The sequence below is a fragment of the Flavobacterium urocaniciphilum genome (genome assembly GCF_900110615.1).
In the GTDB taxonomy this organism is placed as follows: domain Bacteria; phylum Bacteroidota; class Bacteroidia; order Flavobacteriales; family Flavobacteriaceae; genus Flavobacterium; species Flavobacterium urocaniciphilum.
This window is the reverse complement of sequence record NZ_FOEI01000005.1, coordinates 1-57,671: the sequence shown is the minus strand read 5'-3', so window position 1 is coordinate 57,671 and position 57,671 is coordinate 1. Positions and strand designations below refer to the sequence as shown.

The window sequence follows — 57,671 nt, the reverse complement described above, 5'->3', positions numbered from 1 at the left end:
CTGTATTAGCTTGAGAACCAGAATGTGGTTGAACGTTTACATATTCAGCTCCAAATAAAGCTTTAGCTCTATCAATTGCAATTTGTTCTACAATATCAACAACTTCACAACCTCCATAATATCTTTTTCCTGGATATCCTTCAGCATATTTATTAGTTAAACATGAACCTGCAGCTTCCATTACTTGGTCGCTTACAAAGTTTTCAGAAGCAATTAGTTCAATACCGTGAATTTGTCTGTCTTGTTCGTCTAAGATTAGTTCGAAAATTTGTTCGTCGCGTTGCATTTTAATTTTTTTATTAAATTTTCCCCAAAAATACAAAAAATGTTTGGTAAATGGAATGTATACCTTATTTTTGATTGCGAATTTAATAATTACAAAATAAACAACACATAGATATGCCAAATTTTGCCAATGATCCAAGTAGAAAATCTTGGTTAGAAGTTAAAAATGATAGTGATTTCCCAATACAAAATATTCCTTTTGGAGTATTTATTACGAAAGAAGATGTAATTACCATAGGAACTAGAATCGGTGATTATGCTATCGATATGGGTGCTTTACAACAATTAGGATATTTTGAAGGAATTGATTTAACAGATGATATGTTTATGCAAGATTCGTTAAATGATTTCATTTCTGACGGAAAGAAAACATGGCGTTTAGTTAGAAATAGATTGTCTGATATTTTCATGGATTCTAATCCGAAATTAAGAGATAATGCTGCACATAAAGAAATAGTCATTTTTGATATTGACGAAGTTGAAATGTTATTACCAGTTCAAATTGGTGATTATACAGATTTTTATAGTAGTAAAGAACATGCTACCAATGTTGGAAAAATGTTCCGTGATCCAGAAAATGCATTATTACCAAACTGGTTACACATTCCAGTAGGTTACCATGGAAGAAGTTCAACTATTGTGCCAAGTGGTATTCCAGTTCATAGACCATATGGACAAACGTTACCAAATGGTGAAACACAACCAGTTTTCGGACCTTCACGATTAGTAGATTTCGAATTAGAAACGGCTTTTATTACAACTGATGCTAACTTAATGGGTGAACCTGTTTCTGTAAAAGATGCTGAAGAATATATTTTCGGAATGGTATTATTTAACGATTGGTCGGCTCGTGATATTCAAAAATGGGAATATGTGCCACTAGGACCATTCTTAGCGAAAAACTTTGCTTCATCTATTTCTCCATGGATTGTAACATTAGATGCTTTAGAGCCATTTAAATGTGAATCTCCAGAACAAAATCCAACGCCGCTTCCATATTTACAACAAACAGGAAAGCATGCGTATGATATTAACTTACAAGTAGCTATTCAGCCTGAAAACAAAGAAGAAACGATTGTATCAAACTCTAATTTTAAATATATGTATTGGACTATGAGTCAACAATTGGCGCACCATACTATTAACGGATGTAGAGTAAATTCTGGTGATATGATGGGAAGTGGAACGATTTCTGGTCCAACTGAAGATTCATTTGGTTCGATGTTAGAATTAACTTGGGGTGGTCAGAAACCTATTCAAATGAAAGATGGTTCTGAACGTAAATTTATTAATGATAACGATACAGTTATTATCAGAGGATATTGTCAGAATAACGATGTTAGAATTGGTTTCGGAGAAGTTTCAAGTAAGTTACTTCCGGCAATTGATTTAAAATTTTAAAATATATAAAGTGTTTGGCAAGTTTTTTGCCAAACACTTTTTAAACCAAACAAATTATATTTATGAAGAAAATTTTACTTATTGCATTTTTAGCTATTTTAAGTTCTTGTGGTGTTAGAAATACGCAAAGCATGTTGAGTAACGGCGATTATGATGGCGCAATCAACAGAGCTTTAGAAGGATTGAGAACAAACAAAAATTCAAAAGGAAATCAAGATTACGTGTATCTGTTAGAAGAAGCATTTGCTAAAGCTAAAGAACGTGATTTAAATGATTTGTCTTTATTGATAAAAGAAAAAAATCCTGCTAATTTAGAGCGTATCTATAATTTATACAATCAATTGCATAATCGTCAAGATAGAATTAGAGGTGTTTTGCCTTTACGTTTAATCAACGAAAATAGAAATGCTATTTTTCCTTTTGATGATTATTCAAATCAAATTATAGCTAGTAAATCTGATTTATCAGTTTACTTATATGAAAATGCAAAAAAGTTACTTTCTTCTAGAAATAAATTAGTTATTCGTGAAGCGTTTGATGATTTAGCGTATTTAGATAAATTAAATCCTAATTATAAAGATGTTAGAGATTTAATGGATCAAGCTCAATTTAGAGGTACTGATTTTGTTTTAGTTTCTACAAAAAATGATACGCAAATGGTAATTCCAACTCGTTTACAAGACGATATGTTGGATTTTAGTACTTATGGAATAAATGATAAATGGACGGTATATCATAATAAAAAGCAAAAAGAGATTGTTTACGATTATGCAATGATAGTAAACTTTAGAGAAATTAAAATCTCTCCAGAACAAGTTCGTGAAAGACAATTTGTAAAAGAAAAACAAATTAAAGATGGTACAAAACCATTATTAGATTCTAATGGAGTGCAAGTAAAAGATTCTGATGGAAAGCCAATGGTTGTAGATGTTATGAAAACAATAACAGCAAGTATTTATGAGTTTACCCAATTTAAATCGGTTCAAACAACTGCAAAAGTAGAATACCACGATTTAAATTCTAAACAATTAATTGATGCTTATCCTTTATCTAGTGAGTTTGTTTTCGAATATATTTATGCAAATTATAATGGAGATAAACGTGCTTGTGATGAAAGTTATTTTCAATATTTCGATAGAAGAGCAGTGCCATTTCCAACAAATGAACAAATGGTATATGATTCTGGGGAAGACTTAAAAGCAAAGCTAAAAGCTATCATTACAGGAAATAGATTTAGAAGATAAATTATTCTAAAATTAAACATAATTTAAAGCGCATTTGTATTTCAAATGCGCTTTTTTTGTATAATTGTTCTTACAAAAGTTTGATTTTTAATTAATTATGTTATTTTTATTGAATAATCTATAAAAAACCGAGTATGAAAAAAATTTTACTATTTATTTTGGTTATTGTAAATAGCCATTCTGTTTTTTCTCAAAAAATAGAAAAAATGAACCGTGTAGATGTTGATGGATTCTACACGAACCCTATTGTTTCTCCTAACGGAAAGTTGGTTTTATTAACCGGACATCATTTTAAAGGAGTTTATGTTTTAAATCTTACGTCTAATGAAATTACTCAAATTTCTGATAAGGACGGAAGTGGTTATGGATATTCGTGGGATAACAATAATGAAATGGTTTATTTCAAACAGAAAGAACAAAAGGAATATTTTTTAGATTCTAAAGTCTATAGTTATTCATTAACATCAAGAACTACAACTTTAATGCCTGATATTGATATTAACATGTTATCATCTTATCATGGAAAAGAAAAAAACGCTACAACTCAGATTGTGGTATATACAAACATGACTACTCTTAAAATTGAAGCTAAAGATTTAATTTCAAAAAGAAGTTGGGTAATTACTTCAGAGGAAGGACAATATTATAATGCACTTTTATCTCCAGACGGGAAAAAAGTAGCCGTTCATAAAGGAGCAGATATATATGTATATGAAGTGAATGGAAATGGTAAAGGTCAGAAAATAGGAACTGGCTTAGCTACTTCTTGGTCATCAGACAATCAACATATCATTGGATTTTTAGACACTAGTGAAGACGGACATAATGTTACGAATTCTGAATTGTATTTATTCGATACAATTGCATTAACATCTAAAAAAGTATCTAATACTGAAGTTTTGTTAGAAATGTTTCCAAGTTTTATGGGTAAAAACCAAGTTCTTTTTACTGATGATAAAACAGGAGCAATTTATACAGCTACTCTAAAATTCTAATTCCAATGAAAAATATATTTAAAATTATAATGGCAGTATTGTTTACAGTAAACGTACAGTCGCAAGTAATAGTAATAGATCCAGGTCATGGTTATGGAGCAACTACTTCAGACAATCCAGATGGCAGAACTGCAACTGAAATAGAAACCGCTTTAGAAGTTGGATTGCGTACACGTACTTTAATTCAGAATAGTTGTACATGGACGGTACAAATGACTAGAACAACTAATTTAAATAGTTGGATTTCAGTAACGCAACGCGGACAAATGGCTAATAATTGGAATGCAGATCGTTTATTGAGTATTCATTGTAATGCAGGAGGAGGAACAGGAACAGAAACTTTTTATTGTACTCAAGATGACACTAATACGCCTCCTGATGTTGCTTTTGCTCAGAAAATACAAGTAGATATGTCAGCTAATGGTTCTTGGAATAATAGAAGATGTGTAGAAGATAATACTTTCTTAGCATATCATTTAGGAGTGTTAAGATATTCTTCTGCAACAGGATGTTTAAATGAAATTGGTTTTGTGGATTCTTCTGATGCAACTAAATTAACTAGTTCAACTTGGAGAGATACTTTTGCTTTATCTTATTTTAATTCTTTAAAAGCTGATTTGAATTTAACATGTGCAACTACACCTGCACCAGGAGCATTTACGTTAACTACAACTCCTGAATGTAATGGTACTACTTCACAAATAAAATTAACATGGACGGCTTCTTCAAATGCAACTTCTTATGATTTATATAGAAATGGAACTGTTTATGCTTCTGGTTTAACGGGTACTACTTATACAAATACAGCAGTAACAGTAGGGACAGCTTATACTTATTCTGTAAAGGCTAAAAATGCAGGAACAACTCAAACTACTAATTCTAATGGAACATTATCTGTTACAGCTTTAGATTGTAATCCAATTCCTGGTGCGTTTACCTTAACTGTAACTCCAGAATGTAGTGGAACATCAACAAGAAATAGATTGACTTGGACAGCTTCAGCAAATGCTACATCATATGATGTTTATAGAAATGGAGCTTTATATGCTAGTAGTGTTTCAGGAACAACTTATACAAATACAGTAGTTACAGCGGGTACTTCTTATTCGTATTATGTAAAAGCTAAAAATACAACAGCAACTCAAACTACAAATTCAAACGGTACACAAACGGTTGTGGCTGTAAATTGTTCTGCACCAGGTACATTTACAATTTCTGCAACTGCTGAATGTAATGGAACAACAAGTAGAATAAACTTAACTTGGACGGCATCTGCAAATGCTACATCATATGACATTTATAGAAATGGTAGTTTATATGCTTCAGATGTTACTGGTACGCAATTTTTAAATACTTATGTAAATGTTGGAACGGCATATACTTATTCTATGATTGCTAAAAATAACATAGGAACGTTAGCCAATTCAAATGGAACGGTTTCGGCAACTGCAATTATGTGTGCGCCAGGTTCGTTTACTTTGTCGGCAATTCCAACATGCAGCGGAACTTCTAGTGCTATTAATTTAACTTGGACCGCTTCAACTAATGCAACATCTTATGATATTTATAGAAACGGTAATTTATATGCTTCAGATATAACAGGAACTTCGTTTTTGAATACTTATTTAATTACTGCAGGTTCGACTTATACGTATTATGTAAAAGCTAAAAATTCGGCTGGAACATTAAATAATTCTAATGGAACTTTATCGGTAACTGCAACAAATTGTTCTGGTGCGAAAATTTCAGAGAATAATGAGGTGAAAGAAATAATTTCAATATCGTTTTATCCTAATCCAACAAATGGAATTCTGAATTTAGAAATCAATAATTCAGATGTTAGAAATATTGATTATATGATTTTGGATATGAATGGGCGACTAATTAAAGAAGCAACTTTAGATTCGGAAAGAATTATTGATATGTCGCAATTGCCTTCTGCGTCTTACTTTGTGAGAGTAGTGGTTGACGGACAAGAATTTGTAAAACAAATTGTCAAGAAATAAAATAGTTAAGTTAGGTATAAAAAAAAGCACTTTTGAGAAATCGAAAGTGCTTTTTTGTTTTATACAAACTGTTTTAAATCTTCTGCTGAAATACCATCATGTGATTCGTTAAAAACCGCTTTTCCGTTTCGTATCACTAGTATTTGTGGCGATTGATGGGTTACACTATATCTGTGAGCAATTTCGTTTGAAATATCTCTATAGTTTAATAAATCCAATAAATGCCAATCGATTTTGCCTTCAGGAAAATCAAACTCATTTTCAAATTGTTTTAAAGCAGTTCGACTGATAAAACAACGTGTGCTGTGTTTGAAAATTACGACTGGTTTGGTTTGAGAAATTGCATCAATTTCGTTTAATTGATCAATCTTGTTTAAATCGAAAAACTTTTTATTTTCATTTTCCTGTTGATTGTTTTCTGATTGGTTGTCTCCAAATATATTCTTTAAAAAACTCATATTTTGTCATTTAATAAGACATTTTGTCTTGATTTATGATTGAAATTTCGTTAAAAACAGACATTTTGTCTTAAAATTAAGCTTGGAACATAAATTGTCTATTTCACATCAAAAGTAAGCAACTTAACAATAACTAATAAACAACAAACGTTAAAAAAATATGAACTTGAATAATTTAACCATAAAATCGCAAGAAGCATTGCAACAAGCACAGCAAATTGCACAAAGTTTTGGACAACAACAGTTGGAGAACGAACATATATTTAAAGCCATTTTAGAAGTGGACACTACGGTTACGCCATTTATTTTGAAAAAAGTAAATGTTAATATCGAATTGTTTCAAAAAATATTAGATAGTACGATTCAAAGTTTTCCAAAAGTTTCGGGAACTGATATTATGTTATCACGTGAAGCTTCAACAGCTTTAAATGAAGCCTCAATTATCGCAAAGAAAATGAATGATGATTTTGTTTCAATCGAACATATCATACTAGGAATTTTCAAATCGAAAAGTAAAGTCGCACAAATTTTAAAAGATCAAGGTGTAACGGAAAAAGATTTAGTAGCTGCAATTACCGAACTTAGAAAAGGAGAAAGAGTGACATCATCATCTGCAGAAGAAACGTATAATGCGTTAAGTAAGTATGGTAAAAACTTAAACGAATTAGCACAAAATGGAAAGTTAGACCCAGTTATTGGACGTGATGAAGAAATTCGTAGAGTATTACAAATCTTAACGAGAAGAACCAAAAACAACCCAATGTTAGTAGGTGAACCAGGTGTTGGTAAAACGGCTATTGCAGAAGGTTTAGCACACAGAATTGTAGATGGAGATGTTCCTGAAAATTTAAAAGATAAAATCGTTTATTCTTTAGATATGGGTGCGCTTATTGCAGGTGCGAAATACAAAGGTGAATTTGAAGAACGATTGAAAGCTGTCGTAAAAGAAGTAACGTCTGCCGAAGGTGATATCATTCTTTTTATTGATGAAATTCATACGCTGGTTGGTGCTGGTGGTGGAGAAGGAGCAATGGATGCAGCAAACATATTAAAACCGGCATTAGCTCGAGGCGAATTACGTGCTATTGGTGCCACTACTTTAGATGAATATCAAAAATATTTTGAAAAAGATAAAGCACTAGAACGTCGTTTTCAAAAAGTAACAGTAGATGAACCTGATACAGAAAGTGCGATTTCAATTTTACGTGGTATTAAGGAAAAATATGAAGCACATCACAAAGTTCGAATTAAAGATGATGCGATTATTGCAGCGGTAGAATTGTCGCAACGTTATATTACGAACCGATTTTTACCAGATAAAGCCATCGATTTAATGGATGAGGCTGCTTCTAAATTGCGTATGGAAATCAATTCGAAACCTGAAGAATTAGATGTTTTGGATAGAAAAATCATGCAGTTAGAAATTGAAATTGAAGCGATTAAACGTGAAAATGACGAATCGAAATTAAAGATTTTAAATATTGAATTGTCTGAATTAAAAGAGCAACGCAATGAAATCTATGCGAAATGGAAATCGGAAAAAGACATTGTGGATGCAATTCAGAATTACAAACAAGAAATTGAAGATTTTAAACTAGAAGCAGAACGTGCAGAACGTGAAGCAGAATACGGAAAAGTTGCTGAAATTCGTTACGGTAAAATCATCGAAACACAAAAGAAATTAGATGAATTACAAGTAGAATTATTAGAGAAACAAAGCGAAAAATCATTAATAAAAGAAGAAGTAACGAATGAAGATATCGCTGAGGTTGTAGCAAAATGGACAGGAATTCCTGTTACTAAAATGTTGCAAAGCGAACGTGAAAAATTACTGAATTTAGAAGACGAATTACATAAAAGAGTAGTTGGACAAGAAGAAGCCATTGAAGCCATTTCGGATGCAGTAAGAAGAAGTCGCGCTGGTTTACAAGACATGAAAAAACCGTTGGGAACATTCTTGTTTTTAGGCACAACGGGTGTTGGTAAAACGGAATTGGCTAAAGCGTTGGCGGATTATCTTTTTGATGATGAAAATGCGATGACTCGAATTGATATGAGTGAATATCAAGAACGTCATAGTGTGAGTCGATTAGTTGGTGCACCTCCAGGATATGTGGGTTATGACGAAGGCGGACAATTAACGGAAGCGGTGAGAAGAAGACCTTATTCGGTAATTTTGTTAGATGAAATTGAAAAAGCACATCCGGATACGTTTAACATCTTATTACAAGTATTGGATGAAGGTAGGTTGACTGATAACAAAGGTCGTTTAGCTGATTTCAAAAACACTATTATTATCATGACTTCAAACATGGGAAGTCATATCATTCAAGAAAAGTTTGAAAACTTGAAAGGAAGCGTGGAAACCGCTATGGAATTAGCAAAAGTTGAGGTTTTGGGTTTATTGAAACAAACCGTTCGACCAGAATTTATTAATAGAATTGATGATATTGTAATGTTTACACCTTTAACTAGTGCAAATATTAAACAAATTGTAGGGTTACAATTGAAATCGGTTTTCAAAATGTTAGAACATCAACACATTTCAATGTCGGCTACCGATGAAGCTATTGAGTATTTAGCTCAAAAAGGATATGAGCCAGAATTTGGAGCTCGACCAGTTAAAAGAGTGATTCAGCGTGAAGTGTTGAATAAATTATCGAAAGAAATTTTAGCTGGAAATATAAAAACTGATGCAGTTGTACTGATTGATTGTTTCGATAATCAATTGGTTTTTAGAAATCAAGAATGATTTTTTAATTTAATATAGTTAATTGTAATAAAAAACCTAGTTTTAATTGTGAAACTAGGTTTTTTTATATCTTTGGTTTTCAAATTTAATACCTACTTATTTAAAAAATGAAATCTTTTTATTTACAATTTTTACTTTTTATTGTACCCTTTTTTGCATGGTCTCAAACTGATGATTCAATTCTTAAAGAAATAAAGAATGAGGATATAAAAGTTTGTTTTCAAAAATACCTAGATCAAGAAAAAATCACTTTAGACTTTTTTACAGAAAGTGCAAAACTTAAAGAAAATGATTCTGTAATTGAAATTTCAAATATTGAAAATATTGCATATTATGATCGTGCTATTCAAGAATTAAATCTTTTAAATAAAACAAAAGGAGAATTGTATAATAAATTTTATTATGATAAAAATCAAAAAGATCAAGCTAAAATTTATAAGAAAATTTTCAAAACTGATTCACTTATAAATGCAAATTATGTATCACGTTTTAAACTACTTAAAACAAAATTCCAAAATGTAAAAAAACCTGAAGATGTTGATGTCATTCCAACAGATGTGTGTCAGCGATTAGTAAGTGGAAATGAAATGCTAATGCCTTTACATGATACTTGTAAGAATTTAAATTTGTCTACAAAAGATGAAATTAATTGTTCGGCAAATTTTATAAGAAATAAAGTAGTTCAACATATTCAAAAATATCTTTCTGATTTCGAATATGGCTTTAATATTTCAGTAATTATCCGTTTTGTAATAGATAGTGAAGGAAATGTAATTTTTGATAATTTTTTAAGATGTAGTGGTGAGTTAAAATATGATTTAGTGGCTTATAAAGGATTTAAAAGTTTTGCTAATTCAACAGTTTTTTGTCCTGCTAAACATAATGATAAAAATGTGTCAGTTTATTATAATTTGCCTATTAAAATAGTAATGGAAGAGTATTAAAACTTTTGCTTTTGAATTAAAAAAAACCTAACATAAGATTTGTTAGGTTTTTTTGTTTGTATTATATGAAATTGATCTCCATTTTTTGCTGAGTGATAACTTCAAGAGCCCAATCGGAAGAATTGATGGAACCTTCAATAAATCCTGTATAATCGGAATATGCTTCTCCTATAATATGAACATTTTTAGATTTTGAATTTGGTAGTGAAAACGCTTTAAATAATTCTTGAACTTCCCACGATTTTACTCCAGGTCGCCAACAATGATTTCCAGCTCCATATGGAGCGCACGACCAATCTCTAATTCCATAAGAAACAATAGATTTTTCAACATCAACTTTGATTTCATCTAAGGTCATGTTTGAATATTTTAAAAGCGCTTCTTTGGTTAATTGTAAACCAGTGGTCGACATCGCTTCATTTCCTTGTAAAGAACGGAAAATGTCTTTCGACATAAAATTGGCAAACTGCTGTTTAATTTCTTCGTTATTATTGATTTCCGCAAACTCATGTTTGTTTCTGTTTTCAATATAATAATTCCAAAATTCTGTTGCTGGTTTATCGGTATATAATAAAATCATACCATAACCGTCTTTATCATTTGTTTTCGATCTTCTAAAATAATGAATTTCACGAGTTGGCATTCGATTCGCTCTAGCTTGTGGTGATTGATTGTATTCCCACCAAGGTTCGTTCAAGATAAAAAAGACTTTTGTCATGGCAAATCCATTTACACTGTCTAAATGATCTTGTACAGTTGAAGGCAAGCAGTGTGCTAATTTTTTCAAAGGAAATTGCGGCATAGCTAATATCAAATGATCTGCTAGTAACTTTTTTTCTTGGTTTTGATTCGTGTAAGTGATATCTATTTTTTCATCTAATGCGGTAGTAAAATGAGTCACTTTCGAATCAATACATAGCGTAACGTTTGGTTTTTGTTCTAGTTGAAACAAAAGTTGTTTGGTAATTTCATCAGAACCATTTTTAATTGTTGCTAATATTTGACCATCTGTTTTAAAGGCTCTTAACCACCAAATTACCCATTCAATTGCATTTAAATTATCTGGAATCATATGATAAAAAGTTCCAGTATCTCTAATCTTCATTAAGGCTTGATGCGATAAAATTCCATCTTCACTTAAGGCATTCCAAAATCCCATTTTCCACATTAATTTACCATTTAATGTAGCTTCTTTTCTCATGGTTCTGAAATCGTCTTCGGTTAAACTATCAATCCAAATTTGACATCCAAAATCTAATGGATTATTTGGGTTTTTACCCATCATTAATAAGATTCCTCTGCGTAATAAATCTAAAGAATTTAAATTTTGTTCACGTAAAGGTAAATCGTATTGTGGATATTGAGAAGGATTGGCTTTCGGACCCGTAAAAGGAACCAATTCAATTTTTAAATCATCTATAAGTTTACCAAATTTTGGTTGCAATTTTGTTTCAAAACGCATTGGTCCCCATTCTGTTACGAAATCTTCTAAAACGGTTGTTTCAATTCTTCCACCCCAATGCTTTTTTGAAGCTTCTAAAACGATAATGTTGTAATCTTGTTTACTTAATTGTAAAGCGCTGTATAGTCCGGAAATACCGCCACCAGCAATGCAAATTGTTTTCAAAATGTTGTAGTTATTGTGTTGGCTGCAAACTTAATAAAAATAGTGTTTTTTAAAAATTTATTAATATTATAATTTACTAAAAGTTAATATTTTAGAAAATAAAATTATAAATAAAATAAAATATAGAATTAAAATTTATTTGAATTAGTTTTTTGATGTTTTCATAAATTATTTATCTATATATTTCATTCAAATATTAATTAGAAAGTCTTGAAAATTATTTTGTACTTTAGATTTATATTAATTTTTTAATCTTAAAATATGCATCCAGACATCATAAAGTATAATAATTCGAAAATAGGAGAAGATTATTTAATATGTACTCTTTTGTGTGAGATACTAATGAAATACTTTCCAGAAGCGGAGAATAAAGTTTGGCATGCTCATCCAGTTTGGTTTTTAGATGGCAATCCGATTGTGGGTTATGATAAACTAAAAGATTGTGTTCGATTAATGTTTTGGAGTGGTGCGAGTTTTGAAGAAGAGGAATTGAAAATCGGAACTGGTAAATTTAAAGATGCTTCAATTCGTTACAATTCAGTTTCTCAAATTAATGAAGCAGATGTAAAACGTTGGATTGAAAAATCGAAAATCATTCAATGGGATTATAAAAATATTGTCAAACGGAAAGGGGTTTTAGAGCGGTTGAAGTAAAAGTTAGGGATAAGTAAAAAGTAAAACGTTGTAACAAAAATTAATTATGTCAACAATAAATTTTTCCGATTTCACTAAAGTTGAAATGCGTGTTGGAACCATTGTCCATGCAGAAGTTTTTCAAGAAGCTAAAATTCCTGCGTATAAAGTCACGATTGATTTTGGTGAATTCGGAATTAAAAAATCTTCCGCACAAATAACAAAACTTTATGCGCCTTCTGATTTAATTGGAAAACAAATTATTGCTGTTGTAAATTTTCCTCCCAAACAAATTGCCAATTTCATGAGTGAATGCTTGATTTTAGGCGTAGTTGGCAATGAAAATTTCATCTCCTTATTGTCGCCCAATCATAAAATGGAAAACGGTTTAAGAATCGGTTAATTTATTTTCCTAAATAAATATAAGTATACACACTTAAATATTTTGGTTTTTGTGTAATTGGAGCATCATTTCCACCTGATGGAATTGATAATGAATGGTAATGTTCACCATCAGTTGCCGTTGTTCCTGAATAAACGGAAAGATTATCTGGAGTAGCAACAACAATATTTAAAAGTGGTAGTAATGCTAATACATTTGTAGCTAATCCAATTGTTTTTGATGGTGTATTGGTATCGCTATATGTATGATTGTGCGCGCCATTACTTGAAGTAGTTCCTGTAAAATTCACATTCGGTAATTGATCTTGAGTTAAGCGAAAAGTATTTCCAGAATTTGTATTTCCTGTTCCAACTCCATTTGTAGCTTTAATGTAGGTATCTGCAACATTAGGTAGATTACCACTAAATCCTAAAGCTGTTGCATTGATTTGTTGGATTGAGGAAAGCGAAGTTATTAATCTACCATCTAAAACAACCCAACCTTCATGATCACCTTTAGAATCTGCCATTTGTTTTATATCTCCAATTTTTCTTCCTGTTGGTCCCATTAATACCCATTGAGTACCATCATTATAATACATGGATGGCTGAACGGAAACCGGAATGGAACTCAAATTATTAGTCGTATTATAAACCACCATTCCTTCTACATGAGTGGATAATGGAGATGATAAATCTGTTGTTGTTAAAGGAGTTCTTGCCATTAATGCTCCTTTATTAGTTGAAGGAACATCTAATAATGCATTGCTATTTGGACTACTAGTATTGATTCCAACATTTTGTGAAAATACATTAATGCTTGAAAGTAGAAGTATATATAAAGATGTGATTTTTTTCATAATTGTTTTTTTTAGTTGTTTAGTGTTAGATTTTTGTTGATTTGTTATTTACCTAAATAAACAAAAGCATTGAGTTTATAAGAACTCACTTCAGGTAATGTATTTCCAGAACCACCTGAATTTAAAGTTGCCGTATGAGTATGATTACCAGCAGTAGAACTGGTATCACCTGAAACTACTTCATCTTTATCTCCCACATTAGTATCTAAAATATTTAATACAACTGCACCAAAAATCCCTAATAAAGAGGTTACAACATTTAAGTCTTCATCTGTTGAATGATACCTGTCACCAAAAGAATGTGAATGATCACCATCTGAACTTGTACTACCAGTAAAATTCACATTTGGTAGTTGATTTTGAGTAAGATAAGTTGTGTTGGATCCGCCAGTAGAATAAAGAGCTTCTGCGCCTTTAGCTTTTAGAATTTTATTTGTCGCATCGGGTAAATTAATTGACATTCCTAAACTACTTGCTACATTTTGTGCATTCATTGGTAAAGAGGATAATGCTCTTCCGTTAAGTAAATACCATCCACTATGATCGTTTAGTGCATAACTGTATTTTATATCTCCAATTTTAGTCGGATTAGTATCTAATCTTACCCAAAAACTTCCATTATTATAATAAAAACCAGGAGTTACACTCAAAGCACCGCTTCCGTTTGTAGCTAAATTATAAACAATCATTCCTTCTTCATGTGCTGATAATGGGGAAGGAGTAGCACAGTCAACCAAATGAATTCTTGTTAATAATAGTCCTTTAGTTGAATTATCTGGTCCGATTTCAATAGCCGAATCATCATTTAAAGTTGAAGTTCCGAATCCAACTTGAGCAAACAGTATAGATGGAAATGCAAATAATATGGTATAAATAATTTTCTTCATAATCTTGAATTTTAAATCCCTAAATAGATGAATACATTGGTTGATAAATAAGCAGGAACTCGAGTAACAGCAGCACCTGTTCCGCCAGAATTTACTGTAACCGTATGGGCATGAGATGGAGTAGTGCTAGTAGTTCTGTTAATTGTTGAAACATGATCGTTTTCTGCCACTTTTAATATTGTAAAAAGTGTTAAAGCGCTTGTTGATAATAAACCAACATTCTGATTACCTTGATAGCTGTCTACTTGATGTGTATGACCGCCATCATTGCTTGTTGAACCATTAAAATTTACATTAGGTAATTGTGCTTGACTTAAAGTAAATGTATTTGTACCACCTTGAATGGCAACCGATTCTGAAGTATCTACTGTTTTTAAAAATCGATCGGTAGCATCTGGTAAATTGGATCCATACCCTAAAATTGATGCAGCAGATTGAGCAGTTGGAGTTAGCGTTGAAAGGGCTCTTCCGTTTAAAAGATACCAACCATCATGATCAGTTGTAGCAAAACTATGTTTCACTTCTCCAATTTGAGTAGTATTAGGTTCTAATCGTTCCCAACTAGTTCCATTATTAATGTATAAACCAGGATAAACAATATTGTCCATAGTTCCTGAAAAACCAGTATTATACACTAACATTCCAGCAACATGTGCGGTAAGTGGTGAAGGATTGTTTAATGCTGTTAGATTTAACCTTGGAATTAACAATCCTTTATCAGTTGATTCTAATTCTAAGTAAGAATCTGAATTTGGATTATCAGTATTTATCCCTACTTGTCCAAAAGCAGAAATTGTAATTAGATAAACGAAAAAAGTAAACTTTTTCAATACACAAAAAATTTAATGATTAAACAGAATGAAATACTCTTAAATGAACTTATTTGTAAAGATTTTTTATTCGTACAAACGTTGGTTAATTATCAACACGATATTATTATGAAATGTTAAAATATTCTCAATTTGTCAATTTAAATGTTACAAATTATATTTTATGTAGGTAAATATATATAAAAAATTAATATAAGTCAATAAAAAAATGCGCAATTTGAGAAATAAATATTTTGATGTTAAATTAATCTTGCAGTAAAGAATCCTGTATAGTTTTATAGGTTAAATGTTAAATTAATTTCATTATATTTGATTACAACCTTAAACTTTTAATTATGAATAAAATTATTTTAAAGAATGGTATTTATGGCGGATTAGCTGTTTCAGCTGTAATGGGATATGTAACGTATTCAATGAAAGAAAATCCAAATATGGAACCAAGTATGGCTTTAGGTTTCGGAAGTATGATAGTTGCATTTCTTTTTGTTTTATTTGGGATTTTACAACAGAAAAAAGCCAATAATGATCAAATTAGTTTTGGAGCAGCATTCAAAACAGGTTTATTAATCACATTAATTACTTCTACTATATATGTATTAGTTTGGTTATTTATCTATTATAATATTTTCCCTGATTTTATTGAAAAATATAGCGAAATTGCATTGAAAAACTTATCTGGAGCCGAATTATCTAAAGCTAAAGAAGAAATGGAATTTTATAAAAAAGCTTATGAATCTCCTTTTGGAGTTATCGGTTTAACATACATGGAAATTTTACCATTAGGAATTGTTTTCACCTTAATTTATTCAGTAGTTGGAGCATTCCTATTGAAGAAGAAACAATAAATTTATTTTTTTGAAACCGACTAAATTTTAGTCGGTTTTTTTAATTTTACTGCATGAACCTACTAGAACTTTTCGCACAACACGACACTACTATATTATTTATTATTGCATTTGCGTCTTTATTTGCTGGTTTTATTGATGCCATCGTTGGTGGTGGTGGCTTAATTCAGTTTCCAGCATTTATGATTTTATTTCCAAATTCTTCTATTCCTACAGCTTTTGGAACCAATAAAATAGCCGGACTATCAGGTACTTCCATAGCTGCAGTTCAATATGCCAAACGCATCAAATTCAATTGGAAATTATTAGCAATTACCGCTACAAGTTCATTCCTGTTTTCATTTATTGGTGCGAAATTAGTCAGTATAATTAATGTTAATTTTCTAAAACCATTTATCTTTTTTGTATTAATAGCTATTGCAATTTATACTTTTAAAAAGAAAGATTTTGGCACTATTCCCACAAAAAAATTAACCGAAAAAAAGAAATATCTATTCGGATTGTTATTAGGAATATTAATAGGTTTTTACGATGGATTTTTGGGGCCAGGAACGGGAAGTTTTTTAGTATTAGGTTTTGTAGCCTTATTAGGTTTCGAATTTTTAGAAGCATCTGCCTATGCAAAAGTGATTAATTGTGTAACTAACGTTTCGGCACTTTATGTTTTTATTTCACAAGGAAATTATATTATTGAAATTGCACTAATTATGGCAGTTTCAAATGTAATTGGAAGTATAATTGGTTCTCGAATGGCCATCTTAAAAGGCAATGAATTCATTAGAAAAATATTTCTTTTTGTAGTTTGCATAATGATTATCCGCTATGGGTATGATGTGTGGTGTTAAAAAACTTGTAAGTTGTTTTATTCGTTGAAATAATTAATTAGATTTGTTATATAATCTAATTTTGATGAAAAAAATATCCATTTTAATAACATTTTGTTTTTTAGCTTTAACGGCTTGTCAATCTATTGAATCCTACAATAATCAATTACAGCAGCCTATTCCTGTTGAAAAACTTCATAAAGATGTAGATTATTCTTATAAGAAGTTAAAACAACTTCACCCAAAATTATATTGGTATATTTCTAAAGAAAAACTAGACTATAAAATTGATAGTTTAAAGCAAACGATCAAACAACCCATGACAGGCTTAGCGTTTTATAAAGAGTTAAGTCCGGTTCTTCGTTCTATCGGACAAGGACATTTAGGAATTTCTCCTACGTTAAAAAAACTTTCTAAAAAGGAACTTAAATTACTAAAAAAAAGAGGAAAATCTCCTTTCAATCAATTAGAATTAGAATTTATTGATAACAAGTTAATCATTTTAAAAAATCGTTCGCGACACACTACTATTAAAGAAGCGGCTGAAATCCTTTCTATCAATAATGAATTTCCAACAACATTAATTGAACAATATAAAAGGAGAGTTGCTTCTGATGGTTATAATCAAACTTTTTACAACAGGTATTTAGGAAAATATTTCGGAACGTTTTATACTATTGATAAAGGTAAAATTCAGGATAGTTTACAATTAGTCATCCGACAAGGTGATAAGGATTCTTTATATGTAATTAAAAGAGATACTTTCGGAACCAATACTAAAGAAAGTAAAGTTAAATTGTCTAAAGCTGAAATTAAAAAACGCAATAAAATTTGGAATAAGCATGGTTATAATAAAGATACTAAAACCAATACGCGCGATTTAAAATATATTGGTAATGATAGTATAACTGCTTTACTGACAATTAAACAATTTAGCAATGGTGGATTTCAAAAATTTTATGAAGATGCATTTAATGAATTAGCTAAAAATGGCACTCAAAACTTAATTATCGATTTACGAAATAATCCAGGTGGTCGATTAATGGAAATTGAATATTTGTATAGCTATTTAGTAGATAAGCCTTATGTGTTTATTGATGAATATGAAGTGGTTTCTAGAACTAGTAAATTGCATGCCGATTATTTTAAAGGTGGCGGACCTGTTGTAAAATTTTTCAAAATAGTAGCTGCTCCAATTTTTTATTCGGTGAATTATTTAAAAGTACGAAAAGAAGGTGATAGGTATATTAGTTCCAACTCATTTTCAAAAGAAAATAAACCAAAGCCAAACAATTTTAAAGGAAAAATTTATGTATTAATAAATGGTGGAAGTTTTTCTGCTTCGAGTATCATTTCTTCGAATTTAAAATCAACGAAACGCGCCTTTTTTGTTGGAGAAGAAACAGGTGGAGCTTATAACGGAACTGTTGCTGCTCAAATGCCATTAGTGCAATTACCTAATAGTAAAGTTAATTTAAGAATTGGTTTAGCTTTAGTAAGTGCTTCTCATAAAACATCTGAAATGGAAGGACGAGGAATTTTTCCTGATAAAGAAATTATTCCTACTTATGAAGATCGAAAAAACAATATTGATCCTGAATTAAATTGGATTTTACAAGATATTAAAAGCGAAAAAGAAGCTAAAGAGTTATTGAAGAAAAACTTGCAAAAAAGTACTGAAGAACCTGTAAAGAGCGAATAGGGTAAAGGGATAAGTATCAAGAAAAAATAAAAAATCCAATCATGAAAACATTAAAAATTTATATACTCTTATTCTTTGTTGGATTAATAGTTTCAGCCATTCAGCCTAAAGAGTATTTTACTTGGTTTTTGGAAGTTATTCCAGCTATAATCGGACTAATAGTTTTAATTTTTACATTTAAGAAGTTTCAATTTACCAATTTCACGTACTTATTCATACTAATTCATTGCTATATATTGTTTTTAGGCGGACATTATACCTATGCCGAAGTGCCTTTGTTTGATTGGATAAAAGAAGTTTTTGATCAATCTAGAAATAATTATGATAAAGTGGGACATTTTGCTCAAGGTTTTGTTCCGGCTATGATTGTTCGTGAATTATTCATCAGGAAAAATGTCATTTCAAATAAAGGATATTTCAATTTTATTATTGTTTCTATATGCTTAGCAATAAGCGCAGCCTATGAATGGATCGAATGGTGGGTTTCTATTTGTACAGGTGAAGGAGGCGATGCTTTTTTAGGAACACAAGGTTATATTTGGGATACTCAATCCGATATGTTATTAGCAACTATTGGCGCAATATGTATGCTCGCATTCTTTAGTAGAAGTCAGGACAAAGCCATTTTTAAAATCAATCAACAATAAATATACAACACATGTTATCAATAAATTTTAATCCGTTTCCAAATTTAGAATCGGAACGTTTAGTATTTAGAAGACTAAAAGATTCGGATGCTCCTGAAGTTTTTAAATTAAGAAGTAATCCGGAAAACATGAAATACATTCCTCGTCCGTTATTACAAAATGAAGACGAAGCTATTGCCATGATCCAAATGATGAATACAAAAATTGATGAAAATACCGATATCAATTGGGGCGTTTGTCTAAAAGGAACGGATACAATAATTGGTTTTATGGGTTTTTATAGAACGCAACCCGAAAACCATCGAACGGAAATTGGTTATATGATTTTACCAGAATTTAATGGCATGGGTTTTGTTACTGAAGCGGTGAAAACAATGTTAGATTTTGCTTTCAATAGTGTTGGTTTTCATTCTGTAGATGCTGTTATTGATCCTGATAACATTGGTTCAGAAAAAGTATTGATAAAAAGTGGTTTCCGTAAAGAAGCGCATTTCTTAGAAGATGAATATTTCGAAGGGAAATTTTGGGATTCAGTTCATTACGGTATATTAAAAAGAGAGTTTACAAAATAAATTAAGTTATGAAATTTGGAACAATATTTCTTTTACTGTTATTGACCTCTTGTGTTTCAACAACAAATAAATTGTTTTATAATAAAGAATTAAAAAGAGAGACAGAAGTTCAATTAATTAAAAGTTCAGATTTCAATATTGCTATTTCAGATTATAAATTAAATGGTGAGATTGATAGTTTATTAATCGCTGATTTTAGTAAAAAGAAAATTAAATTAGTTAATAAAAAAGCAAAATATGTATTGATTATTGATGAATTTAATTATCAAATTGACAAAGTAAAAGCTGATGTGTTAGATTCTAACGGAATGAGTACTGGAAACTATGGAATTCAACTTAATATTAATCTTAAATTGAAAAGTAATATTGTTGATACATTAACAAAAGAAAAAAAAGAGTTTAATTGGAATTTAGGAGATACAAAACCTGTGCATTCAGATTTAGTATTTGATTTTTTTGCTGTAGATAGCGAACAATCATTTAATCCTGGAAAGCCATTAACAAATTGTTTTAATGCTATGTCTCACAAAATTGTAAAATTTATTGAGAAAAAAAAGTAAGGTATTTCAGTTTTATAGTATAGTTAAATAATAATAAAATTAAATTTTCTGTTGATTACAACATCTTAAAAAGAGTTTACAAAATAATAAATGACAATATTCGAACAACAATTGGCTGAAGTGCAAGAATTACTTCAGTTTGAAAATTATCCGCAAGTAATCAAAAGAATAATAGATTTTACTCTAGATACTGAAGATATACTACATTATAAAGAAACAATTGCTTTTTTAAATTGGTATGATTCCAATCACGAATCACCCGAAGTTAAAGAGAAATTAGTTGATTTATTAAATAACTTGAAATTAACTTTAGGTTCCAAAGAAATAAAACCACATCAAACTATTATTTCAATTAATGAATTGAAGAAAGTTTACAATTCAAACTTTAGTTTAGGTCCGATTAATTTAGATATTAAATCAGGAGAAATTATAGGTTTAGTAGGAGAGAATGGAAACGGAAAAACCACATTGTTACGTAGTATTTGTGGTGAGTTGCATCCAACATCTGGAAAAATCAATTACAAGTTTGATTACGATGATTTATACGATTTACGCACGAAATTAGTATACATTCCACAAAGAACTGATACTTGGCGTGGAAGTATGTACGAAAACCTAGAATTTACTGCTAGTTGCTATGGTTACAAACCAGAAGAAAATAATTTAGTCGTAGATTTAGTCATTACACGTTTAGGTTTAAGAAAATTCAGAAGTTATAATTGGAAAGGATTATCATCGGGTTATAAAATGCGTTTCGAATTAGCAAGAATGCTTCTTCGTAAACCTAAAATATTATTAATTGATGAACCTTTAGCTAACCTAGACATTTTAGCACAACAAACCGTTTTAGATGATTTTAGAAATATTGCTAATTCACCATTCCGACCAATTGCTATTGTATTGAGTTCGCAGCAATTATACGAAGTAGAAAAAACATCTAATCAGGTAGTGTTTTTAAAGCAAGGTGTACAAAGAAATCTTGTTGAAGATACTATAGAAGAAAAACATTTTATTGTTGAGTTTGAAACCGCCGAAACCATTAGTGTTTTAAATGAAAAATTAAACAAAATCGGTTTGCTTAGTTTAGAACAAAACGGCGGGACTTTAATTGCAACTTTCCCAATTGAAATTTCAATTTCTATGTTCATGAAAACATTAATCAGTGAACAAATAGAAGTGACTTACTTAAGAAATATTACTAACTCAACACGAAGATTTTTCGTAAAATAATATTATATGTTTAAAAACATACAAAAGCAACTATTGCTAAAATATCCATTATTGTGGAACACTAAATTTATTCCAATGGTAATTCTTGGAATTATTATGAACATTATTTATTTCTTTATTGGATATTATGATGGGACTATAGATTTTACCGGTGAATATAGTTATGGAAATAATGATGATGAAGTTTTAGGTTTTGGATTTATATTAACCGCAATCATATTATTAATTTGGTTTTGGTTTTATGTTAAAAACAATTCTTTTAAAGCATTTTACATAAAAAGTAAAAATGCATTGTTCTTCGAATTTTTACAAATACTTATCATCTTCGTTTTGTTTTTCAATTTCTATATAATTTATAAAACAGGAATTCAATTACATAATAGAAGTTATTATAGTTATGAAGAAGCTAAAAAGAGATGTGAAATTTTAAGTTTAGCTGAAATTTTTATAGATGGATCATTTGAATCAACTGAATTAGATTCTATTAAAATGGGAATGATTTATAAAAGTAAGGCAAAAAATGATTCTGTTTTTGAAGTTTGTAGAGATAATGAAAAAATAGTAACAAAAGATTATGTACTATTTGATAATAAGAAATACGATAAATACTCTTTAATAAACAGAAGTAGTTTGAAGTTTGAAATAAATTCCTTCAAAGAAGATTCTATAAGTTTAATAAAATTAAAAAGAGATGTAATATCTAATAAAAGTGCAGTTTTAAATTTTATGTCAACATATTTAGATCTAATTAAGGAACATAATTTACATACTAATCTTGATGCAAATACATGGTATAATGCGGTTGTTAAGCAACCTAAATTAAAAAATTTCGCTTTAATTTTCCCATATACATATAATGTAGAAAAACAAAAGAATAAGGATTATTATATTAATCATTACGATTACTATTATAATAATGATGAATATGTTGTGAGGGATAAATATATTTTTGATGAGAATTATTTAAATAGTAGTAATGTTAAATATTCTAAATTTTATTTAGAACATATTTTGTTGAGAGATAAGTATGGAAAAATTTCAAATGCTTATTCCTATCGATATTTTAGATTAACGGAAGTATTAATTCTAAACTGTGTTGCTTTTATGTTAGCAATTTTATTATTTACCTTTAGAATTTCTAAACTTAAAAAATGGTTTATTTCAATTGTTATTTTCGGAATTTTAGCAATTTTATTCGGTATTCTTTCAAATGTTTTTAGAAAAGTCGATTTTTTATTTCCTTTATTATCTTTAGTTTCTTTTATAGTATTTTGGATTTATTTATTATTTATTATGAATCGTAAATCAGAAAAGCAGTTTTCAGAAATTGCAATTAATATTTGTATTTGGTCTATTCCAATGTTTATCCCTTTTTTATATTTCTTTGCTGAAGAGGTTTATAGAGATTACATATATGTTTATAAACCAAATGTTCGTGATTCAATTTATAGAATGTTTCGAGATAATGTTTCTTTAATGTTTTCATTAAATTTTATTTTATCAATAGTTTTAATATTTTTCATGTCGAAAACAATTAGAACTTGGAAAGGAATTTCAGAAGAATAATAGTATGATAATCACAATTTCAAATAAAAACCTAACAGCTACTATTAATACAATAGGAGCAGAGTTAGTAACATTAGTAAAAAATCAAAAAAATTACATCTGGACAGTAGATGAAAACTATTGGAACCGAACTTCTCCAGTGTTGTTTCCAATTGTGGGTAGATTAAAAAACGACAGTTATACATATAATGAAAAAACATATTCATTGTCGCGTCATGGCTTTGCTAGAGATATGGAATTCACATATGATAAAAGAAGCGAGCATCAAGTTATTTTTGAGCTAAATGAAACCGAAGCTACTAAAGCTGTTTATCCTTTTAATTTTAAATTATTCATTGCCTATACTTTAATGGGGAACGAATTGGTTATCGAATATTTTGTTCGAAATCAATCCGATGAAGTTTTACCTTTTTCTATTGGTGCACATCCGGCGTTTGCTATTGAAGGCGATGTAAATAATTATTCGTTACAATTTAATAAAGACGATCATTTTGAAACACATCATTTAGAACAGGAAAGTTTTAATGGAAACACATCAATTGTAAATTCAATGGACAATGAAATTTCTTTGAGTTATGATTTGTTTGACGTGAATGCATTAGTGTTTAAACAATTAAAGTCTAATGAAGTTACACTTAAAAAGAAGGATAAAAGTATTGTAAAAGTCAATTTCGATCATTTTCCTTATTTAGGAATTTGGACTAAAAGTAATGCGCCTTTTATATGTATTGAACCTTGGTGTGGTTTAGCAGATAATGTAAATCATGATGGCAATTTGGAAGAAAAAGAAGGGATTAATTTGCTACAACCTCATGAAGATTTTCTTAGAGCAATGCGAATTGAGATATTAGAGTAAACAAAAAGAGCAATAGAAATTCTATTGCTCTTTTTTTATACTAAAGAAAGTATTCCGTTGACTTTCCATATTTCATCTATATCTTTTATTGAAATGGAGAAGTTGTTTTTAAATGGCGAATCGTCTGCCATTGTAATAATCGTTTTCGCTGCATCAGTAGATGAACGTTTTATTTTAGTTACAAAGAAACCAAGTTTATTACTAATTACTATAATGATATCTTCTTCATTAATATTGACTAATGCTGTTTTTTCACAAATGGCAAAACAATCTTTGTTAGATGACGGATCAATTATCGACATATCAATTTGAAACACCCTAGATTCTTTGTTTTCCAAAAAGGGTAATTTCATATTTGGTAAACGATCTAATGTATCATTTAAATGACCACTGGTGTATTGATAAATTAAATCTTTAGAGATTATAGGTGTGCTATTTTCTTGTGCTGATTCCGCTTCTTCATTAAATATTGCATTTAAATCAATATTTAACTCTAAACATTTTTCAATAATTTTATTATAATCTAAGGTATTGCGTTTTTTCCAACTAGAAATGGTATTCGGCTTGATGTTTAAAAACTCCGAAAGACTCGAGTCGGTGTTAATATTTAAATGATTTTTCAATCTAATTAAAATATTTGTCGCATTTTGTGCATTTTTTTGTTGCATAATATAAATTTCTGTACTATATTTACGACAAATAAGAACATTTGGGCTGTTTATTTGATGTTTTGCGAATACAGTAGGTTTTAATTTTTCCGATTATAGAGCTTGATTTTTCTTATTTCAATAATATTTATAACACTTTTTTATAATTAGTTAATAAACATAACAAAAAACACAAAAAAATCAAAGCTGCTAATATACAACTTTTTAGTTTTTGATTTTTTATAATAAAAAGAGTCTTAAATTATTTATTAATCTTCAAACAGTTAAAAAAAAATTTCTGAAAATTAACATTTGTTTTCCGATTGAAATTTAAAAATTCACTTCACAATCACAATCTAAAAATTTCAATTGAACAATAAAATAAACAATTGTTAAAATTTTTGTAACCTGGTAAATGTTAGTTGTTTACCAAAATACTATGTCTTTCGTTCCTACTGTTTCATATTTTTTTAATAACACAACGTTAAAAATATAAATACCAGTGTTATTTTGGTTAGAAATGTAGATAAATTTTAACAATTCATTAACAATTGTTTTTAATTTCGATTGACTTTATCTAAAAACGATAAAAGCCTGCTCTTTAAACATACTTTAACAAGCCCCGAGTTATAGTTTGTTGTATCAAAATTGATTCAATTTCTAAATGGATTTTGAGTTAAAAAATCTTTGTGAAAATCATCATTCTTACATTTTAGGTTCAACAATTAAATTTTAGCTTATGAAAAGTAAATCTACTTTTAAAGAGAAACTTACCCGTGTTTTCTGTTTTTCAGTACTGTTCTTAGTATTTTGTAAAACAGAAGTAAGTGCTCAAGTTAATTTCGTAAATGCAAATGTTTTAGTTTCTTCCAGTCATGCTACAAATGCTGGAAATGCTGCAGTTTTCGACAACACTTTTGCTACACTAAATTCATATGGAGGTGTTGCAATTGGAATTGGAGCATATAATGGAGCCATTGAACTCGAATTCCCTACAACATTACCCGCTGGAAAAACGTCTTATGTTAAAATTGATTTTGATCAAGATGTTTTGAATGCTTTAGTTGGTGGTGGATTGGGTGGTGAATTAGCCGATTTACTAGGAACAGTTGTTTTAGGAAATCATTATTTTACTATTGCGGCTAAAAACAATAATACATCTGTTAGTGTTTTTTCAAGTCAGAATAATTTTACTTCTGATGCAGGTAAACTTATTCGAGATGCAGCTGGAAATTATTATTTTGCAATTACACCTAATCAAAGCTATAACCGAATTGAAATTGTTGATCACACAGATGCTTTATTAGTGGGAACATCAAATAGTATGAAAGTGTATAACGCTTTTTATACTGAAGGAACGAATAGTTGTGATATTGCTTTTGCTACTTCTTTTGATGGTTCAGGAGGAACACTTGATTTAATTGGATTAGGTAATGCTGGAGTTACCAATCCGCAACGTGCTATTGATACAGATGTAAATTCTTATTCTAACATTAGTTTAGGATTATTAGCAGTTGCTGGAACTATCAATCAAACTATTTATTTTAGTTCTCTTTCAAATCCAACAGATCAATTTCATTTAACGTTACAATTAGATAATCCATCTATTTTAAATTTAGGATTAGCAGATGGTATAAAGATTGAAGCCTTAAATGGAACAACTGTTGTTTATACTTATGATATAGGAACTATTTTAGATTTAGATTTAATCGGACTATTAAGTAATGGACAAAAAGCAACTATTCCTATTTCACCAGGTCAAGCTTTTGACAGGGTTCGTATTTCTATTTCTTCTTTAGTTCAACTTAATGTTGTAAAAGGATTACGTATTTATGATATTTATAGAAGTCCGGCCGCACCAACAATTGCTTTAGCCTCGCAAAATATATCAATTTGCGGAAGTCAATCGGTTACGTTATTAGCAAATACATCTTCAGATAATGAATTGGTTTGGTATGATTCTTCAACAAGTAGTTCACCAATAGCAGTAACAGCTTATAATGTTGGTTATACAACACCAGTTTTAAATTCAACGACTACTTATTATGTAGCCGCTAAAAAAATTGGTTGTCCAAATTTATCATCAAGAGTGCCAATAACTGTAACTTTTATTTCAGTTCCTTTAGCTTCTGATATTACTGTAAGCAATACTACGATGACGGCTTCATGTTCAGGAATTGTAGTTATAGAACCTTCTACAATTATTACTAATAGTACTTTTAATTATTATACAGATCAAAATAAAACACAAGAAATTACAACAGGTTTTTCAGGACATCCTGGAATTTCTTATGTTAAAGATGCCGGTACAGGTGCCTTAACTATTTCTGGTTTAAACACCACTAACACTCCAATTACATATTATGTTGCAATTGAAGTAAATGGTGTTTGTGAAAATGCAAATGGAACACTTTTACCAATTACAGTTGTTTCTCCAGTTCAAACAAGTTTAACAGTAACTCCAACTTTAACAAATTGTACTAGCGTTAATTTAGCCGATGCAATAGTTGGTTTTGATACTTCTGGAAATACTATTTATACTTTTTATGATAGTAGTATGAATGTTATTTCTGCAAGTGCAGCTGCTGCTATTCAAACAAGTGGAACGTATTATATTCAAGCTGAAGTTCCTAATAGTTGTATTTCTGCTATTTCTTCGGTTAATGTAACCGTAAATCCATCACCAACATTAAACATTAATCCATCAAGCTATACTGCTAATGTTGGAGATAGTGTAACTTTAATGGCAACTTCAAATGCTCCAATAACATGGTATGATTCTAATGGAAACGCTTTAGCATCGAATATTGCTGGACCATTTATGAATTCTGGAACCTATACATTTACTGCAATTGCTAATAATGGAGTTTGTAGTAGAAGTGGAATAGCTACTGTTATTGTGAATAGTCCGACTGATTGTTTTGTAAATACAACTCGTGTGTATGCTGATACTCAATCATCAAATTCAATATTAACTGGAGGAGTTATTAATAATGCCAATGCAATAGATGAAAACCCACAATCACATTCAACAATTACAAGTGGGATAGGAGCATTAGGTGTTGGAACAACTTGGCAAACATTAGAATGGAATGATGCAATTCCAGCTGGAACTCCAGTTTCAATAAAACTAGGAACAGAATACAGCGGATTAACATTAATTGGCGCTATTTCAGTTGTAGGAACAAAACGAAATGGTATGGGTGTTCCAGTTGATATAGGTACTATCCAACCCCTTTCAGGAAGTATAGTAAATCTTTTACCTGGCGATAATTGTTTTGAATATACTTTTGTACCAAGTAATCTTTCTGGACCTCAAATTTATGATGGCGTTCGAATTATTGTTGGATCAACAGTAAGTGTTTCGCAAAATGCAAAAGTTTATGAAGCATATTACAATAAAGTAATTACTCCTTTTATATGTAATACAGGCGATGTTGAAGATCTATTTCATGGTGTTTTCGATTTAGGGATTGGTGTACTTACAAATACAACTAATGTAGTGAATCCTTGGAATGCAGTTGATAATAGTGATGCTAGTTATGCGACATTATATAATGGAGTAGGAGCTTTATCGGCAGCTGAACTTACGGTAAAATTTAGAACTGTTTCTCAACCAACAGATATTTTAAAAATATTTTTAGAAAAACCTGGTTCTACTTTAAATGTAGGTGCTTTATCTGGATTTACTGTGCAAAGATATATGGGTGATACTCCTGTTGGAAATTTACTTATAGCTGATGGATCTGCTGCATCTTTAGAATTATTAAACGGAGGAAATGATGGAGCAATATTTATTTCTTCAATATCATCACCGCCTTATGATCGAGTAAAAATTAGATTAGGTGGTGCTTTAAATATGCTTGATTTCTTAAGAGTTCATTATGTGAAAAGAGAAGCAAATATTGATATTGTTGGAGGTGTAGATGATTCGATAGAAGTTTGTCAAGATGCAACTATAACGTTAACGAGTGATATTTGTACTACATATAATTGGTATGATGCTGCAACCGGTGGAAATTTAATTACAACTGGAATTAGCTATACTTTACCTGCAAATACTACACCAGGAACTTACACATATTATATTCAACCTGTAAGAAGTGGATGTGAAGTATTGTCGAGAACACCTATTACTATTGTTGTAAAACCATTTTCGCCAATTAGTGCAATATCTGATATTGTGGTAAATGCCGATGATGATACTACATTTTGTAGCTCAACTGGTAATGTTACACTAACGGCTCAATTGAATACTGTTCCTGTGATGACTAACCCAATATTTTATTGGTACAGTTTTGATGGGACTAATCAAACTTTAATTGTTGGGGAAAACACAAATGTGTTACAATTAACAGGGTTAGCGCCAGGAACATATACATATTATGTAGGAGTAAGTTCAAATGAATTTTGTAGAACAGCTCTTCCAGATAGAACAGCAATTACTTTTACCATTTTACCATTTTCTACATCAGGTGATATTACAGCAAATAATGCTCAAATTTGTTTAGGTACTATTGCTACATTATCACCATCAAGTACATTTGCCAATCCACAATATACTTGGTTTTTTACTAATGATGTATCGCAACCCATAACAAATGGGACAATTTCAGGTGTAACCTATAATATATTGCCAAATGGAACCTTATCTATTACAGGATTAACAGCTTTGAATAGTCCATATACCTATTATGTTGCGATGAGTAGTGATACGAGTTGTCAAAATATACCGGGAACTTTAAAAAGTGTTACTGTTCAATTAATAGAAATTGCAACTCCAACTACTTTAGATGCAACTCCAGATTTCTGTGCCTCAACCAATCCAACAATTGCTTCCTTACAAATAAATGAATCTGGAATAATATGGTATGATGCTCCAAGTAATGGAACTGTTTTACCACTTTCAACTCCATTAGTGAATGGTGTAACTTATTATGCTGGAATTACAGATCCAATTTCGGGTTGTTCAAGTGCTTCTAGACTTCAAGTTACTCCTACAATTATTACAATTCCGACACCAACAACTTTAGATGCTACACCCGATTTTTGTGCAACTGCCAATCCAACAATTGCTTCACTACAAGTTAATGAATCAGGTATAATTTGGTATGATGCTGCAATAGGTGGAACAGTTTTACCAACTTCAACAGTTCTTCAAAATGGAGTTTCTTATTTTGCATCGATTACAGATATTGTTTCAGGTTGTTCAAGTTCAACTAGATTAGAAATTATTCCAACAATAATAAATGTTCCTACACCAACAATAACTGATGCAACTCCAGATGTGTGTTCAACTTCAAATGCAACATTAGCTTCATTAATTATAACACCATCTTCAGGAATTATTTGGTATGATGCAGCGGTAGGAGGAAATGTATTAGCAACATCTACTGTACTAGTTAATGGTGTTTCTTATTTTGCTGGTGTTACAGATAGTGCTTCAGGTTGTTCAAGTGCCACTAGATTGGAAGTTATTCCAACTGTAATTACAGTGCCTTTAGTAACAACTACTGATGCTACACCTGATTTTTGTGCAACTACCAATCCAACAATTGCTTCACTTCAAGTAAATGAAACAGGTGTAATTTGGTATGATGCTCCAATTAATGGAAATGTTTTACCTGCAACCACAACATTAGTAAGTGGAGTTACCTATTATGCGAGTATTACAGACAGTGCTTCAGGATGTTCAAGTGCTTCAAGAACAGCAATTACTCCAACAATAATAACGGTTCCAATGGCAACTACAAATGATGCATCTCAAGATTTTTGTGGAATAACTAATCCAACTATTGCTAATTTACAAGTTAATGAATCGAATATTGTTTGGTATGATGCTTTAACAAATGGAAACATTTTATCAACAACTACACCATTGGTTGATGGAGGAATTTATTATGCTTTACAAATTGATCCAGTATCAGGTTGTACTAGCGCTACAAGATTAGCAATTACAGTTAACTTTTTGGAAAACAATACGGCAACAATTACAGAAAATTCTTCAAATAATTGTATTCTAACTAATACCACATATACTACTCAAGCTGGAATGTCAAATTATGTTTGGACATTAAGTACGGGTGCAGTTATAGTCAGTGGAGGTGGCGTTAATGATAATTTTATTACGGTGCAATGGACACAAACGGGAACTAATTCTGTAAGTGTTTCCTATAATGATAGTAACGGATGTAGTTTAGTTAATACAGCAAATTTAGATGTAACTATAGGTATGTGTTCTAACCTATCAATCACAAAAACAGTAGATAATCCTACACCTTTCGTTGACGATAATGTAGTGTTTACAATTACTGTAACAAGTACAGGTTTAGGATCTTATTCAAATATTGTAGTAAGTGAACCTTTACCAAGTGGATATGCATACGTAAGTTCAACTACTTCAGCAGGTACATATAATCCTATTTCTGGAATTTGGAACATTCCGTCATTAGCTGCTAATCAAAGTGCCACATTATTAATTACAGCTACTGTATTAATGGAAGGAGATTATTTGAATATTGCTGAAATTATTAGTGCAGATGAAGATGATCCAGATGATGGCGATGTAGCAGGAGTAACAACTGACCCATTATGTTTAATTGTATATAATGAATTTACTCCAAATGAAGATGGTTCAAACGATTTCTTCAACATTAAATGTGCAGAGTTTTTCCCAAATAATAAACTTGAAATTTATAATAGATATGGAAATCTAGTTTATGAAACTAAATACTATAAAAATACTTGGAAAGGTATTTCAAATGTTAACGGAACTTTTAACGGAAGTGTATTACCAACAGGAACATATTATTACATTTTTGAAACTGGAGAAAGTGATAATAGAATAAAAACAGGTTGGGTATTTATCATGCGTTAAGATTAATAATAACTATTAAATTTCAAGAAAATGAGAAAAAATATATCAAATAGAAAGGGATTATTAGGGTTGTTATTAACCTTTTCAGGACTGCTGTCTATGGCGCAACAAAATCCAGAATATACGCAGTATATGTATAATACTATAACGGTAAATCCTGGTTATACAGGTTCAGTTGGGACTTTGGAAGCAAATTTACTTCTTAGAAAACAATGGGTAAATATTGATGGAGCACCTCAAACAGGAACTTTCGGATTGCATTCTCCTTTAACAAATAAAAAAATAGGATTAGGATTGAATATTATTAGTGACGATTTAGGTCCATCTAGCGAACAAACTTTGGTAGGAAACTTTTCTTATACATTAGATTTAGGAATTGAAACAAAACTGGCTTTTGGTTTAAAAGCAGGAGCAAGGATGTTAAATATTGATTGGTCTAAAGGTAGATTTTACGACAGTAATGATGTGTTGTTAAATAATAATATTGATAATAAAATCATGCCAACAGTTGGTACAGGTGCCTATTTGTATGCTAATAAATGGTATGTAGGTTTATCTGTTCCTAGTTTTATACGATATGATTATTATGATGATGTTCAAGAATCGGTAGTTTCAGATAAATTACATTATTATTTTATTGGAGGATATGTTTTCGATTTGTCTGATGAGGTAAAATTTAAACCATCAGTTTTAGTGAAAGCGGTTTCTGGTGCGCCATTATCTACAGATTTTTCAGCTAATTTCTTACTTCAAGAAAAAGTAACCTTAGGAGCTTCATATAGAATGGATGATTCGGTAAGTGCTTTATTAGGATTACAATTTGCCAAAGATTTCTTCATTGGATATTCTTTTGATTATACTGTAACTCCACTAAATAAATATAATGACGGAACACATGAAGTTATTCTTCGTTATCAATTACCTCAAAAATCAACTGTAATCAAATCACCTCGTTTCTTTTAATACTGATACATATGAGAAAATTATTTACTTTAGGAATGTTTGTTGTTATGAGTATAACCTTCGGACAACAAAAACTAAAAATGGCCGACAAAATGTTTAAAGACATGTCTTACGTTGAAGCTGCTAAATTATATGAAGAGTATTTAGAGAAAAATAGTAGTCCTTCAATTGAAACGATGACAAATATAGCTGATACCTATTATTATATGAATGATATGAGAAAGGCGTTACCTTGGTATCAAAAACTATATGAAGTTCAAGGACAAAATTTAACGGATTTATACATGCTTCGTTATACTCAAGCACTAAGAGGTGTTCGAGATTATGAGGCTGCCAATACCATTACCAAAGAGTTTTTAAAGAAAAAAGGAGTAAGCGATCAAATTAAGAAGTTTACCAATAATCAAAAATATTTGGATAGTTTGTCTAAAAAAGAATCAAAATATGAAATCCGAAATTTAGAAATAAATAGTCCAAATTCCGATTTTGGAGCCACCTATTTCGGAACAAAAATGATTTATGCTTCGAGTAATAATACGGATGAAACTAAACTGTATTCCTACAATCAACAGCCGTTTTTAGCTATGTATGAGGCTGAGAAAAACTTAACAAATGGTTCGTTATTTAACCAAAAGTTATTTTTAGAAGATGTAAATTCAAATTATCACGATGCAACGATAACTTTTGCTGCCGATTTAAAAACATTTTATTACACCACAAATACTTTAAAACGTAATAAATTGAAAAATGACGCGTCTGGAACTAACAATTTTCAAATCATAAAAGCTTGGTTAGAAAATGATAAAGTGACTAAAACAGAGAGTTTGTTTTTCAATAGTTTAGATTATAGTGTGGGTCATCCTTGCTTAAGTTCTGACGGAAAATGGTTGTTTTTTGTGTCTGATATGCCTGGTGGTTTTGGTGAAACAGATATTTATGTTTGTGAAGTTTTTTCGGATGGAAAATTGAATTCACCTGTAAATTTAGGTCCAAAAATTAATACAATTGGTAGAGAAATGTTCCCTTTTTATAATAATGGTGTACTTTATTTTTCTTCTGAAGGACATTATGGTTTTGGAGGTTTAGATGTTTTTGAAAGCAAACATAATGGAAAAGATTTTTCGTATCCTAAAAACTTGGGAGAACCTATTAACAGTAATAAAGACGATTTTTCATATATTATTGATGCAGATTTAAAAACAGGTTATTTTTCATCCAATAGAGATTCTGGAAAAGGCGATGATGATATTTATTATTTCACTAAAAAACCACAAGAATGTAATCAAATTGTTCAAGGAAATGTTAGAAATTCAAAATCTAATAGTACTATTGAAGGCGCAACAGTTAAGGTTTTTGATGAATTTGGCGATTTAGTAAATGAATTTACAACTCCGGCAGATGGTAAATTTGAATTTGTTTTACCTTGTAACGGAACCTATAAAGTGGAAGCTTCAAAACCAAATCATTCAACAGAGAAAAAAGAAGTAGCTACTTTGGATAAAAACGGAGAGGTAATTAATGTAGATTTCAAACTAAATAATTTAGAAGATTTTGTTGTGAAAGATAATGGAAATGAGAAAATTGACATCAATCCAATTTTCTTTAATTATGATAAATGGGACATCACACCACAAGCTGCTGCTGAGTTAGATAAAGTAGTTTTTGTAATGAATAATTTCCCGAAAGTTAAAATTAGAATTGAATCTCATACCGATTCAAGAGGTAAAGATTTGTATAATTTAACCTTGTCGGATAAACGAGCAAAATCGACTCAAACCTATATCATTTCTAAAGGAATTTCTTCAGATCGTATTGAAAGTGCCATTGGTTTTGGGGAAACGCGTTTGAAAAATAAATGCAGTAATGGAGTAAAATGTACTGAAGAGGAACATTTTGTAAACCGTCGTTCCGATTTTATAATTGTAGAAAAATAAATGAATAAATTGAATAATTGAATTAAAAAAACCTGTAAGAGTCACTTACAGGTTTTTTTAATGATTAATAATTGATAATCAATTCTTTAATAAGCGCTCTAACTTTTGGTTCAGCCATTTTTGCAGCTTTTAAAACCTCTTCATGAGATACTTCTACAATATTGTTTTCAGTTCCCATATCAGTTATTACAGATATTCCAAAAGTCTCTAAATTCATATGACGAGCAACAATTACTTCCGGAACGGTACTCATTCCAACACAATCGCCACCAATATTTTTAATCATTTTATATTCTGAAAGAGTTTCGTACGTTGGACCTTGTAAGGCAATATATACACCTTCTTCCACTTCAATATTCAATTTTTGAGCAATTTCTTTTACTTTTTTAATCATTTTTAAGCTGTATGGTTCGCTCATATTAACAAATCGTGGCCCTAATCGATCGTCATTAAAACCTCTTAAAGGATGTTCTGGTAACATATTTACATGATCTTTAATTAATACAATCGAACCAACTTTGTAATTTGAATTTACACCTCCAGAAGCATTAGAAACAATTAATTTTGAAATGCCTAATTGTTTCATAACTCGAATGGGAAAGGTCACTTCTTTCATGTTGTAACCTTCATAATAATGAAATCGACCTTGCATTGCAACAACTTTTTTATTGTTAATGGTTCCGAATATTAATGCGCCTTTATGACCAGAAACTGTTGAAACAGGAAAGTTTGGAATTTCAGAATAGGGTAGTGTAAATTCAATATTTATATCATCTACAAAATTACCTAATCCAGAGCCTAAAACGACACCAAATTCGGGGTTGAAATTTGTTTTTTTGATGATGTATTCACAGGTTTCGTATATTTGATTGAGCATAATTTTAGGTTTAAAATATTAATTTGTTTGAATAAAAGTACTATCAAATTTACAAAAAAATCGAATAGAATAAACTTAAAAGGAGATCATATTAAGGTAAAATTAAAGACTAATTTTAAGTAGAAAAATTCTTATTTTTTACACTTGCATTGAAGTATTAAATAACTTATTTTTATCGTTTTAAATAATTAAACAAAATAAATGCAACTTGTTACCATTTATGGTTTTTTTTCATACATTTAAAGAATATATTTGTTGCATAGAATTTTTTTTTAAAATTTGTCATTAAGAGTAGTAGTATGGTGAAAAAAAAACTTAAAAGTAAAACGATTTATACATTAATTTTCGGATTAATAAGTATATCGAGTTTTGCGCAAAATTCAATTCAGAAGCTTAATTTAGATAAAGAAGTGGAAGAATTGATGTATTCTAATCCCAACCAAGCTATAATAATTGCTCAACATTTACTTAATAACCCAACTACATCTGACGAAAATAAAGCAAAAGTTAATTTATTAATTGCTAAAGCTTATTTAGCAAAAGGCGATTTGAGTTCTTCATTAAAATCATTATTTGAAGAAAAAAGGTTAAATCAATATCTGTCTATTTCAGATAAAGCTGAAGTTGAGCTTATTAAGTCGACTATCTTACGAAATTTATACTTATACAAAGAATCTGAATCAGAAATTAAAAATTGTGATTTATTAATTCAAAATAATAAAGGAAATATTACATCAGATGCAACTGCTTTTTTATTGATAGAGAAGGCGAAACATTTGATGTTATTAGAAAAAATTGATGATGCGATTAACGTTTTAGAAGGAATTAAGTTAAATGCAAACTCTAAATCAGAAGTAAAACTTTGGAAAACGATAACTCTAGGAAAACTGTATTTAGAAAAGAAAAATCTAAAACTTTCTAAGGAAAATTATAATCAAGCTGTTCAAATTTCAGAGCAATCTAATCCTGTTAATTTATTTGCTAAAACGCATGCTTTAGTCGGATTAACATCCATTTACTTTTTAGAAAAAAACCATTCTAAAGTAAAAGAATTACTAGATGAATCTTTAAAAAATGCTGAAATACTTACAAATATCTCTTTAAAGAGAACAATTGTAAGTCAGCAGATTGCCAATTATTTAGCATTAAATGATGCGACAAATTATCAATTAACTAACAAAGATTTCAATAAAATCAATCATGAGGCAGATGTTGCAGAAGAAGATGCAACAAACGTAGCTTATAATTTATTAAGCGACGAATATGCTGCTGATTTTGAAGAAGATAAAAGTGTTTATTATAATGCTTTATATGTAAGTATTGGATTGTTTTCTATTGTTATTTTATTGGGTGCGTTTTATTGGTGGCGTAATTTTCAAAGAAAGAAAAACTTAGATGAAATCATTCGTTATCTGGAAATTACAAGAAATAATTTAATTAATCCGGTACAAGAAAAAGAAACTATTGTTAAAGAATTAAATAAACGAATTCATATTCCTAATGAAACTGAAAAAGGCATTTTAGCGAAATTGAAACGTTTTGAAACTACTACAAAATTTACCAATAAAGACATTTCTTTAGCGGTATTAGCTGGTCAGTTTGATACTAATACTAAATATTTATCTGAAGTTATCAATGCCAATTATAATATGAATTTCAATAAGTATATCAATACTTTACGAATCAATTATTTGGTAGATAAGTTAAAATCGGATCCTAATTATATGAATTATAAAATCAGTTATTTAGCTGAAGATTGTGGTTTTGCATCACACAGTAGCTTTGCAACGGTTTTTAAATCGATTACGGGAATTTCTCCTATTACTTTTATCGAGTTATTAAAAGAAGAAAAACAAGCTATTGCGATATGATAGGAGTATATTTACATAAGAAAATAGTAGTTTTTACCCTAACGATTTTTATTGCATTAGGAAGTAGTTTCTTTGCAAATGCTCAAAGAAATAAGGCTTTTGATAAAAGAATTAAAGACGGAACTTTAATGATGTATGATGATCCAGATGCGGCAATTCGTATTGGTAATCAAGTTGTTAAAGATGCAAAAGACAATGTAGATTATAAAATTAGAGCCTTTAAATTAATTTCTGATGCTTATTCGTCTAAAAGAGATTATGAAAAATCATTAGAATACGTAATTAAAGCAAATCAATTATTGCATTTAACCAAAGACGATTTACTTAAGATATTGATTGTTAATAAGATGGGGATTCAATACCATCAGCTTAAAATTTACGATAAATCGATACAATATCTAGATCAAGCTGAACAATTGATGTTAAATCATCCAGTAAAAGATTCTATTTTGTATTATTTGGGATCGAATTATGTAGTTCGAGGATTTATTTATAAAGAGAAATTAAACTGTAATATAGCCATTGAATATTTCGATAAAGGGGTCAGTAAATTAATTGCTTCTAAGTCAAAATTAGCCTTTTCAGCTATTAGTATTGCTAAATACAATAAAGGAAATTGTTACTTGTTATTAGAAGATAATCCAAAAGCAAAAGAAAACTTTTTATTGGCAATTAGTTATGCTAAAAAGGTAAATGCCAAGAGTTTACATGCATTTGCATTAAAAGGATTAGCTCAAGTATTTACTTTTGATGGGAAGTATAATGAAGCTGTTAATTCACTACAAGAAGCCATAACTATTTCTAAAAATGTTAATGATTTAATTTTAAATCAAGAAATATACAAAGGGCTTTCAGACAATTACTTAGCTTTAAATAACTGGGATAAATACAAAGAATTCCATTTTAAATATTTATCGACTCGTAAACTTATCAAAGAAAGAGAACGTAAAACTATTAGCGACTCATTATTAGAGAAAAAATCGGAGTTAAAAGATAAATATGATGAATCAATAAACAAGTTTTATTTTGTATATATTTTCATAATAATTTTAATTATCGGAGTTATTTTGTTTGTATTACATCGTATAAAAAGGTCTAAAAAGGACATAGAATTACTACAAAATAAGATAAATTTACTTCAAAACCCGAAAAACGTATAGTTCGTCGATTTTTTTCTTTACTGCCTTAATAATCAAGCTTTTATTCGTATATTTAACTTTCTAAATTCAGTAATTTTGAAAGAGTAGGATAATTATAATAGGAATTAATATATATAATTTTACCTCACTAACGTCAAACCAAAAGTTATGATTATGAATGAAAAATTACTAAGCGTTAAAGTATTTAATTGCTTTGAATCAAGATTACAATCCAATTGGCTTTTCAGCACGGTATTGGTTTTGTTTCTTTTTTGCTTTTCAAACGAATTGTATTCTCAAACTACTTTAATTAATCCTGCCACAGATGGAGGTTTTAATTTAGGGAATACTTTTGCAGCGAACGGATGGACAGTTGCCAATGAAGGTACAGGGCCGATTAAGTGGTATTTAGGTACTGCTGCATCTGGAACTACTTCAGTAGGTGATACAACATCTGGTTCTACAACAGTAACATTATTAGCACCAAATGCTAATATTTCAATTGGACAAATTGTGTATGGAACAAATATTCCAACCAATACTTTTGTTCAAAACATTGTAGGTACAACATTAACTTTATCTCAAAATGCTTCAGGAACAGCTTCTGGTGTTACACTAGGATTTGGAAGATATGCAGGTGGAATTAGTGTTAATGCTTCTCAGTTAACAACAGCAACTATTAGTGCTAATACTTACTCACTAACTTTAGCTGCAGCTAATCCTAACATTTCTGTTGGTATGGCTATTGCACCTATTGCTGGTATTATTGATGTAAATACATATGTTGCTAGTATTAATGGTACTGCTTTAGGTTTATCTAAAGCAACTATCAATGGTAGTGCTGTAGGTACAGCTCAAAATTTAGCATTTACAGCTACTTCAGCTGCCATAAACGGTAATGCAGCTTATATTACAAATAACAATGGTATTTCTTATTCATATGCTGGTTCTCCTGCAACAAGAACAGTTTATTTCTACAAAGATGTAACAGTTCCTTCAGCAGAAAAAGCAATGACATTAACTTTTGATGTAAAATCTGATCCTAATTCAGGAGCAGGTTGGCAAGTTTGGGTTGCTCCAGTAACACAAACTGTAACTGGAACGAATACTCAAGTAACAACTTCTGGTACTTATGGAGTAAATTGGCCAGGTGCAACATTAATTTCTTTTAATGCAGGAGCACAAGTTGCTACTACAAAAACAACTGCATTTATTCCAAAATCATTTGCTGGAACTAGTTTTAGATTAATTTTTGCTTGGACAAATACTGCTGCTGCAGGATCACTTCCTCCAGCTGCAATTGATAATATTTCTCTTGTATCTAGAATTCCAGAAGAGATTACATGTGCTCATTCTGGGTTATGGTCTCAACCTTCAACATGGGATAATGGTTTAGTACCAACACCAGCTGATGGTGCGGTAATCGATAACGATGGAGAAATTGTGATGATTGATTCTAGATATTCAGGATGTGAAGATTTAATTTTAGCAGGTACGAATACTTTAATTCAATTTGCAACAAGTACAGTAATTGATGAATTTACAGTAAATAACGATATTAATCTTGCAGCTTCAGGTTCTAGATTTAATAATCATGATGGTACAAACGGAAAATACTTGAAATTAGGTCATAATTTCGACGTAGGTGCTGGTGCTAGATTTGATAGTAGCTTTGGTTCTACAACAGCTTATCAGGGAAGACTTGCTTTAATTGGATCTACAGTACAAACTATTTCAGTAGATCCAGCAGGTTTTGTTGGTGGATCAATTGCAGGTACTAATGCTTTTGGAAATCGTGCTGGTGTTTTAAACCAGTTAGAAGTTAATAATACAGCTACTGCAACTCCAAATGTTGTTTGGAATGTAAACGGGGTGAGAATTAATGGAGGGTTATTATTAACAAATGGTAGAGTAAATATTACTTCAGGTAATAGATTAGTCTTAGGAAACTTTGGTTCTATTCTAGGTTCAAATTTTGTTTGTCCTACTGGAAATGGATTTACAAACGGAACTGTTTCTAAATGGATTTCTGCTTCAAACACAAGAGATGTACAACCAGGTTCTGAATATCCAGGAACGGATAATAACTACAAACCATTTTGGTTTCCTTTTGTTAGTGCAAATGGTTTAGATAGATCAATGTATTTATTACCTGATGCTACTCCTGCAACTTCAGGTGAAGTAGCAGTTACTTATTCAGATTCAAATACAGTAACAGGTAGCCTTTCTATAACAGATGGTGCTTATACTATTAACAAAAGATATAATGGAAATTGGGCTTTCTCAACTCCAGAATCTTCTTCAAATGCTTCGTCAATTATTTATGCTCCTAATGCAACTACAAATACAAATAGAGTAGGAGTTTATGCTAGTGGTGCTTATGAAGCTTTAGACGGATCTTCTAGATTAATGAATTTATCAGCTGCTTTAGCTGGAACTCATCAAGTAGGAACAACTCAACCTTTCATTTTTAGAAAAGATTTAACGATACCTAACTTAACTGCAGCGCCAGTTTATGTTGGAGTTAATGATGCTTCAAGTGTAAATACATCAACAGCAATTGTTTCTGCTGCTTCAGGAGATTGGAATTCTGCTTCAACTTGGGTTGGATCAGTTGTACCAACATGTACTGATGTAGTTAAAATTGCTAACGGTCATAATGTAACAGTTACAACTACTGCAAATGCTGCAGGTGTAATTATTAATAAAGGTGGTACTTTAACTAACAATGCTGGTGCTACAACTATGACAGTTGGTTGTACAAATAACAATGCTGCATTTAACAATTATGGTACACATACAATGACTGCAGGAATCCTTAAAGTTAATGGATATGTAGCTCATAAAACAGGAAGTATTTTCAATCAAACTGGTGGAGATATTGTTATTGATAGTAATAATAATGGTGATGCAGCTACATCAGTAGCTTTTGGTGGTACTTCTTGTAAAATTGAAACTTCTGATTTAGATTTAACAGGTGGAAAAATTACCATCGTTGACCCATTAGTAAATATTGGTACTCCAATTTCTGGAACTTCAATTTCAAATTATACTTTAAATACAGAAGGTGCTTCAGGTACTTTTACATATAACGGAGCTATTACTGGTACTACAGCTACTATGGCTACGGGAACATATAATTTATTTGAGGTTGGACAAACAATTTCTGGTCATGCAAATATTTTACCAGGTACAACAATTACTGCAATTACAGTAGGGTTTGTAGGTAGTCCACCTCCAGTAACTTTAACTTTATCTCAAGCGGTTTCTGCGCCAGTTCCAGCTGCCACTCCATTATCTTTTTCTTCAATGAAAAACGGAGTGCAATCAGTAGTATTGGAAGCAAATGCTAATAATGCGAATTTAGCTGTTGGACAAGGAGTTTCAGGTAACGGAATTCAACCAGGTACAACAATTACAAATTTATTATTTGCAGGGTTATCTACAAATTTCAGATGTAAAGTAACTTTATCTTCTCCTGTTTCAGGATTAGCAACTTCTCCAATTACAGCTCCAGAAACATTAACTTTTTCAGCTGTCACAGTAGGTGCTAATACTACAATTTTAACTGCAGCAAATCCGAATATAGTTGCGGGTATGCCAGTTTCAGGTGCTGGAATTTTACCGGGTACTTTTGTAGCTGATGTAAATGGTACTAAAGTAACTTTCTCTGAACCAATTCAATCGGGTGCACCAACACCTTTAGTATTGAATTTCTATCCTTTCAATACACTTTCTAGTGGTTCATTTATTTACTCATCTGCAAATCATTATGCAGCTGGATTAAATCATACATTACAAATTGGTGATGGAGTATCAACTCAAAATTCATCAATTATCACTAACGGATTCAATTGTCAATTCCAAGCATTAGGTGGTTTATTATCATTAGGTAATTTAACTGTTGATGCTCCAAATGGTGCTGACAGATTTATGAATGTTGGTAGTAACAATATCAATAATGCATACAATATGAATGTTCAAAATGCATTAACAATTACTGCAGGAAGTTCATTCAGAAAAACGTTTGCAAATGCAATTGTTTATGTTGGAGGAAACATTATTAATAATGGTTCGTTTAATTTACCAGTTGCAGGTACTTCATTATATTTAGGTAACTTTATTAATGGTACAGCTGTTCCATCAACTATTCCTCAAACTATTTCAGGTTCTGGAACGTATCTTGCTAATCAATATTCTCTAACTTCAGGTTATGATGCTTATGTTGTAAATGGTTTAACAATCAATAATACAAGTGTTGGTGGAGTAACAATTAATGTTCCAAATTTTAGAGTAAACAGTGTTACCTTAACTAATGGTGTTGTTCATACTTCTGCTGCTTTCCCACTTTATTGTGGAGTACCAGATGTTATGAATCCAAGTTTTAACAGTGGTGCTTTTTCTGGAGGAAATGCTACATCATATTTTGATGGACCAATTGTTTATGCCAATAAATTTGACGCTACAATTACTAACTATAGATTATTCCCAGTTGGTAAAAACGGAAAATTCCTTCCAATTTCAATTGCTTCTACAGGTGGAGTAGAATTGATGGTTGAAGCTTTTGATTCCAATGCTGGTACTGTTAATGCTACAAATGCATCTAATTTAAGTTCAACAAGATGGAAAGCTACTAGAGTAGGAGCTTTAGGTAATTTTACAGGATACAATGTAAGAATTGGAGATGCACAACTTACTTCTTCAAATATTATTGTACATTCTGCAACAGAAAATGGAGTTTATGATATTGTTTCTACGCCTACTTCTGCAATGACATTCAATGCTGGAACTCCAAATACAATGAATTTAACAACAGCACAAACTGGTGGTTTCTTAGGTAACTTCTCTTATTCGGAAGGAGTAGCTTGTTCAGGTACACCAACTCCTGGAGCTACAATAGCTTCTTCAGTTTCTGTTTGTTTAGGACAATCTATTACGTTAAGTTTAGCTTCTGCAACTACAGGTTCTGGAGTTACGTATCAATGGCAAAGTTCTATCAATGGTGGAACAACTTGGACAGATATTTCAAGTGCAACATCTTCAACATTAGTTATTACACCAACAAGAAATACTTCTTACCAATGTATTGTTACTTGTTCTTCAAATTCAGGTACCTCTACACCAGTTTTAGTTTCAACTTCTGCACCAGTAGTAACTGGAACAGATGACACTTTATGTCCAGGAGAAACAGCTAATTTAGTAGCTAATGGTGCAGCAGTTATTAATTGGTATGATGCGGAAATTAATGGAAATTTAGTAACAACTGGTACAACATATAATCCAACTGTTACTTCAACTACAACTTATTATGTTTCTTCTGAAAGTGTTTCTACTGGTTCAGTAAATACTTTAGCATATCTAGGTTCTTCAGTTTCTTCTGCTTTATTTAAAGGTATTGCTTTTGATGTAACTAATAAATTAAAATTAAAAACAGTAACAGTTTATCCTAAAAATACTGCTGCTTTAACACCAATTACAATTACTTTATATGATGCTAATGGTAACATCGTAGCAGGTACATCTCCAGTTACTTTTATTCCAACTTTAGTAACAGGAACTGTAGGATCTACTTCTCAAGTTGTTAATTTAAATTATAACATTCCTCCAGGAACAGGTTATAGATTATTAGCTACTAATGGATTAATTGGAACATCTAACACTTTAGGTAATAGTACTGCTACAATTACTTATCCAACTGCAGGTCCGTTACGTTTAACAGGAAATGTTTCAGCTTTAAGTGATGCAATTGTTACAACTTCAAATACTACTAACTGTTTCCATAATTTAACATTTGATGAAATTTGTGAATCTGTAAGAATACCAGTTACTGCAACAGTTATTAATGTTCCGAATCCTATTGCTAGTGCAACTGCTCAACCAACTTGTTCAGTGGCAACAGGAACAATTGAAGTAACTGCTCCAACAGGTGCTAATTTAGAATATAGTATTGATGGTACTAACTATCAAACAAGTACAACTTTCACAGGAGTTACATCAGGAACGTACAATGTAACTGTTAAAAATACAGTTGCTGGTTGTATTTCAAGTGCTGCTTCAGTTACAATTAACGTTGCACCAACAACTCCACCAACACCAACTGGAGCTTCAAATCAAGTTTTAAATGGTGGTGTAGCATCTGATGTAACTATTGAAGATATCGTAGTATCAGGTACAGGAATTATTTGGTATCCATCTGCTTTAGATGCTACAAATAATACTAATGCAATTTTACCAGGAACAGTTTTAACTGACAATACTACTTATTATGCAGTTTCAACAAATGGTACTTGTACAAGTTCTGCTTTAGCAGTTACAGTTACAGTTGTATTAGGAAATGAAAATTTCGATTTAACTCAATTAAATTTCTATCCAAATCCAGTACAAAACAAATTAAATATCACTGCTAAAGATGTAATTTCTAAAGTAGAAGTATTCAATATTATTGGACAAAAAGTTAAAGTAATAAACACTAATTCAAATGAAATACAAATTGATTTAAGTGATTTAAATACTGAAACTTATTTAGTAAAAGTTTATTCTGAACAAAATGTTCAAAACTTTAAAGTAATCAAGAAATAAGTAATATAGTAAGTGGGGCAATATTCTATTGCCTCACTTATTTTTCTCAATCTCTATAATTTTTAAATACTTAAAAATGCAAAAAAAGGTATCAATTTTAAAGAAAATATTTTCTTCAAAGTTTATTTCTCAAAAGAGAAGAAGCTTTGAAGCAAGTATTTTAATGCTATTTTCATTTGGATTATTTTCAAATGCTGCATTTGCACAATTTCCAACATTAGAAAATTTTAATAGTGGAATACCTGCTACATGGTTGATTGATAGTAATCCTGTTGTTACAAACAACTGGGCTCCTACAACAGCTACTGGAGGATATTTAAGTACTCCAGGTGCAGTAGTAAATCCTTCATTAAATAATACTGTAGGAACTACTGCTGAATACTTTTTAATAACACCTCAATTTACTACTCCTCAAGTTACTGAAGTTCGCTTTTTTACAAAACAAGGAAGTTTTGTGAATAGAGGAACAACTTTCGAGTTAAGATTATCAACTGCTGCACAGCCAACACTTGCTAGTTTTAACGTTTTATTACAATCTTGGACTGAAGCAAATTTAAATGTTTCAGCAACTACATGGGAAGAAAAAATAGTTACTCTTCCAGACCTTCCTGCAGGTGTTCCAGTACACATTGCTTTTGTGGCTGTTACGAATCAAGTTGCGGGTAATTCAAATACAGTAGGGGACAGTTGGTTTGTAGATAATATCAGAGTTATTGAAAGCTGTGCTAAAGTTACAGGTATCAATTCTACTATGTCTGCAAATAGTGCATTAATTAACTGGACACATCCTACAGCTACAAATTTTGAAATTCAGATTGTTGCAGATAATGCAGGTATTGCCGCTTCTGGTACTCCTGTTTCTGGAACAACTTTTAATACTACAACATTAACTAACGGAAACCCATTAGTTGATGGAACAAATTATGATGTTTATATCAAAACAGTTTGTGATGCTTCAACTGCCAGTTTATGGGCAGGACCATTCAATATACAAACCTCAATACTTGGTTTAAATTGTGGTTCTCCTGTTGTAATTCCTTCGAATGTATCTACAACACCATATGTTTTAAACTCAAATTTAGCCAATTATTTTTCTGCAACTGATTATACGGCATATACTACAATTGGATCAAACTGTTTTCCAAATAGTACAAGTAATCAATTATCTGGAAATCACTTATTCTTTTCATATACTCCAACAACAACAGGTTTAATTAATATTAAACAAACAGTTACTAATGTATCTGGTGGTGGAACGAATGCATGTTACAATGCTTCTTCAAGTATTACGGTATTTAATGGTTGTGCAAATGTTGGTGTAAGTTGTATGGCTTCTACTTTGACTCAAACTAGTGGTGCAAATTATGGTACTTGGGTTGGTCAAATTGACGATTTTTATGTAGTGGGAGGTCAAACATATATTATTGTTATGTCGTCGCCATATCCATATTCTTCAAACGCAAGTATATGTTTTAATTTTGTTGTTAGTGGTGCAACGTGTCCAGCGCCTTCGCCATCTGGATCTACTTATAATAATTTAACTCAAACAAGTGCTAATTTTTCTTGGGCTAACGTTGGGAATTTAGTAAGTGAATGGCAATATGTTGCTTTACCTGTTTCTGCTGGAGCACCAACTGGTTCAACAACTTTATTAAACACCCTTACAAATACAAATAATCCTTCAGGAGTTTTAACTCCAGCTACAGATTATAATTTATATGTTCGTTCAGTTTGTGGTGGTACTCCAGGTCCTTGGGCTGCTCCATTAGCTTTTAGAACACCATGTAACATTGTTCCATTACCATATTATGCCCCTTTTAACGAAGCAACACTTAATGATGCTTGTTGGTCTCAAATCAATTTAAATAATGATGCCGACTTCTTTAGCATTGGTGGAACTGCACTAGGTGGTCCGAATGGTACTGTAGCAAAATTACGTGTTAGTAATGCATTAAATAATACAAACGATATTTTAATTTCTCCAACATTTCATTTAGACGGAGTTACTCAAAAAAGATTACGTTTTAAATATAATAATTACGGAAACTGGGGATCAAGCGCTAATAATCCTATTGGTGGACCATGTTCTTTTGAAATTAAAATGTCTACAACAGGTATTGGTGCTCAAAGTTTTACAACTACAATCGTTCCTTTAGCACAATACTCTACTGGTTATAATTTTGTGGAAATGACAGTTCCACTACCAAATATTACTGGGGATATCAATCTTGCTTGGATTTTACCAGCAGGAGCTCAACAAACAGGAGTTCAGTTTTATCTGGATGATGTTTATGTTGAAGATTTACCAGCATGTTCTGAACCAAGTTATCCTGTGGTAACTCCAGGTTCTATTACGACGAATTCTGTTAATGTTTCTTGGACTAATGGATACAACAACACACAATGGCAATTAGTAGCACAGCCTTTAGGTTCTGGTGTTCCAACAGGAACTTTTGTACCTGGGGCTGTTGTGAACATTGTTAACACAAATCCATATACCATAACAGGATTAAATCCTTCTACTCAATATGAGTTTTATATGAGAGCTTATTGTAATGCTGTAGATCAAAGTATCTGGGTAGGACCAATAAACTTTAATACTTTATGTATTGCTCAAAATTTACCATATTATGAAAGTTTAGACAATACAGATCCAACAACTAAAAAGTTTTGTTGGTCTACTAATAATGCTAACGGAGATGTAGCTAAATGGACTATCGATGCTACTGAAGCAAGAATTTGGCCTCAACCAACTAACATGTTTACACCATTTTCTTCTTATGATGATTGGTTAATAACTGTTCCTGTAAATGCTGTTGGCGTTAAAAGATTACGTTTTGATTATAGAGTTGTAACTTCACCATTTTTCCCAACTCCAAGAGGAAATTTTGAAGTGTTAATGTCTTCAACTCCTAATTTTTCAACATATACTGTATTGATTCCTTCACATGATTTTACAAATAATGATTATGCTCAGGATACAGTATTGTTTACAGGTACTGGAACAACTTATATTGCTTTCAGATTACCTCCAAATATGCAAAACCCTTCTGATACAGGTATTGTAATGATTGATAATGTAATTATCGATGATGCACCACCTTGTCCGAATCCAATAGCTTTAACAGCTTCTAATATTGCTCAAACAACTGCAACTTTAAGTTGGACTGCAGGTTATGCTGAAACTCAATGGCAAATTGTAGTACAAGAAAATGGAACTGGAATCCCAACAGGTTCTGGGACTACTGTAAATGGTACTCCAACTTATAATGTTACAAATTTATTACCGGATACAGCATATGAGTATTATGTTAGAGCTATTTGTGCAACTGATAATAGTACTTGGGTTGGACCATTTAAATTTAGAACAACATGTAATGCAATTCCAACTCCATTTATCGAAACATTCGATTCAAATACTACAACTGAAACATGTTGGACTATCGTAAATGCAAATGGTGATGGAAATGATTGGAATTTAAATCAAACTGTAAACCCAATTGGTGGTGACCAAATGGCTGCTTTATTTACAGGTATGAATGGTGCAAATAATGATTGGTTAATTTCTCCAACATTATCTGCTCATGCCGGACAAAGATTACGTTTCTTCTATAAAACTTATAGTAGCGATTTTGAAGAAGATTTAAAAGTTATGCTTTCTGTAAATGGAGTAGCAACTAATCAATTCAATACTATTTTATATGAAAATAATAAAGTAATTCCAACGGATGCTACAGGTACTGTTGCAGGTACAAATACTATTACAATGACTTCTACAAATGGAGTTTTAATTGGTGATAGAGTTGATATTCCAGGTTGGGTTATACCTTATGCTTCAACTGTTACTGCTATTAATGGAAATACTATTACTATTTCTGCAAATGCGGTTGTAACTGCTGCAGGTCCATTAAATGTAACTTTCGTTCATGAAGTAATTAACAATACAACGGTAAGAGAAAAAGTTATTAATTTAACTGGTATTACTGGTAATACTAATATTAATATTGGATTCCATACTCCGTTTTTCCCACCAAATCCTTGGAATTATAGAGGTCAATTTACATTTATTGACAATGTTATTGTAGAAGATATCCCTGCTTGTCCTTCAGTAATTAATGTTTCATCAACTAATATTATTGATACTTCTGTACAGGTTAATTGGGAATCAACTGGTTCTGAAACTTCATGGGAAATTTCATTACAACCTTTTGGAACACCAGCGCCGGTAGGAAATACTTTACCAGCTTATTTATATACAACAACAACTCATCCATTTACTATTAATGGATTAACGCCTGCTACAAAATATCATTATTATGTAAGAGCTATTTGTAGTGGAACTTCTCAAAGTACTTGGGTTGGACCATTCGAATTTACTACTCGTTGTGATTTTGCAAATGTTTGTGAATATACTATTTCAACAATTAGCGGAAACACAGGACAAGTTACACAAAGTGTAAATGTAATGCAAAATGGAGTAGTGGTTCAAGAATTAGAGTTTCCAGGTTTCGGACAAACAATTATTGATTATCCAGTATTCTTATGTTCTGGTGTAGAATTCAATTTATATTGGGACGGAATGGGAAGTGGATTACAATATTCACAAGCTCAAATTATTGTTAAAGATCAAACAGGAACTGTGGTTTGGACAAGTCCATTAGGATTAGGTACCGTTAACACAAATATTTATACTGGTTTCGCTAGTTGTGGAACTATTACTTGTCCGACACCTACAAACTTAACAGTTAGTAATCAAGGTGTATTAAGCTGGACACCCGGTGGTTCAGAAACTCAATGGGAAGTATTTATTCAACCATTGAATAATGGAACGTTACCACAATCAGGTCAAATTGTAAATTCACCAACATATACTCCAGTAGCAACTGATTTCGTAAATGGAACTGCTGGTACTTATGAATATTTTGTTCGTGCAATTTGTAGTAATACGAATAAAAGTTACTGGTTCGGACCAAAAACATTTATTAGAAATGACGAAGCTTCAACTGCTTTAAGATTAATTCCTAATACAGGTTCAAATTGTCAAGTTTCAGGAGTTGATGCAACTTTCATTGGAGCAACACCATCTACGACACCAACATCTTGTTCTGGTGTGAATGGAGGAGATATTTGGTACGATTTTGTTGCAACTTCAAGAGTTCATATTATTGAATTAAGCGATTTTGCTCCTGGAAGTTATTATGATTCATCATATGAAGGTCCATGGCCAAAAATTATTATGTCACTTTATGAGGTACAAACTGATGGTTCTTTAGTTGAAAAAGGATGTAGTGATAATAATTCTTTCGTAACAACATATTCAAATGAATTAGTTGTTGGAAAAACTTATAAAATCAGATTAAAATTAAATGATGTAATTACAAATAATAAAACATTCCACATTTGTATTACTACTCCAACAGATTTATGTGATATGGATGCATTTAATTATGATTTTGAAAAATTACCAATGCAATTTGTAACAGGAGTAAGTACTATTATTGATGATGCAGTTGTACCAGGATGGAAGACAAATACAGATTGGGGAACAATGTTCTTCCATGAAGGATCAAATTCAACGGGTGGTTTATCACCATATTCTGGAGGTCAGTGTATTCAATTAGTTCAAGATAATACTTCTTTATGGAATCCATCAGATCCAAATATTAAAGGATTATATAAAGATTTTGATACTTCAGAAATTATCAAAATGGATTATAGCTTTGCATCTGCTACAAGATCAAATGGAACAACAGTTGAATTATGGGCAGGTCCTGTTAATGGTCCGTTCACACTTGTAACTGAAGATTTTGCAAACAGTACAAATTGGGATTTCATTCAAGGAACTTATAATGTACCAACAGGTCAAAATACAACACGCTTTATTTTCCGTACAAGAGGATATGCAATTGGTCATCTTTTAGATGCAGCTAATTTTAAAGCAAATACAGATGTATTAACGGCTGATACAACTTTAGATTGTACTCAATCTAGCATGAATGTAGAAGCAATTGGAGTTGGACAATGGGTTGCAGGGGCTTCAAATCCTTCTGTAGCAACAATTGTTAATCCAACAAGTATGACAACAGCTATTAATGGAATTGATACTCCTGGAGTTTATACATTTATTTGGAAAACTCGCTACTGTGAAAAACCAGTAACAATTACGCGTTTAGGAGTTACTGAGGTTCCAACTGTTGTTTCACCAGTAACTTATTGTACTTCGCAAACAGCTACTGCATTAACTGCAACTGCACCATCTGGTTATACTTTAATTTGGTATACAGTACCAGTTAATGGTACAGGTGATGTAAATGCTCCAGTTCCATCAACAACAACTGCTGGTACAACAACATATTATGTTGCATTAGTAAATGGATTAGGATGTGTAGGACCAAGAGTTCCAATTGATGTAATTGTAAATCAATTAATCACTCCAGAAGTTCAATTTGCATATGATAATACTGTTTATTGCGCAAATGGAGCGAATCCAGTATTGGTTCCTGCTAATGGATTTACATCAGGTGGTACATTTAGTGCAACACCTTCTGGATTATCAATTAATGCTTCAACAGGAGCCATTAATTTACTTGGAAGTGCAGTTGGAAATTATGTAATCAATTATAACCTTCCAGCGAATGGATGTGTGGATAGTGGTTCATCTTCTACTAACATTAGTATCGTAAATGAAGCAACATTTGCTATTGAGAATGTTTGTGAAAACCAAATGATGATATTAAATGTAGTTCCAACAAATGGATCAGACTTATCTAATGTTGATTATACTTGGCAAGATGATAATGGAGGATTTATTGGAAATAATACTTCACAATTTAATGTAAGTGAATATTTAACTCAAAATCCTACTTTAACATTCCCATTAACTTTTACAGTTATTGTTGATTCTGAAGGATGTTTAAATTCTGAACAAATTACAATTGACGGAAACAGTTGCGGAATGATACCAAAAGGAATTTCTCCTAACGGTGATGGTGATAACGATACTTTTGATTTAACAGGTTTAGGTGTAAAAGAATTAACTATTGTTAATCGTTATGGAATGAAAGTATTTTCTTTCAGTGGAAATTATACCAATCAATTCGCAGGAAGTACTAATGATGGTAAACACTTACCAGACGGAACATACTTCTACAGCATAAGATTTGAAAATGGAAAAGCTGTTACAGGTTGGGTTTATGTAATTAGACAATATTAAATAGTTGGTTAAGTATCAGTCTGTTTAAATTTATTTAAGCAGGCTGATTTTAAACTTTACACTTAAAATTATGAAACTTTTATTTACAAGAGATTTCATATTCCAATTAAAAGAAAATTTATATATGAAAAATAAAATAATAGCAATTGTAATTATTTCCTTATTTGCCTTTAAATTACAAGCGCAACAAGATCCGCATTATACACAATATATGTATAATATGAATGTAATGAATCCAGCTTATGCAGGTTCTAAAGAAAATCTATCTATTGGATTATTATACAGACAACAATGGGTTAATGTAGAAGGAGCACCAGAATCGGCAACTTTATCTGTACATAGTCCAGTTGGAAAAAATGTGGGATTAGGTATTTCTGCAATTTCAGATAAAATCGGACCAGTAGAAGAAAATAACATTTATGGAGATTTTTCATATACTCTAAATTTAGGTAATGATAACAAGTTAGCTTTTGGTTTAAAATCGGGTTTAACTTTTCATAAAGTAGGATTATACAGTGAAATTGGAAACGGATTTGTACCACAACCAAATGATGTTGCTTTTAGAGAAAATTCGAGCAATGTTTATTTTAATATTGGATCGGGATTATTTTATTATACTAAGAAATATTATGTTGCGGCTTCTGTTCCAAATATGTTAGAAGCTAAACATTTAGTGTTGAAAGAAGATGGTAAAGAATACCAATTTGGTAGTGATAAACAACACTTTTTTGTTACTGGAGGGTATGTATTTGATCTTTCTCAAAATACAAAATTTAAACCATCATTTATGGCTAAATCAGCATTTAACTCACCAATCTCAGTTGATTTATCTGCAAATGCTTTATTTTATGAGAAATTTGAAGCAGGTTTAACCTATCGATTAGAAGATTCATTTGGAGCGATGGTTAATTTTGCAATTACTCCAAGTTTAAGAATTGGTTATGCTTATGATCATATCGTTTCAGATTTAAATGTTACTACACCAGCATCACATGAGTTTATGTTGTTGTTCGATTTGAATTCGATGAAAAAAGTATCAGTTTCACCTAGATTTTTCTAAAAATAACATTGAAAATAATGAAAAAAACATATATCACATTAGGATTAATTCTTTTATCAGGAATTGCAGTATCTCAAAATACAGCTGTTCAAAAAGCCAATCAACTTTTTGAATCGTATCAATATGTAGGTGCAATTGAATCTTATCTTCAAGCAATTAATAATAAACAAGGCAATCAGCAAGTTTATCAAAATTTAGCTGATAGTTATTATCATATTTATAATACTACTGAAGCTGCAAAATGGTATGAAAAAGCCATGCAAGGTGATGTTAATCCTGAGTCGATTTTTAAATATGCACAAGTATTAAAATCTTTAGGGAAATATGCAGAAGCAAATGTTCAAATGAATAAATTTTCAAATTTGCTTCCCAACGATGTTAGAGCTAAAGAATTTAATAAAAACCAAAATTATAAAACTACTTTAGATAATGCAAAGGCATTATTTACTGTAACAAATACCAATATCGCTGCTAATAAAAGCAATGATTTCGGACCAGTTTTAACAAATAACAATGAGTTATATTTTGTAAGTACAAGAAATACAACTAAAGTTGATAAATGGTCTAATGTACCTTATATCGATATATTTAGAGCTACTAAAAATGATGATGGAACTTTTTCTAAAGCTGAAGAAGTGAAAGAATTAAATTCGGCTTTTCACGACGGACCAGTAGCTATTAGCGATGATGGAAATACTATGTTTTTTGCTCGTGACGGTCACAGTACAAAAATGTATGAAAAAGATACTAAAAACAATGTAAAAGTTGGGCAATTAGGAATTTACAGAGCTATAAAAGTTAACGGAAAATGGGAAATAAAAGAAGCGTTACCTGTAAATAGTACATCTTATTCGGTAAGTCACCCAAGTTTAAGTAAAGATGGTAAAACGTTATATTTTACTTCAAATATGCCAGGTGGAATTGGAGAATCTGATATCTGGAAGATTGCAATTACAGAAAATGGATACGGTAAACCTGAAAATTTAGGTACAAAAGTTAATACGCCATCTCGAGAAGCATTTCCATTTATTTCAGATGGAAACGAATTATACTTTGCTTCAACAGGTTGGCCAGGTTTAGGAGGATTAGATGTTTTTAAAATTGATTTAAATAAAACTTCAAGTTCAATTATTAATGTTGGTAAACCGGTTAATACAGAAAATGATGACTTTTCATTTAGTTTTAATTCAAAACAAAAAGTTGCATTTTTTGCTTCTAATAGAAATGGAACTGATGCCATTTTTCAAGCATCTCCAATTTGTGGTACAGATTTAATTCCATTCATTACTGATTCTAAAACAGGTAAAGCAATTGAAAATGCAACGGTTACTATCTTAAATGATAAAAATGAAGTGGTTAGTACTTTAGAAACAAATAATTTAGGTAAAACATTATATCAAATGAATTGTGATAATTCCTATTCGATTCAAGTTTCTGCTTTAAATTATCAAAAAGTTAGTTATCCAATTAGTAGATCTAGTGAAAGTCAATTAGAATTACCAATTCAATTAGTACCAAATGAAATCATTATAACGGATAAAGAAGTACTTTTAGGTGATGTTTATTTCGAATTTGATAAATCTAATATTACGCCTTCTGGAGCAATTCAGTTAGATAAATTAGTTACTATCATGAATGAAAATCCATCAATGGTAATTGCTGTTAAATCACATACCGATTCAAAAGGTAATGCAAAATATAATTTAAAATTATCTGAGCAACGTGCTCAATCAACGGTTCAATACTTAATTTCAAGAGGAATTAAAAAAGAACGAATTTCAGGTAAAGGTTTCGGAAATACTGAACCTAAAATTAAATGTGGCGGAAACTGTACTGATGAAGAAAATGCAATCAACAGACGTTCTGAATTTATTATAATGAAGAAATAAGATTGATATACTTATTCTTTTATTCAAAATATATTAAAGATAAAAGGAATAACTAATCTTATTTTTTAAGATTAGTTATTCCAATTTAAAGAAAACCCAAATGAAACGATTAAAAACGCTTATTTTATTTTTATTTATCACAACTGTACTTTATGCACAACAACCTAATGATTGTGTAAATGCAATTACAATTTGTGGAAATGGAACCTTTAGTTCTAATTCATCCGGTATAGGTACTATTCAGGAAGTAGCTGGATGTAGTGGAATGGAACATAATTCTATTTGGATAAAAATAAATATTGTAAATGGAGGAACGCTAGGTTTTAATTTAATTCCTACAAATCCAGCATTGGTAGTAGATTATGATTTTTGGGTTTACGGACCAAATAAACCTTGTAATAGTTTAGGTTCACCGATTAGATGTTGTACTACAAATCCACTAATGGCTGGACTTACCAGTAATGTAACAGGAATGGCTGCCACTCCTTTAACTACAACTGCAGGACCAGGAGCAAATGGTACTGGATTTGTTCGTTGGTTAAATGTATTACCAGGTGAATCTTATTATATTGCTATAGATAGACCAGTTGGAGATGGAGGATTTCAATTACAATGGACAGGAACAGCAATGGATACTGGTGGCGCTTTTGCCGTGCCTCCAACTGCTAATTCTATTGGTGAAATTAAATCATGTAGTGTTACACCAAACGTTGGAATTTTCGATTTAAATAGTTTACGACCACAAATAAATCCTGATTTAGTAAACAATACAATTACTTTTCATACAAATATTGCTGATGCAACAGATGGAACATCACCTTTGCCAAATTTATATGGTAATACTTCTAATCCGCAAACTATTTATGCACGCGTTAGAAATAATTTTTCAGGGTGTTTTACAATTACTAGTTTTCAGTTAAAAGTTTATCAAGTTCCTAATGCTTCTGTTACAACACCTACACCAACTATTTGTCCAAATAACAATGGAATTGTAACATTTAATGGAACTCCAAATTCAATTATCGAATATAATATTAATAATGGTACTACTCAAACTGCAACTTTAGATGCAACTGGAGTATTTCAAATTATTTCACCATTAACTGTTACTACAACATATAAATTAATTCAAGTTAAAATTGTAGATAGCTCTAATGCAACTCTTTGTAATCAAGTTATAAATTCATCTGTTACGATAACTGTTTCAGCTCCACCAGCACCAACTGTTTCTAATAATGGGACAATTTGTTCTGATGGTGTTCAAACGTTAACGTTCAATGGATTAGCAAATGCAATAATAAATTATACAATTAATGGTGGTGCTAATCAAACTGTTATTTTAGACAATACGGGTCAACAACAAGTAAATTTATCAGGGTTAACTCCAGGTAATTATACCGTTTTAATAACTAGTATTACGGATTCAAATCCACCAAATTGTACTTCTAATGTGAACGTTACAAGTACATTTACAGTTCAAGACGTATTATTTGCTGATATTGCTGTAAATAATGCTGCAGTTTGTTCTGGATCTTCTGTAGTAGTTACATTTACTGGAACACCAAATACAACAGTAACTTACAAAGTTAATGGAGGTGCTGATCAAACAATATTATTAAACAATTCTGGTACAGCTAGTATTACTACAGCAGCATTAGTATCAAATCAAACCTATCAATTAGTAAATGTTTTTACTGTTACTCCAAATTGTACCAAATTAGAAAATGATTCGGTAACAATTACTATAGTAGCACAACCAACAGTAACTAGTTTTACAGGAACTACATCAATTTGTAATGGTTCATCTACGAATTTAAATTTTACAGGTACTGCTAATGCAACTGTTACATTTACGGACGGAGTAACTAATTATTCAGTTCTTTTAGATGGTTCAGGAAATGGATCTTTTTCTGTTTCTCCAACTGTAACAACAACTTATAGTTTGGTAAATATTGTAATTAATACAACTCCAGTTTGTTCAAATACTGCATCTGGAAATGTAACTATTACTGTTAACACACCTCCACAAGCCGGAACAGACGGTTCAACTACAGTTTGTGAAACAAGCACTACAGCCATTGATTTATTCTCATTAATCACAGGAGAACAAGCCGGTGGTGTTTGGACAAGAACAGGTGGTTCAGGTGGAGTGTTTAATGCAGCAGCGGGTACATTTACACCAGCAGTTGGCGCTTCAAACTCAACTTTTGAATATACTTTAACAGGAGCAGCACCATGTGTGAACGACTTTAGTGTGGCTTCTGTAACAATTAACCCACAACCAATTGCAGGAACGGATGGCGCAACTACAGTTTGTGAAACAAGTACTGCGGTTATTGATTTATTCTCACTAATTACAGGTGAACAAGCCGGTGGTGTTTGGACAAGATCTTTAGGAACAGGAGGAACGTTTGATGCTACTGCGGGAACATTTATCCCAGCAGTTGGAGCTTCTTCAATCAATACTTTTACATATACTTTAACAGGAGTAGCACCATGTATCAATGATGCAAGTGT

At 30.9% G+C, this 57,671-nt stretch carries 35 protein-coding genes (1 of these 35 running past the window's edge); 27 read left to right on the top strand and 8 right to left on the bottom strand.

The genetic code is table 11. The annotated features are described in order from the left end of the window. Nucleotides 1–286: the 5' end (the start) of a serine hydroxymethyltransferase gene (glyA, locus tag BMY86_RS09555; protein ID WP_091468260.1), read on the bottom strand. Its footprint begins 989 nt before the window's first position; 286 of the gene's 1,275 nt are visible here — the first part of the coding sequence; the start codon lies at nucleotides 284–286; the stop codon falls past the left edge of the window. A gap of 113 nt (nucleotides 287–399) precedes the next feature. Between glyA and fahA the strand changes: the two genes are divergently transcribed. The 4 genes from fahA to BMY86_RS09535 all read left to right on the top strand — a co-directional run bounded on the left by fahA (nucleotide 400) and on the right by BMY86_RS09535 (nucleotide 5,931). Continuing rightward, the gene (fahA, locus tag BMY86_RS09550; RefSeq protein ID WP_091468257.1) at nucleotides 400–1,686 is read left to right on the top strand and encodes a fumarylacetoacetase; all 1,287 of its coding nucleotides are present in this window, start codon (nucleotides 400–402) and stop codon (nucleotides 1,684–1,686) included. A gap of 62 nt (nucleotides 1,687–1,748) precedes the next feature. After that, a complete protein-coding gene (locus BMY86_RS09545; protein WP_091468255.1) occupies nucleotides 1,749–2,930 on the top strand; it encodes a hypothetical protein in 1,182 nt (393 codons plus the stop codon). A 134-nt stretch (nucleotides 2,931–3,064) separates the two neighbouring features. After that, nucleotides 3,065–3,925 (top strand): TolB family protein, encoded by an 861-nt coding sequence (locus BMY86_RS09540; RefSeq protein ID WP_091468252.1) that lies wholly within the window; start codon nucleotides 3,065–3,067, stop codon nucleotides 3,923–3,925. A 5-nt stretch (nucleotides 3,926–3,930) separates the two neighbouring features. Further along, nucleotides 3,931–5,931, top strand: coding sequence for an N-acetylmuramoyl-L-alanine amidase (locus BMY86_RS09535; protein ID WP_091468248.1), 2,001 nt, complete (start codon nucleotides 3,931–3,933; stop codon nucleotides 5,929–5,931). 59 nt (nucleotides 5,932–5,990) lie between these two features. Here BMY86_RS09535 and ytxJ read toward each other — a convergent pair whose 3' ends face one another. Then, nucleotides 5,991–6,389 carry a bacillithiol system redox-active protein YtxJ gene (gene ytxJ, locus BMY86_RS09530; RefSeq protein WP_091468245.1) on the bottom strand — a complete coding sequence of 133 codons (399 nt, stop codon included), beginning with the start codon at nucleotides 6,387–6,389 and terminating at the stop codon, nucleotides 5,991–5,993. A 160-nt stretch (nucleotides 6,390–6,549) separates the two neighbouring features. Between ytxJ and clpB the strand changes: the two genes are divergently transcribed. Further along, nucleotides 6,550–9,141: an ATP-dependent chaperone ClpB gene (clpB, locus tag BMY86_RS09525; RefSeq protein ID WP_091468242.1), complete on the top strand. Its 2,592-nt coding sequence runs from the start codon at nucleotides 6,550–6,552 to the stop codon at nucleotides 9,139–9,141. 107 nt (nucleotides 9,142–9,248) lie between these two features. Next, nucleotides 9,249–10,085 (top strand): hypothetical protein, encoded by an 837-nt coding sequence (locus BMY86_RS09520; protein ID WP_091468238.1) that lies wholly within the window; start codon nucleotides 9,249–9,251, stop codon nucleotides 10,083–10,085. Between the two features lie 61 nt (nucleotides 10,086–10,146). On the opposite strand, the gene BMY86_RS09515 is transcribed toward BMY86_RS09520, so the two are convergent. Then, entirely contained in the window at nucleotides 10,147–11,712 is a 1,566-nt protein-coding gene (locus BMY86_RS09515; protein WP_177177159.1) for an FAD-dependent oxidoreductase, read from the bottom strand. 261 nt (nucleotides 11,713–11,973) lie between these two features. Between BMY86_RS09515 and BMY86_RS09510 the strand changes: the two genes are divergently transcribed. Beyond that, complete coding sequence (locus BMY86_RS09510; protein ID WP_091468233.1) at nucleotides 11,974–12,366, top strand: DUF1801 domain-containing protein; 393 nt, start codon at nucleotides 11,974–11,976, stop codon at nucleotides 12,364–12,366. A gap of 46 nt (nucleotides 12,367–12,412) precedes the next feature. Then, entirely contained in the window at nucleotides 12,413–12,748 is a 336-nt protein-coding gene (locus tag BMY86_RS09505; RefSeq protein ID WP_091468229.1) for a tRNA-binding protein, read from the top strand. Nucleotide 12,749: 1 nt separating this feature from the next. On the opposite strand, the gene BMY86_RS09500 is transcribed toward BMY86_RS09505, so the two are convergent. From BMY86_RS09500 to BMY86_RS09490, 3 genes are read right to left on the bottom strand one after another with little or no spacing between them, the layout of a single operon-like run. Then, nucleotides 12,750–13,586, bottom strand: coding sequence for a hypothetical protein (locus BMY86_RS09500; protein WP_091468226.1), 837 nt, complete (start codon nucleotides 13,584–13,586; stop codon nucleotides 12,750–12,752). 44 nt (nucleotides 13,587–13,630) lie between these two features. Further along, nucleotides 13,631–14,473 (bottom strand): hypothetical protein, encoded by an 843-nt coding sequence (locus tag BMY86_RS09495; RefSeq protein WP_091468223.1) that lies wholly within the window; start codon nucleotides 14,471–14,473, stop codon nucleotides 13,631–13,633. Nucleotides 14,474–14,484: 11 nt separating this feature from the next. Next, on the bottom strand, nucleotides 14,485–15,303 hold the full coding sequence (locus tag BMY86_RS09490) for a hypothetical protein (RefSeq protein WP_091468221.1): 819 nt from the start codon (nucleotides 15,301–15,303) through the stop codon (nucleotides 14,485–14,487). Nucleotides 15,304–15,638: 335 nt separating this feature from the next. Between BMY86_RS09490 and BMY86_RS09485 the strand changes: the two genes are divergently transcribed. The 9 genes from BMY86_RS09485 (at nucleotide 15,639) to BMY86_RS09445 (ending at nucleotide 24,105) form a co-directional block, all read left to right on the top strand. Beyond that, nucleotides 15,639–16,148: a DUF4199 domain-containing protein gene (locus BMY86_RS09485; RefSeq protein ID WP_091468219.1), complete on the top strand. Its 510-nt coding sequence runs from the start codon at nucleotides 15,639–15,641 to the stop codon at nucleotides 16,146–16,148. Nucleotides 16,149–16,201: 53 nt separating this feature from the next. Then, nucleotides 16,202–16,993 carry a sulfite exporter TauE/SafE family protein gene (locus BMY86_RS09480; RefSeq protein WP_091468216.1) on the top strand — a complete coding sequence of 264 codons (792 nt, stop codon included), beginning with the start codon at nucleotides 16,202–16,204 and terminating at the stop codon, nucleotides 16,991–16,993. A 64-nt stretch (nucleotides 16,994–17,057) separates the two neighbouring features. Continuing rightward, on the top strand, nucleotides 17,058–18,674 hold the full coding sequence (locus tag BMY86_RS09475) for a S41 family peptidase (RefSeq protein ID WP_091468215.1): 1,617 nt from the start codon (nucleotides 17,058–17,060) through the stop codon (nucleotides 18,672–18,674). A 41-nt stretch (nucleotides 18,675–18,715) separates the two neighbouring features. Then, nucleotides 18,716–19,321: a DUF2238 domain-containing protein gene (locus BMY86_RS09470; RefSeq protein ID WP_091468211.1), complete on the top strand. Its 606-nt coding sequence runs from the start codon at nucleotides 18,716–18,718 to the stop codon at nucleotides 19,319–19,321. Between the two features lie 11 nt (nucleotides 19,322–19,332). Beyond that, on the top strand, nucleotides 19,333–19,893 hold the full coding sequence (locus tag BMY86_RS09465; RefSeq protein ID WP_091468208.1) for a GNAT family N-acetyltransferase: 561 nt from the start codon (nucleotides 19,333–19,335) through the stop codon (nucleotides 19,891–19,893). Between the two features lie 8 nt (nucleotides 19,894–19,901). Beyond that, entirely contained in the window at nucleotides 19,902–20,453 is a 552-nt protein-coding gene (locus BMY86_RS09460; protein WP_091468206.1) for a hypothetical protein, read from the top strand. A gap of 90 nt (nucleotides 20,454–20,543) precedes the next feature. Next, nucleotides 20,544–21,683, top strand: coding sequence for an ABC transporter ATP-binding protein (locus BMY86_RS09455; protein ID WP_091468204.1), 1,140 nt, complete (start codon nucleotides 20,544–20,546; stop codon nucleotides 21,681–21,683). A 6-nt stretch (nucleotides 21,684–21,689) separates the two neighbouring features. Further along, nucleotides 21,690–23,249, top strand: coding sequence for a hypothetical protein (locus tag BMY86_RS09450; RefSeq protein WP_091468202.1), 1,560 nt, complete (start codon nucleotides 21,690–21,692; stop codon nucleotides 23,247–23,249). 4 nt (nucleotides 23,250–23,253) lie between these two features. Next, a complete protein-coding gene (locus tag BMY86_RS09445; protein WP_091468199.1) occupies nucleotides 23,254–24,105 on the top strand; it encodes an aldose 1-epimerase family protein in 852 nt (283 codons plus the stop codon). A gap of 35 nt (nucleotides 24,106–24,140) precedes the next feature. Here BMY86_RS09445 and BMY86_RS09440 read toward each other — a convergent pair whose 3' ends face one another. Next, complete coding sequence (locus BMY86_RS09440; protein ID WP_091468197.1) at nucleotides 24,141–24,773, bottom strand: helix-turn-helix domain-containing protein; 633 nt, start codon at nucleotides 24,771–24,773, stop codon at nucleotides 24,141–24,143. A 718-nt stretch (nucleotides 24,774–25,491) separates the two neighbouring features. Between BMY86_RS09440 and BMY86_RS09435 the strand changes: the two genes are divergently transcribed. From BMY86_RS09435 to BMY86_RS09425, 3 genes are read left to right on the top strand one after another with little or no spacing between them, the layout of a single operon-like run. Then, on the top strand, nucleotides 25,492–31,629 hold the full coding sequence (locus tag BMY86_RS09435; RefSeq protein WP_091468195.1) for an Ig-like domain-containing protein: 6,138 nt from the start codon (nucleotides 25,492–25,494) through the stop codon (nucleotides 31,627–31,629). A gap of 30 nt (nucleotides 31,630–31,659) precedes the next feature. After that, nucleotides 31,660–32,592 (top strand): PorP/SprF family type IX secretion system membrane protein, encoded by a 933-nt coding sequence (locus tag BMY86_RS09430; protein ID WP_091468193.1) that lies wholly within the window; start codon nucleotides 31,660–31,662, stop codon nucleotides 32,590–32,592. An 11-nt stretch (nucleotides 32,593–32,603) separates the two neighbouring features. Further along, nucleotides 32,604–34,526, top strand: a complete 1,923-nt coding sequence (locus tag BMY86_RS09425; protein WP_091468189.1) for an OmpA family protein — start codon at nucleotides 32,604–32,606, stop codon at nucleotides 34,524–34,526. 64 nt (nucleotides 34,527–34,590) lie between these two features. Here the strand turns inward: BMY86_RS09425 and BMY86_RS09420 are convergent, their stop codons facing one another. Further along, complete coding sequence (locus BMY86_RS09420; RefSeq protein ID WP_091468186.1) at nucleotides 34,591–35,403, bottom strand: purine-nucleoside phosphorylase; 813 nt, start codon at nucleotides 35,401–35,403, stop codon at nucleotides 34,591–34,593. 299 nt (nucleotides 35,404–35,702) lie between these two features. Here BMY86_RS09420 and BMY86_RS09415 point away from each other — a divergent pair, with 299 nt between their 5' ends. The 7 genes from BMY86_RS09415 to BMY86_RS09385 all read left to right on the top strand — a co-directional run. Next, entirely contained in the window at nucleotides 35,703–37,274 is a 1,572-nt protein-coding gene (locus BMY86_RS09415) for a helix-turn-helix transcriptional regulator (protein ID WP_091468181.1), read from the top strand. After that, entirely contained in the window at nucleotides 37,271–38,434 is a 1,164-nt protein-coding gene (locus BMY86_RS09410; protein WP_091468178.1) for a tetratricopeptide repeat protein, read from the top strand. Before BMY86_RS09415 ends, BMY86_RS09410 begins: the two co-directional genes overlap by 4 nt. 153 nt (nucleotides 38,435–38,587) lie before the next feature. Then, nucleotides 38,588–44,992, top strand: a complete 6,405-nt coding sequence (locus tag BMY86_RS09405) for a T9SS type A sorting domain-containing protein (RefSeq protein WP_177177158.1) — start codon at nucleotides 38,588–38,590, stop codon at nucleotides 44,990–44,992. A 76-nt stretch (nucleotides 44,993–45,068) separates the two neighbouring features. Further along, nucleotides 45,069–52,205, top strand: a complete 7,137-nt coding sequence (locus tag BMY86_RS09400; RefSeq protein ID WP_091468171.1) for a choice-of-anchor J domain-containing protein — start codon at nucleotides 45,069–45,071, stop codon at nucleotides 52,203–52,205. A gap of 124 nt (nucleotides 52,206–52,329) precedes the next feature. Further along, the gene (locus tag BMY86_RS09395; RefSeq protein WP_091468694.1) at nucleotides 52,330–53,265 is read left to right on the top strand and encodes a PorP/SprF family type IX secretion system membrane protein; all 936 of its coding nucleotides are present in this window, start codon (nucleotides 52,330–52,332) and stop codon (nucleotides 53,263–53,265) included. 17 nt (nucleotides 53,266–53,282) lie between these two features. Beyond that, the gene (locus BMY86_RS09390; RefSeq protein WP_091468168.1) at nucleotides 53,283–55,154 is read left to right on the top strand and encodes an OmpA family protein; all 1,872 of its coding nucleotides are present in this window, start codon (nucleotides 53,283–53,285) and stop codon (nucleotides 55,152–55,154) included. Between the two features lie 100 nt (nucleotides 55,155–55,254). Continuing rightward, nucleotides 55,255–57,671, top strand: a 2,417-nt coding sequence (locus BMY86_RS09385; RefSeq protein WP_394332572.1) for a beta strand repeat-containing protein, incomplete at its 3' end; no start/stop codon positions are given.

Excerpts from the sequence above, each read along its gene's own strand:
- fahA (WP_091468257.1), top strand. The coding sequence starts at position 400 with ATGCCAAATTTTGCCAATGATCCAAGTAGAAAATCTTGGTTAGAAGTT.
- BMY86_RS09545 (WP_091468255.1), top strand. The coding sequence starts at position 1,749 with ATGAAGAAAATTTTACTTATTGCATTTTTAGCTATTTTAAGTTCTTGT.
- BMY86_RS09540 (WP_091468252.1), top strand. The coding sequence starts at position 3,065 with ATGAAAAAAATTTTACTATTTATTTTGGTTATTGTAAATAGCCATTCT.
- BMY86_RS09535 (WP_091468248.1), top strand. The coding sequence starts at position 3,931 with ATGAAAAATATATTTAAAATTATAATGGCAGTATTGTTTACAGTAAAC.
- ytxJ (WP_091468245.1), bottom strand. The coding sequence starts at position 6,389 with ATGAGTTTTTTAAAGAATATATTTGGAGACAACCAATCAGAAAACAAT.
- clpB (WP_091468242.1), top strand. The coding sequence starts at position 6,550 with ATGAACTTGAATAATTTAACCATAAAATCGCAAGAAGCATTGCAACAA.
- BMY86_RS09520 (WP_091468238.1), top strand. The coding sequence starts at position 9,249 with ATGAAATCTTTTTATTTACAATTTTTACTTTTTATTGTACCCTTTTTT.
- BMY86_RS09510 (WP_091468233.1), top strand. The coding sequence starts at position 11,974 with ATGCATCCAGACATCATAAAGTATAATAATTCGAAAATAGGAGAAGAT.
- BMY86_RS09505 (WP_091468229.1), top strand. The coding sequence starts at position 12,413 with ATGTCAACAATAAATTTTTCCGATTTCACTAAAGTTGAAATGCGTGTT.
- BMY86_RS09500 (WP_091468226.1), bottom strand. The coding sequence starts at position 13,586 with ATGAAAAAAATCACATCTTTATATATACTTCTACTTTCAAGCATTAAT.
- BMY86_RS09495 (WP_091468223.1), bottom strand. The coding sequence starts at position 14,473 with ATGAAGAAAATTATTTATACCATATTATTTGCATTTCCATCTATACTG.
- BMY86_RS09485 (WP_091468219.1), top strand. The coding sequence starts at position 15,639 with ATGAATAAAATTATTTTAAAGAATGGTATTTATGGCGGATTAGCTGTT.
- BMY86_RS09480 (WP_091468216.1), top strand. The coding sequence starts at position 16,202 with ATGAACCTACTAGAACTTTTCGCACAACACGACACTACTATATTATTT.
- BMY86_RS09475 (WP_091468215.1), top strand. The coding sequence starts at position 17,058 with ATGAAAAAAATATCCATTTTAATAACATTTTGTTTTTTAGCTTTAACG.
- BMY86_RS09470 (WP_091468211.1), top strand. The coding sequence starts at position 18,716 with ATGAAAACATTAAAAATTTATATACTCTTATTCTTTGTTGGATTAATA.
- BMY86_RS09465 (WP_091468208.1), top strand. The coding sequence starts at position 19,333 with ATGTTATCAATAAATTTTAATCCGTTTCCAAATTTAGAATCGGAACGT.
- BMY86_RS09460 (WP_091468206.1), top strand. The coding sequence starts at position 19,902 with ATGAAATTTGGAACAATATTTCTTTTACTGTTATTGACCTCTTGTGTT.
- BMY86_RS09455 (WP_091468204.1), top strand. The coding sequence starts at position 20,544 with ATGACAATATTCGAACAACAATTGGCTGAAGTGCAAGAATTACTTCAG.
- BMY86_RS09450 (WP_091468202.1), top strand. The coding sequence starts at position 21,690 with ATGTTTAAAAACATACAAAAGCAACTATTGCTAAAATATCCATTATTG.
- BMY86_RS09445 (WP_091468199.1), top strand. The coding sequence starts at position 23,254 with ATGATAATCACAATTTCAAATAAAAACCTAACAGCTACTATTAATACA.
- BMY86_RS09440 (WP_091468197.1), bottom strand. The coding sequence starts at position 24,773 with ATGCAACAAAAAAATGCACAAAATGCGACAAATATTTTAATTAGATTG.
- BMY86_RS09435 (WP_091468195.1), top strand. The coding sequence starts at position 25,492 with ATGAAAAGTAAATCTACTTTTAAAGAGAAACTTACCCGTGTTTTCTGT.
- BMY86_RS09430 (WP_091468193.1), top strand. The coding sequence starts at position 31,660 with ATGAGAAAAAATATATCAAATAGAAAGGGATTATTAGGGTTGTTATTA.
- BMY86_RS09425 (WP_091468189.1), top strand. The coding sequence starts at position 32,604 with ATGAGAAAATTATTTACTTTAGGAATGTTTGTTGTTATGAGTATAACC.
- BMY86_RS09420 (WP_091468186.1), bottom strand. The coding sequence starts at position 35,403 with ATGCTCAATCAAATATACGAAACCTGTGAATACATCATCAAAAAAACA.
- BMY86_RS09415 (WP_091468181.1), top strand. The coding sequence starts at position 35,703 with ATGGTGAAAAAAAAACTTAAAAGTAAAACGATTTATACATTAATTTTC.
- BMY86_RS09410 (WP_091468178.1), top strand. The coding sequence starts at position 37,271 with ATGATAGGAGTATATTTACATAAGAAAATAGTAGTTTTTACCCTAACG.
- BMY86_RS09405 (WP_177177158.1), top strand. The coding sequence starts at position 38,588 with ATGAATGAAAAATTACTAAGCGTTAAAGTATTTAATTGCTTTGAATCA.
- BMY86_RS09400 (WP_091468171.1), top strand. The coding sequence starts at position 45,069 with ATGCAAAAAAAGGTATCAATTTTAAAGAAAATATTTTCTTCAAAGTTT.
- BMY86_RS09395 (WP_091468694.1), top strand. The coding sequence starts at position 52,330 with ATGAAAAATAAAATAATAGCAATTGTAATTATTTCCTTATTTGCCTTT.
- BMY86_RS09390 (WP_091468168.1), top strand. The coding sequence starts at position 53,283 with ATGAAAAAAACATATATCACATTAGGATTAATTCTTTTATCAGGAATT.